The sequence below is a fragment of the Cohnella hashimotonis genome (genome assembly GCF_030014955.1).
GTDB lineage: Bacteria > Bacillota > Bacilli > Paenibacillales > Paenibacillaceae > Cohnella > Cohnella hashimotonis.
In genome coordinates, this window is sequence record NZ_JAGRPV010000001.1 from 7,607,047 (window position 1) to 7,664,717 (window position 57,671).

46 protein-coding genes and 2 tRNA genes (2 of these 48 only partly in view) are annotated in these 57,671 nt (G+C 60.2%); 19 read left to right on the forward strand and 29 right to left on the reverse strand.

The genetic code is table 11. From position 1 onward, the window contains the following. From KB449_RS30350 to KB449_RS30380, 7 genes are all read right to left on the reverse strand, one after another. A protein-coding gene (locus KB449_RS30350) for a golvesin C-terminal-like domain-containing protein (protein WP_282911932.1) crosses the window boundary here: on the reverse strand, positions 1-1,483 show its 5' portion. The gene continues 3,335 nt to the left of window position 1, outside the view; only the first 1,483 of its 4,818 coding nucleotides appear in the window; it begins with the start codon at positions 1,481-1,483; its stop codon lies off the left edge, out of view. A 333-nt stretch (positions 1,484-1,816) separates the two neighbouring features. Continuing rightward, the gene (locus KB449_RS30355) at positions 1,817-3,385 is read right to left on the reverse strand and encodes an extracellular solute-binding protein (RefSeq protein ID WP_282911933.1); all 1,569 of its coding nucleotides are present in this window, start codon (positions 3,383-3,385) and stop codon (positions 1,817-1,819) included. Positions 3,386-3,418: 33 nt separating this feature from the next. After that, entirely contained in the window at positions 3,419-4,291 is an 873-nt protein-coding gene (locus KB449_RS30360; protein WP_282911934.1) for a carbohydrate ABC transporter permease, read from the reverse strand. A 19-nt stretch (positions 4,292-4,310) separates the two neighbouring features. Then, positions 4,311-5,222, reverse strand: a complete 912-nt coding sequence (locus KB449_RS30365) for an ABC transporter permease (protein ID WP_282911935.1) — start codon at positions 5,220-5,222, stop codon at positions 4,311-4,313. 88 nt (positions 5,223-5,310) lie between these two features. Continuing rightward, positions 5,311-7,128: a cache domain-containing sensor histidine kinase gene (locus tag KB449_RS30370; RefSeq protein ID WP_282911936.1), complete on the reverse strand. Its 1,818-nt coding sequence runs from the start codon at positions 7,126-7,128 to the stop codon at positions 5,311-5,313. Positions 7,129-7,133: 5 nt separating this feature from the next. Then, positions 7,134-8,021: a response regulator transcription factor gene (locus KB449_RS30375; protein ID WP_282911937.1), complete on the reverse strand. Its 888-nt coding sequence runs from the start codon at positions 8,019-8,021 to the stop codon at positions 7,134-7,136. A 123-nt stretch (positions 8,022-8,144) separates the two neighbouring features. Continuing rightward, the gene (locus tag KB449_RS30380; protein WP_282911938.1) at positions 8,145-8,915 is read right to left on the reverse strand and encodes a phytanoyl-CoA dioxygenase family protein; all 771 of its coding nucleotides are present in this window, start codon (positions 8,913-8,915) and stop codon (positions 8,145-8,147) included. Positions 8,916-9,058: 143 nt separating this feature from the next. Between KB449_RS30380 and KB449_RS36650 the strand changes: the two genes are divergently transcribed. Beyond that, positions 9,059-10,021 carry a helix-turn-helix transcriptional regulator gene (locus tag KB449_RS36650; RefSeq protein ID WP_282911939.1) on the forward strand — a complete coding sequence of 321 codons (963 nt, stop codon included), beginning with the start codon at positions 9,059-9,061 and terminating at the stop codon, positions 10,019-10,021. A 294-nt stretch (positions 10,022-10,315) separates the two neighbouring features. Here KB449_RS36650 and KB449_RS30390 read toward each other — a convergent pair whose 3' ends face one another. Continuing rightward, the gene (locus KB449_RS30390) at positions 10,316-11,329 is read right to left on the reverse strand and encodes a LacI family DNA-binding transcriptional regulator (protein WP_282911940.1); all 1,014 of its coding nucleotides are present in this window, start codon (positions 11,327-11,329) and stop codon (positions 10,316-10,318) included. A 170-nt stretch (positions 11,330-11,499) separates the two neighbouring features. Between KB449_RS30390 and KB449_RS30395 the strand changes: the two genes are divergently transcribed. Continuing rightward, a tRNA-Arg gene (locus KB449_RS30395) sits at positions 11,500-11,575 on the forward strand. Between the two features lie 53 nt (positions 11,576-11,628). Here KB449_RS30395 and KB449_RS30400 read toward each other — a convergent pair. The 7 genes from KB449_RS30400 to KB449_RS30430 all read right to left on the reverse strand — a co-directional run bounded on the left by KB449_RS30400 (position 11,629) and on the right by KB449_RS30430 (position 19,851). Further along, the gene (locus tag KB449_RS30400) at positions 11,629-12,897 is read right to left on the reverse strand and encodes an efflux RND transporter periplasmic adaptor subunit (RefSeq protein WP_282911941.1); all 1,269 of its coding nucleotides are present in this window, start codon (positions 12,895-12,897) and stop codon (positions 11,629-11,631) included. A gap of 138 nt (positions 12,898-13,035) precedes the next feature. Further along, positions 13,036-13,899: a carbohydrate ABC transporter permease gene (locus tag KB449_RS30405; RefSeq protein WP_434082568.1), complete on the reverse strand. Its 864-nt coding sequence runs from the start codon at positions 13,897-13,899 to the stop codon at positions 13,036-13,038. 40 nt (positions 13,900-13,939) lie between these two features. Continuing rightward, positions 13,940-14,821, reverse strand: coding sequence for a carbohydrate ABC transporter permease (locus KB449_RS30410; protein ID WP_282911943.1), 882 nt, complete (start codon positions 14,819-14,821; stop codon positions 13,940-13,942). After that, a complete protein-coding gene (locus KB449_RS30415) occupies positions 14,814-16,301 on the reverse strand; it encodes an ABC transporter substrate-binding protein (protein ID WP_282911944.1) in 1,488 nt (495 codons plus the stop codon). The genes KB449_RS30410 and KB449_RS30415 overlap by 8 nt, the downstream gene beginning before the upstream one ends. Before the next feature lie 186 nt (positions 16,302-16,487). After that, entirely contained in the window at positions 16,488-17,684 is a 1,197-nt protein-coding gene (locus tag KB449_RS30420) for a WD40 repeat domain-containing protein (RefSeq protein WP_282911945.1), read from the reverse strand. Next, complete coding sequence (locus KB449_RS30425; RefSeq protein WP_282911946.1) at positions 17,681-19,150, reverse strand: sensor histidine kinase; 1,470 nt, start codon at positions 19,148-19,150, stop codon at positions 17,681-17,683. The genes KB449_RS30420 and KB449_RS30425 overlap by 4 nt, the downstream gene beginning before the upstream one ends. Before the next feature lie 2 nt (positions 19,151-19,152). Then, on the reverse strand, positions 19,153-19,851 hold the full coding sequence (locus tag KB449_RS30430; RefSeq protein ID WP_282911947.1) for a response regulator transcription factor: 699 nt from the start codon (positions 19,849-19,851) through the stop codon (positions 19,153-19,155). A 254-nt stretch (positions 19,852-20,105) separates the two neighbouring features. Here KB449_RS30430 and KB449_RS30435 point away from each other — a divergent pair, with 254 nt between their 5' ends. The 4 genes from KB449_RS30435 to KB449_RS30450 all read left to right on the forward strand — a co-directional run bounded on the left by KB449_RS30435 (position 20,106) and on the right by KB449_RS30450 (position 29,609). Next, positions 20,106-27,659, forward strand: a complete 7,554-nt coding sequence (locus KB449_RS30435) for an S-layer homology domain-containing protein (RefSeq protein ID WP_282911948.1) — start codon at positions 20,106-20,108, stop codon at positions 27,657-27,659. Between the two features lie 441 nt (positions 27,660-28,100). Then, the gene (locus KB449_RS30440) at positions 28,101-28,910 is read left to right on the forward strand and encodes a phosphotransferase family protein (RefSeq protein ID WP_282911949.1); all 810 of its coding nucleotides are present in this window, start codon (positions 28,101-28,103) and stop codon (positions 28,908-28,910) included. Continuing rightward, positions 28,907-29,140: a hypothetical protein gene (locus KB449_RS30445; RefSeq protein WP_282911950.1), complete on the forward strand. Its 234-nt coding sequence runs from the start codon at positions 28,907-28,909 to the stop codon at positions 29,138-29,140. Before KB449_RS30440 ends, KB449_RS30445 begins: the two co-directional genes overlap by 4 nt. A 46-nt stretch (positions 29,141-29,186) precedes the next feature. After that, positions 29,187-29,609, forward strand: a complete 423-nt coding sequence (locus tag KB449_RS30450) for a hypothetical protein (protein WP_282911951.1) — start codon at positions 29,187-29,189, stop codon at positions 29,607-29,609. Between the two features lie 4 nt (positions 29,610-29,613). On the opposite strand, the gene KB449_RS30455 is transcribed toward KB449_RS30450, so the two are convergent. Together KB449_RS30455 and KB449_RS30460 are read right to left on the reverse strand one after the other, a co-directional pair. Beyond that, positions 29,614-30,015: a hypothetical protein gene (locus KB449_RS30455; RefSeq protein ID WP_282911952.1), complete on the reverse strand. Its 402-nt coding sequence runs from the start codon at positions 30,013-30,015 to the stop codon at positions 29,614-29,616. Between the two features lie 18 nt (positions 30,016-30,033). Then, entirely contained in the window at positions 30,034-31,314 is a 1,281-nt protein-coding gene (locus tag KB449_RS30460; RefSeq protein WP_282911953.1) for an ArsB/NhaD family transporter, read from the reverse strand. Positions 31,315-31,391: 77 nt separating this feature from the next. Here KB449_RS30460 and KB449_RS30465 point away from each other — a divergent pair, with 77 nt between their 5' ends. Continuing rightward, positions 31,392-32,066 (forward strand): hypothetical protein, encoded by a 675-nt coding sequence (locus tag KB449_RS30465; RefSeq protein ID WP_282911954.1) that lies wholly within the window; start codon positions 31,392-31,394, stop codon positions 32,064-32,066. Here the strand turns inward: KB449_RS30465 and KB449_RS30470 are convergent. The 3 genes from KB449_RS30470 to KB449_RS30480 form a co-directional block, all read right to left on the reverse strand. Beyond that, entirely contained in the window at positions 32,063-32,347 is a 285-nt protein-coding gene (locus tag KB449_RS30470) for a hypothetical protein (protein WP_282911955.1), read from the reverse strand. The genes KB449_RS30465 and KB449_RS30470 overlap by 4 nt on opposite strands. An 18-nt stretch (positions 32,348-32,365) precedes the next feature. Next, a complete protein-coding gene (locus tag KB449_RS30475; RefSeq protein ID WP_282911956.1) occupies positions 32,366-33,646 on the reverse strand; it encodes an ArsB/NhaD family transporter in 1,281 nt (426 codons plus the stop codon). Between the two features lie 203 nt (positions 33,647-33,849). Then, positions 33,850-36,522 (reverse strand): NPCBM/NEW2 domain-containing protein, encoded by a 2,673-nt coding sequence (locus KB449_RS30480; protein WP_282911957.1) that lies wholly within the window; start codon positions 36,520-36,522, stop codon positions 33,850-33,852. A 263-nt stretch (positions 36,523-36,785) separates the two neighbouring features. Between KB449_RS30480 and KB449_RS30485 the strand changes: the two genes are divergently transcribed. Genes KB449_RS30485 through KB449_RS30495 form a run of 3 tightly spaced genes read left to right on the forward strand, consistent with a single transcriptional unit; the run spans position 36,786 to position 38,294 of the window. Next, a complete protein-coding gene (locus KB449_RS30485; RefSeq protein ID WP_282911958.1) occupies positions 36,786-37,469 on the forward strand; it encodes a hypothetical protein in 684 nt (227 codons plus the stop codon). 20 nt (positions 37,470-37,489) lie between these two features. After that, positions 37,490-37,951, forward strand: a complete 462-nt coding sequence (gene lepB, locus KB449_RS30490) for a signal peptidase I (protein WP_282911959.1) — start codon at positions 37,490-37,492, stop codon at positions 37,949-37,951. Positions 37,952-37,967: 16 nt separating this feature from the next. Beyond that, the gene (locus tag KB449_RS30495) at positions 37,968-38,294 is read left to right on the forward strand and encodes a low molecular weight protein tyrosine phosphatase family protein (protein ID WP_282911960.1); all 327 of its coding nucleotides are present in this window, start codon (positions 37,968-37,970) and stop codon (positions 38,292-38,294) included. A 15-nt stretch (positions 38,295-38,309) separates the two neighbouring features. On the opposite strand, the gene KB449_RS30500 is transcribed toward KB449_RS30495, so the two are convergent. After that, positions 38,310-38,792 carry a DinB family protein gene (locus KB449_RS30500; protein ID WP_282911961.1) on the reverse strand — a complete coding sequence of 161 codons (483 nt, stop codon included), beginning with the start codon at positions 38,790-38,792 and terminating at the stop codon, positions 38,310-38,312. Between the two features lie 82 nt (positions 38,793-38,874). On the opposite strand from KB449_RS30500, the gene KB449_RS30505 reads away from it, so the two are divergent. The 3 genes from KB449_RS30505 to KB449_RS30515 all read left to right on the forward strand — a co-directional run bounded on the left by KB449_RS30505 (position 38,875) and on the right by KB449_RS30515 (position 41,929). Continuing rightward, complete coding sequence (locus tag KB449_RS30505; RefSeq protein ID WP_282911962.1) at positions 38,875-39,708, forward strand: inositol monophosphatase family protein; 834 nt, start codon at positions 38,875-38,877, stop codon at positions 39,706-39,708. A gap of 128 nt (positions 39,709-39,836) precedes the next feature. Beyond that, positions 39,837-40,583, forward strand: a complete 747-nt coding sequence (locus tag KB449_RS30510) for a cupin domain-containing protein (RefSeq protein WP_282911963.1) — start codon at positions 39,837-39,839, stop codon at positions 40,581-40,583. Positions 40,584-41,197: 614 nt separating this feature from the next. Beyond that, positions 41,198-41,929 (forward strand): L,D-transpeptidase family protein, encoded by a 732-nt coding sequence (locus KB449_RS30515; RefSeq protein WP_282911964.1) that lies wholly within the window; start codon positions 41,198-41,200, stop codon positions 41,927-41,929. A 34-nt stretch (positions 41,930-41,963) separates the two neighbouring features. On the opposite strand, the gene KB449_RS30520 is transcribed toward KB449_RS30515, so the two are convergent. Beyond that, positions 41,964-43,070 (reverse strand): DUF1648 domain-containing protein, encoded by a 1,107-nt coding sequence (locus KB449_RS30520; protein WP_282911965.1) that lies wholly within the window; start codon positions 43,068-43,070, stop codon positions 41,964-41,966. Beyond that, positions 43,067-43,465, reverse strand: coding sequence for a GntR family transcriptional regulator (locus tag KB449_RS30525; protein ID WP_282911966.1), 399 nt, complete (start codon positions 43,463-43,465; stop codon positions 43,067-43,069). Before KB449_RS30525 ends, KB449_RS30520 begins: the two co-directional genes overlap by 4 nt. A 162-nt stretch (positions 43,466-43,627) precedes the next feature. Here KB449_RS30525 and KB449_RS30530 point away from each other — a divergent pair. From KB449_RS30530 to KB449_RS30555, 6 genes are all read left to right on the forward strand, one after another. After that, a tRNA-Pro gene (locus KB449_RS30530) sits at positions 43,628-43,704 on the forward strand. Between the two features lie 147 nt (positions 43,705-43,851). After that, complete coding sequence (locus KB449_RS30535; RefSeq protein ID WP_282911967.1) at positions 43,852-44,535, forward strand: response regulator transcription factor; 684 nt, start codon at positions 43,852-43,854, stop codon at positions 44,533-44,535. Continuing rightward, the gene (locus tag KB449_RS30540) at positions 44,528-45,892 is read left to right on the forward strand and encodes a sensor histidine kinase (RefSeq protein ID WP_282911968.1); all 1,365 of its coding nucleotides are present in this window, start codon (positions 44,528-44,530) and stop codon (positions 45,890-45,892) included. Before KB449_RS30535 ends, KB449_RS30540 begins: the two co-directional genes overlap by 8 nt. Before the next feature lie 70 nt (positions 45,893-45,962). Next, positions 45,963-49,070: an efflux RND transporter permease subunit gene (locus KB449_RS30545; RefSeq protein ID WP_282911969.1), complete on the forward strand. Its 3,108-nt coding sequence runs from the start codon at positions 45,963-45,965 to the stop codon at positions 49,068-49,070. A 200-nt stretch (positions 49,071-49,270) separates the two neighbouring features. Then, the gene (locus KB449_RS30550; RefSeq protein WP_282911970.1) at positions 49,271-51,055 is read left to right on the forward strand and encodes an HSP90 family protein; all 1,785 of its coding nucleotides are present in this window, start codon (positions 49,271-49,273) and stop codon (positions 51,053-51,055) included. Beyond that, entirely contained in the window at positions 51,052-52,110 is a 1,059-nt protein-coding gene (locus KB449_RS30555; protein ID WP_282911971.1) for a hypothetical protein, read from the forward strand. Before KB449_RS30550 ends, KB449_RS30555 begins: the two co-directional genes overlap by 4 nt. A 50-nt stretch (positions 52,111-52,160) precedes the next feature. Here the strand turns inward: KB449_RS30555 and KB449_RS30560 are convergent, their stop codons facing one another. The 6 genes from KB449_RS30560 to KB449_RS30585 all read right to left on the reverse strand — a co-directional run. Then, positions 52,161-52,979 (reverse strand): Rpn family recombination-promoting nuclease/putative transposase, encoded by an 819-nt coding sequence (locus KB449_RS30560; RefSeq protein ID WP_282912944.1) that lies wholly within the window; start codon positions 52,977-52,979, stop codon positions 52,161-52,163. A 605-nt stretch (positions 52,980-53,584) separates the two neighbouring features. Continuing rightward, on the reverse strand, positions 53,585-54,265 hold the full coding sequence (locus KB449_RS30565) for a GntR family transcriptional regulator (protein WP_282911972.1): 681 nt from the start codon (positions 54,263-54,265) through the stop codon (positions 53,585-53,587). 44 nt (positions 54,266-54,309) lie between these two features. Continuing rightward, positions 54,310-55,326 (reverse strand): sugar kinase, encoded by a 1,017-nt coding sequence (locus tag KB449_RS30570; RefSeq protein WP_282911973.1) that lies wholly within the window; start codon positions 55,324-55,326, stop codon positions 54,310-54,312. Then, the gene (gene dagF, locus KB449_RS30575) at positions 55,319-56,077 is read right to left on the reverse strand and encodes a 2-dehydro-3-deoxy-phosphogluconate aldolase (RefSeq protein ID WP_282911974.1); all 759 of its coding nucleotides are present in this window, start codon (positions 56,075-56,077) and stop codon (positions 55,319-55,321) included. The genes KB449_RS30570 and dagF overlap by 8 nt, the downstream gene beginning before the upstream one ends. Before the next feature lies 1 nt (position 56,078). After that, on the reverse strand, positions 56,079-57,182 hold the full coding sequence (locus tag KB449_RS30580; protein ID WP_282911975.1) for a DgaE family pyridoxal phosphate-dependent ammonia lyase: 1,104 nt from the start codon (positions 57,180-57,182) through the stop codon (positions 56,079-56,081). Further along, positions 57,148-57,671, reverse strand: the final stretch of a protein-coding gene (locus tag KB449_RS30585) for an amidohydrolase/deacetylase family metallohydrolase (RefSeq protein WP_282911976.1). 625 nt of this gene lie beyond the right edge of the window; 524 of the gene's 1,149 nt are visible here — the last part of the coding sequence; the start codon falls outside the window, past its right edge; the stop codon is at positions 57,148-57,150. Before KB449_RS30585 ends, KB449_RS30580 begins: the two co-directional genes overlap by 35 nt.

Here is a 57,671-nt window from a genome sequence, read left to right on the forward strand (position 1 = left end):
GAACGTCTTGGGAAACGTAGCGGTCGGCGATGTATTGGTAGTAGGACGGATATCCCGCTGCCGGAATCGCGCTGACCGGCGACCGCGTCGACGCCCAGTTCGGCGGATTGCCGAGCACGGCCAGCACGTCCATGCCCGCTTCGTTCGCGGCGTCCACGTACTGATCCGCGTGCTCCCAAGTGTACTGCCCTTGCGTAGGCTCGACCGCGTACCAGAGGAAGACGCGCGAGTCCTCCCAAGCCCTGGTCGCGTTCGTGTTGATCAGGGCCCAAGGCGACATGCTGTCCTTGTAGTCGGAATGCGTGCCGTAGTAGTCCGCATACACGCCGTCGGCAACCGAAGTCTCGTTGGCAGGCAGTTTGGATATTGCGCTTTTGTAGACGATAGCGTCGCCGGCACCCGAGCTGACGGTCGTCTCCAGGTTCCAGAATCCGACCTTGCCGGCCAGCTCGGGCAGCGGAAGCTCCTCGATTCTATACAGTCCGTCCGCCGGCACGGTCACGGATTGCGTATGGGTAAACGCCACGGCGCCTTCCGGATCGGTCGCCCGGACGGCGACATCGTACGTTCGGGCCGCGGTGCCGTAGTTGACCGTCATGACGGGATAGACCGCCTCTGCCTGTTTGGCGAACACTTGCTTGTCGTTGCGGAAGGCCGGCTTGGCGACGCTGTAACCCGACGAAGCCTGCCAAGGCGTCTCGAATTTCTCCGTCTGCGCGGGTTGGCCCAGCGTAATATCGCCAAGCAGAGACGTATCCGTGCCTTGGCTAAACGAGGCGGTGCCCGTCTCGAGCTCGCTGGCCGCGAGCGCCCGCGTCGAGACTTTCAGGTTGCTGACATTGTAGAGCGCGCCCCGCTCTACGGTGAATTCGTAGGGCATGAATTTCTCCTGCACCGGATCGATGTTGTACGATTGCTTGGCAAGCTGTTGGCCATCCTTATAGATCGCTGCGTAGCCGTTGGGCCCCAGCTTCCATACGAACGCGAGGTTAAAGGACTGGCCGACCGTATAGTTCAAGCTGGCAGGCTGCGCGTACGCGAACGCCCCCGTCGTGCCGGAACCGTTCTTGACGAAAAAAGTCAGCGGCTGTGCGTAGTTCGTACCCGTCGGCTTGCTGGTTGGCGGAGGAATGTGCGCGTTTATCAGCGTATTGCCGGGTCCGCCCTGCTCTGGAATGACGCGGAACAGGAAGTCGTACCAGTCGCCGAATTCCTCGTACGGCTTGTCGAGACGCACCGTCATCTCGATCGTGCCTTCATTGGGATTGAGGATGCCCGGCGCAAAGTCGCGGTACCAAGTCTCGTTGGGGATAAAGTAGTCGGCTTGGTTCGGGACGCTCGTCGCAAGCGTAGAAGCAGCTGCCGATGCCCCCTTCTGCACCGCCGTTGCCGGCGAGACAATCGTCAGCAGCAGGAGCAGACAAACTGCCAACCGTGCGATTTTCCCCTTGCCAGCCGCTGACCGTAAAGCTTTTTTCTCCATCTTCATTTTCCTCCGTTTCGGTCGGATGTGTGGCCCGCATGGAGGGTGAATGTAATCGCTTCCATTTGGACATTCCCACTATAAGCAACGGCGGAACCTGCGAAAACGGGATAAAGCTACGATTAGGTGGCGAAACTTATCGACCTTGCGCGGTTTTTCCGGCTAACTCGCCGCTCCAGGCCCCCTCCCCCAGCTATCCTTCCGCCCCAGTCGCTAGCTTGAAGCCGCAATAAAAAATCCCGGCCCCCTCGCTTGGAGGGCAACCGGGATCGCAGTCTTTACGTGGCAACCCTACTACGCAACCTTTACTACGCAGTCTTTACTACGCAGCCTTCACTTCACGTTGTTATAAGCGTCGTTCAAAGCCTTCTCGACGTCTTCCCCACCCGCTTGCTTCCACTTCTCGAGGAATTGGTCATAGGCGGTCAGCGGCAGCGCGCCGGTGATGATCTTCAAGAAGTATTGGTCGCGCAGGTCCTTCAGCTCCGTGCTCTTCTGATCGACCAGCGGGATCGGCGCGACGAGATCGACGACGTTCACGTACTTGGCCACTTTGGAGACAGGGGTGAAGTATGGGCTAAGGCCGGCGTTCTCCATCCGCTGCAAGCCCAGGTCGACGGTGTCGAACATGTTGTAATACACCTTGTAGGCGATGTTGCTCATCTCCGGGAGCGCTACGTTCTTTCCGTTTTCCTTTTTAAAGTGCTTGCCTTCGATCCCGAACGAGATAAAGTCGATGACGGCCGGATCCGAAGCCTTGTTCAGGAACTGAACGACTTCCTTCGCATGCTTGCTCGCCTTGGGAATGATGAAGTACTTGGAGATCGTGGACGAAGCGCCCATCCCGAACGAGCCGTTGCTGCCCGTCGGCGGATCGATGTACGCCAGATCGCTGTTCGCGTTCTTCTCCTTTGAAGCGGTGACGATCGCCGGACCCTCCCACCAACCGAGCGTGGCCAGCGCCGCCTTCCCGTTCGACAGCTTCTCCTTCACGTTATCCGTCTTGTTGACGACGGACTCCTTGTCGATCAGGCCTTCCGCAAACAGCTTGGAGGCAAAGGCCAGGAAGTCCTTCGCTTCCGGCTGCGCTGCCGTGTAGACGACTTTGCCGTCCTTCTGCACGTAGTCGACGGGCGGATAGAACATGCTCGCGATCGCCTCGAGTCCGGTCAGTCCTTCCGACAGGTTGGCCGTATAAGGCGCCATGTCGGGCTTCTTCTCTTTGATCGTCTTCAGCGCGTTGTAGAATTCATCCTGCGTCTTCGGCAAGCCAAGTCCCAGCTCCGCCAGGACGTCCTTGCGCGCCGTCAAGCCATAGGATGCATTGCTGTAGCTGAACGTGCGGATGGCGTAGATCTGGCCGTCCCACATGGCCGATTTCCACTGCTCCGGCGTGAGCAGCGACTTGATATTTGGACCGTCCTCGTCGAGCAGCGCGTCCAGCGGCGTTAGCAGCCCTTGCTGCGCGAAGTTGCCAAACTGCGCCTTCTCGGAGTTGCCCATGATGATCAGGTCCGGCGTATCGCCCGAGGCCATGAGCACGTTCAGCTTCTGGTGAAGCGCTTCCGCATCCTTCGGCATGAGTTCCCATTGCACGTCGAAGCCCGTTCTCTCGCGGATGCCGTCCGCGATCTCATTGTGGTTGACGTCCTTCCCGCTCGGGAACTCGGCGATATTGTTCGGCACCAGAATCTTGAGCGTGACCTTCTGCCCGCTTGCAGCCGGACTGCCGGAGGAAGCGGAGGACGCAGCGCCCGAGGAGGAAGCCGCCGAGGACGAGGCAGCCTCGCTGGCGGACGAATCCGAGTTGGCGTTGTTCCCTCCGCAGCCGGCAAGCGCCGAAGCCACCAACGGTATTGCCGCAAGCCCTACTGCCGAACGCATGACACGGTTGAATTTCATATCCCTGTCTCCCCTTTGCTTATAGTTGCTATATTAGCCTTTTACGGCGCCAAGCACGATCCCTTTGACAAAAAAGCGCTGGAGAAACGGATATACGAGCACGATCGGCAGCGTAGCGGCCACGACGACCGCGCCGCGGATCGATTCCTGCGCCACCTGCGTCTGGGCCATCATCTCGATGTTGTTGCTCGCATCCGACACGCTCATGATGACTTCGCGCAGGAACACTTGCAGCGGAAGCCGCTTCGCGTCGCTGATGTACATCAGCGCATCGAAGTAGCTGTTCCAATATTCGACCGCGCAGAAGAGCGCGGTGGTTGCAATGACAGGCGCTGCCATCGGCATCATGATGCTGAACAGAATCCGGATATTGCTCGCGCCGTCCATTTTTCCCGATTCCTCCAGACTGTCGGGGATATTATAGAAGTACAGACGCACGATGATCATATTGAACGGACTGACCAGCCCCGGCAGCATGAGCGACCAGAGCGAATTGATAAGCCCCAGATTCTTGATCACTAGATAAGTGGGCATGATGCCCGCCTGAAACAGCATCGTGAAGACGAACAGCATCATGATGAGCTTCTGCCCCGCCAATCGGCTGCGGGATAAGGCGTAGCCGGTGAAGACGGTCAGCGTGACGTTGATCAGCGTGCCGACGACCGTAATCAGGACCGAGTTGCGGAACGAGCTGAGGAACTTCGGGCTGCCCAGCACGATGTTGTACGCATCCGTCGTAAAATGGACCGGCCAGATGCCGACGTCGCCCGCCACGACGTAGCTCTCGCCGCTAAGCGACTTCGCCACGATATTGAGCACGGGAATGAGGCAGACGAGAATGCCCAAGACGAGACCGGCATAGACGCAAATTTCGTAGACGACTTCCCCTTTGGTTCTGAGCCTCATGCGGCCACTTCCTTTCTGCCTACCAGAGGCTTCGCTCCCCGTACTTTTTGCTGAAGTAGTTCGCCGTGAAAATCAGCCCCATGCCTACGACCGACTGGAAGAGCCCGATCGCCGTCGTGTAGCTGTACTGCAGGTTGCCCAGGCCCATGCGGTAGACGAACGTGCCGATAACCTCGCCGACGCCCGCGACGAGCGGATTGTAGAACATCAGCACCTGCTCGACGTCGTTGCCGAGCGCGCTGCCGACCCGCAGGATGACGACGAAGAAGATGACCGACCGGATGCCCGGCAGCGTGACGTGCCAGATCTGCCGGAAGCGGCCGGCGCCATCCATGCGGGCGGCTTCGTATTGCTGCGTGTCGATGGAGAGGATGGCGGACAGGTAGATGATCGAGGACCACCCCGTCTCCTTCCAGGCCGCCGACATGACGAGCACGCTGCGGAAGAAGCGTTCGTCGGCGATCATCATCGTGTCCTGCATCCCCAGCAGGTCGAAGAGATCCTTCAGAATGCCCGTCTGCGGGGATAAAAGGTTGATGAAGATGGTGCTGATGATGACCCAGGACAGGAAGTGCGGCAGGTAGGTAATCGTCTGCGCGGCCCGCTTGAACGCGACGTTGCGCACCTCGCTGATCATCAGCGCGAGAAGGATGGGCAGCGGGAACTGGAAGATGAGCTTGTACAGGTTGATCAGCACCGTATTGCGCAGCACCTGATAAAATTTGTCGTCGTGCAGCAGCGCCTCGAAGTTCTGCCAGCCGACCCACGGGCTGCCCCAGATCCCTTCTCCGAGCCGGTAATCCTTGAACGCGATGATCGCGCCGAACATCGGGACGTACTTGAAAATCAGCAAAGCCGCGAGACCGGGCAAGAGCAGCAAGTACAGGTCGTAATCCCGAAGCGCGGCGCGCAGTCGGCTTCGCTTGCTCATTTACACACATCCTTCTCCTTGATGGAATCGCTTTCAACCCTGTGGCTTCAGTATAAAAAAAGAGAGCCGCCCCTTAAACGGGACAGCTCTACGAATAGGTGGCGGATCTTACGCCGTTGCGCAGCGGGTCGACGGGGGCGGTCTTCAGCTTTAGGCGCACGACCGTGCCGGCCCCCGGTTTGCTGCGAATGGACACCCCGCACGCGGGGCCGTAATACAGCTGAAGCCGCCGGTGCACGTTGCTGAGGCCGTACCCGCCGACCGTGCCGTCCAGCACGCCAGCTGCCGTCTCCCGGTCCATGCCTGCCCCGTTGTCCGCGACCAAGAGGACGATCTCGTCGTCGACCAGCCGGCCGCGCAGCAGGATCAGGCCGTCCCGGCCGCCCGCTTTGTTGATGCCGTGGATGATCGCGTTCTCCACGACCGGCTGCAGGATCAGCTTAATAATCTCGATGTGCTGCAGCCGGGGATCGAATGAGAATTCCGTGCGCAGAGCGCCGCCGAACCGGACGTTCTGGATATCGACGTATGCCCGGACGTGCTCGATCTCCTTTTCAAAAGGGATTTTATCCTTACCCCGGTTGAGGCCGATGCGAAAAAACTTGGACAAATCCGTTACGACCCTGGCAATGTCCGGCGCGCTCGACTTGAGCGCCATCCACTTGACCGAGTCGAGCGTATTGTAGAGGAAGTGGGAGTTGATCCGTCCCTCCAGCACCTTCATCTCCTCCTGCTGCTTGTGCTGCGTGACGCGGTACACTTCGCCGATCAGATTCTCGATCTGGCCGGACATCTTGTTGAACCGCCGCTGCAGCAAGGAGATCTCGTCGCGCCCTTCGATTTTTACCGTTTCCCCGAAATGTCCGTGCTCGATGCCCTTCATCTTATCCGCCAGAACGGACAATCGCCGCGTGATTCGGCCCGACAGCAGAAAGGCGAGCGCCGTGGCCAGCGCGATCAAGCCGATCGACAGGAGCAGGATGTAAACGCCGAGCATGTCGCTCTGATCGGCGATGTTCACCGTCGGGATAAGCGCGACGATTTTCCAGTCGACGTTGTCCAGCTGCTGGACCAAGTACAAATACGTCTTGCCGTCGTATTGAATCGTCCTCGCTTCCCGGTCCGTTCCACCGCCGAGACGCAAAATGTCCGAGAGCGGCGCCTTGTCGATGCCCAGCCGCTCCGGCTCGTGGGCGTAGGAAGCGATGACGGATTGATCCTTGATCAGCATCGCCTTGTACGGCAGCGCGAGATTCATGTTTTGCAGCACATCGGTGAACGTTCGCTCCTCCACGTCGATCGCGATGACGCCGAGCGAGGTCGTGACGTTGTTGAAGTCCTTCATCAGCCGCTGCAGCGAAATAATGCTTTTCGTCCCGGCGTCCAGATACGAGGTCGGACCGAGATATTTCCAGGCCATCATGTTTTTTGCCTCGCCCAGCTCCCGGCGGTAGCCGTCGAATTCACTGTCGCTGAGTCCGAAAAGGCTGATGTTCTCGGTCGTGTACAGCGCCGTGCTGGGCACGAGCAGCCGGATGCGGAAGATGTTGCGGCTCGTCTCGAGGTTATGCAGGATTTCCTTGATGTCCTTGTAGTCGTCCATGACCTGCCCGGTCGTCAGCTCGGACGCGCGGGCGCGCCTCAGCATCTGCTGCAGCTTGTCATTGGTGTATACGATGTACGAGATGTTCTCCACCTCGGTCATCCGGTAGGACAAGTTGATCGACGTCTGCCGCAGCGCTTCGAGGTAGGCGCGGCTGGTCTGCTCCTGAATGATCGAGGACGATTTGCGGTAGGAAAAAAAGCCGATCGCGACCGTCGGCACGAGCACGAGCAGCGCGAACGCCACGAGCAGCTTGCTGCGGAGACTCGTGCGCGAGTCGAACCGGCCGATCCATCGCCACATCCGCTTCACGCCCGATCCCTGAACTCGCTTGGATTCATGCCGACTTCGCGCTTGAATAGCTTCGTGAAGTATTTGCCGTCCTTATACCCGATGCGCTCCGCCACGTGCTGCACGAGCAGGCCCGGCTCCTCTCTGAGGAGCCGCTTCGCCTCGGCCAGACGGATCTGCGTGATGTAATCGTTTACAGTACTGCCCGCATTTTTCTTAAAAAGGTTGGCTAGATAGTTGGGCGACAGATGAACCGCTTCGGCCACCTGCGCCAGCGTCAGTTCTTCCCGGAACGCGGATTGAATGTACGCCTTCACGGCCCGCACGGCTTTGCGTTGGTCTGAGCCGTTAAGGGAAGCGAGCTCGCCCCCAGCAAGCAGGTCGTCCAGCTCCGCATAGGCGTCCAGGCCCGTTGGCTTCGCCGGTCCCGCGCTCAAATTTTCCACCAGCCGATCCCGGACCCACGCCTGGGACAGCTCGTTCCTGCGCTCCAGACTGCGCAGACGCTCCTCCCGGCTCCGCTCTTCGTCCAGATCGCCTACGACCTTGCGGACGACCTCCGCGAACTCTTCCTCATGGAAGGGCTTGAGCAAGTAGTCCACCACCTGCAGCTTGAGCGCCGACCGGATATAATCGACGTTCTCGTGGCCGCTGATCATGATGACCTTGATCGCTTTGTCCTTGATGTCGGCCTGCATCCGGCGCGCCAGCTCGATGCCGTCCATCTCCTTCATGACGACGTCCGTGATCACGATGTCCGGCCGGATCCGGCCCGCCAGCTCCAGCGCTTCCTTGCCGTCCGAAGCCGCCGCCGCCAGGTTCAGCCGGTAGGACGCCCAGTCGATGCCGAACCTCATTCCCTCGCGGATGACCTCCTCGTCTTCGACGATCATGCAGGTGTACATGGCCGCTCCCCCTTCCCGCTGCTCTCCACATAATATAACGTCCGGCCGGTCTGCTTGTCATGCCGTTCCTTTAGCGCCCCAAACGGCGCAAAGACCTTCTCCGTCCGGAGAAGGCCGCCAGCCTTACAGCAGATAGTACTCGCCCGCGTCCTTGCCGATCAGCGAGTAGCGCTGGAAGTGCTGGTAGTGCGCCTTGTACAACTCGCCGTCCTTCGCGGGAGAGTAGGTCAGGAAGAGCTGCTTGCGGCTGTATTCCGACAGGTTCGGTCCGCTCTGATGCGGCGTGAACGAGTGGAAAATGATGACGTCGCCCGGGTTCGTCGCGACGATATGGCCGGTGGCGGGATCGATCTCGGCGATCTCCGCCGCGTTCATGTTGCGCAGCTCGCCCGCCGTCGAGCGCAGCCTGTCGTGGTAGCCGGAGAACAGCTCCAGTCCGCCGTTCTCCGCGGTGGCGCCGTCGATCGCGACCATGACGGAGATGAGTCCCCCGATCGGGAAGCCCTGCCACCAGGACGCGTCCTGGTGCATCGAGTACCCGTTCGCGCCCGGCAGCTTGAAGATCAGCTTATCCTTGAAGAGCTTCGGCTCGTCCAGGTAGATGTCCCGCAGCGGCGCCAGCAGCCGTTCGTCCTGCACGAGGTCGGCGAAGACCGGGGAAATGTCGTGAACCGGATCGAAGCGCTCGATCTTCGTCTCTCCGTTCGCATAGCTCTTGTACCCGGCGCGGATGTTTTTCGGATCGGTGTAATCGGAGAGGGTGAGCAGCTTGTCGCATTCGATCTGCATCACCTTGGCCTCTGCTTCGGAGAATACGTTGCGCAGGACCAGGTAACCTTGGCGATTATAGTCTTCCAGCTGCGTCTTGCTCAGAAAGTTAAGCTTCTGTCTCATTTTCGTCAGCCTCCATTTTTTTCTCTTGGTTATTTTCTGATCGCTTTCTACAATGTTATGATATGCCTTGGATTGACGTATCTCCATGCATTGGATTCACCAATTTCATATACTTTTTTTCTCTTGCGGGAAGGGGCAAGCCGGTGGAGGTCAAAACCTATTATTATAGTGCGGGCGGCATGACGCAGTTCCGTTATCCGGAAGCTGCGTACGAGGGATGGGTCGTTCTGGCGCCGCAGTCCGGCCGGTTTTCGTTCGCCATTTACGGCGGTGACCAGGCTGAAGAGCATGCGGCGGCTGGCGGCAGTGCTGGTACTGGCGGGACTGGCGGGTCCGCGGCGGAAGGGGTTGGGTTCGGGCGGGCTGGCGCTAGCGGGGCTGGGGCGAGAGCAGACCGGTCGGATGCTGAACGGACTGGCGCTAGCGGGGCGAGCGCTGACAAGGCATCGGCCGTTGAGACGACGGCTGCGGCTTGCAGCGGCGAGGCGGCGTTCGGCGAGCTCGTGATTTGCCCGCCCGGCTTCGTGCTGAAGCGGTCCATGCTGGAGCCGACCGCCTTCCACTTTGTCGAGCTGTCGGGGTTGGGCGGACTGGAGCTGCCCCCGGGCAAGGTGCGCATCCGTGACGTGCAGCGGCTCGGTTCGACCTTCGCGTACCTGGCCCGGCTGCGCGCAGAGCAGTCCTACGACGACATGACGGAATTCGACCATTTGATTCGCGACCTGCTGTTTCTCGTGCGGCGGGCGCAGGCTTCCGCCGCCGCCTCGCGGCGCGAGACGACCGAGCCGCTCATGCATCAAGCCGCCGCGCTAATGGAGCGCGGCGCCTGCGAGCCCGACTTTTCCCTGCAGGACATCGCCGGGCAATGCGGATTGCGCGCCTCGCAGCTCAGTACGCGATTCCAGGCGGCCTACGGCATGTCTCCGATCCGGTTCGCTACCTCCGTCCGTTTGGCAAAGGCCGCCAAGCTGCTCGTCGAGACGGACCTGACGCTGGACGACATCGCCGAGCGCTGCGGCTACCAGAACGCGTTTTACTTCAGCCGCGTCTTCTCCAAGCAAATGAAAATAAGCCCTTCCTTATTCAGGAGGGCCAACCAGGTGTGAGCTTGGGCGGGTTTTTGGGGCTCGGCAACGAATAGCTGTCAAAAGGCAGCTGTTTCGGCGATTTTTCGCGACAAACAACAAATAGCTGTTAAAAGGCAGTTAATCGGCTTCATTTCTCGCCATTCCGGCCGAGAACCTCCAGATAGATGCCTTTTAACACTTATTCCAAGAGCTCGTTCACGTCTCGGGGAAAATAGTTGCCTTTCAGCCTTTCAGCGGCTATTTCGCGCATGGGATGAGAGGAGCAAGCGCACTTGACGAGCCAGCCAGTCGGACGGAGAATCCGCGGCGGCACTAATGCTCTCGCGGCGCCGGGCCCGTCGTCTCGCGCACGATGAGCTGCGTCGGCAGAATGACCGCGGGCGGCGGCGCCTCGGGCTCGACGATCAGCCGATCCAGCAGCTCGATCGCTCGGCGGCCGAGCGCCGGCATGTCCTGCCGCACCGTCGTCAGCGACGGATGCACGACCCGCGCCTCGTCGATGTCGTCGAACCCGACGATCGACAGCTCGTCCGGCACCGCCACGCCCGCCTCGCGGGCCGCCTGCAGGGCGCCGATCGCGCTCTTGTCCGAGCCGCAGACGACGGCGGTCGGCCGCTGCGGCAGCGCCAGCAGCTGCCGCATTCCGCGGTAGCCCGTCTCCTGCGTGAAGTCGCCGACAACGATATTTTCCGGATGCACCGTCAAGCCCGCCGCGTCCATCGCCTCATGGAAGCCCGCAAGCCGCCGCTCGCCGACATACGAGCCCGGCAAGCCTGCAATGTTGGCGATCCGGCGATGCCCGAGCCCGTGCAGGTAACGCACGGTGCCTTCCACCGCCTCCTTGTTGTCCGAGGAAATATAGCCGGCCCGCTTGCCCGTCAGATTCAGGTCGATGAACAAGGTCGGGATGCCGGACGCCACCAGCTTGTCCGCGTCCAGCTCGCCGAGCTGAAAGCCGAAGGCGAGCACGCCCTCGACGTTGCGGCTGCGGCAGTGCTGCACGAAGTTATACTCGGGATGCGCGGACAGCTGCGCCAGATAGATCAGATCGTAGCCCCGCTCCTTGAGCGCCTCGTCGATGCCGCCGAGCAGATGCACGAAAAAGGGATTGGAGAGGCCCGACGTGAGCAGGATCCCGATCGTCATCGACCGCCTGCCGACGAGCGAGCGGGCCGCCTCGTTCGGACGGAACTGCATCTCTGCGACCAGCGCCAGCACCTTCTCCCGCGTCGCCCGGCTGACCGTCGAGTAGTCGTTGAGCACCTTGGATACGGTCGCGACCGACACGCCGGCCGCCTTTGCGATATCGCGTATTGTAGCTGTCATGCCGCAGCCAGCCTCCGCCCTGCCCCGCCCGGCGTCCGGGCGATGATTTCCTCCTACCATATCGCGAAGCGGCTTTTTTGGCAATCCGAATCCCGTTTGATCTCATACGGTCCCAGGTAGAATTTCGTTTTGGCTCTCCGGAGGGATTATGCTATAATGAATTTTACTGTGGCCCCGTAGCTCAGCGGATAGAGCACACGTTTCCTAAACGTGGTGTCGGATGTTCGATTCATCTCGGGGCCGCCAGTTTAATCTCGCACAAATGCCCGCAGGCTGCCGGATCGTTCCGGCAGCCTGTTTTATATTCGCACCCGCTCGCCCTCGCTCAACGGCTCCTCGCTCTCGACAATCATCCGATCGCCTTCGAACAAGCTGCCGGAGACGGCGGACATACCGTCGCCCGTCTCTTTGACGGAGACCGATCTGCGCGAGGCGTAATAGGCGTTGCCCAGCGGTCCCTGGCGCTCCTCGATCACGAAGACGTAGGTACCGTCTCCGTCCCGGTGGACCGCCGCGCTCGGCACGAGCATCGTATCCGTCTCCGAGGCTTCCTTCTCGAGATGGACCTTGACCGTCTCGCCGCCGCGAATCGAGGCGTCCGTCAGCTTGACGACGATCCGGTAGCCGGGCACAGAAGAAGCGGCCCCGTCTTCCTCTTCTCCTGCTCCGCTCCCGTCCAAGCCGGGCAGATCCTGCAGAATCTCCGTCACGACGCCTGCTACCGTTTGATTGTCGCCGCCTTGCATATCGCCTTTCATCTGGCCTTGTTCCTCGCGTTGCGCCTTACCTTGCACTTCGCTTTGCATATCGCCTTGCTTCTCTCCTTGCAACTTACCTTGCTTCTCGCCTTGCGCCTGCACCTGCACCTCCAGCTTGTCGCCCACCGCCAGCGTCTCTGCGAGCGAAGCCGGCGGACGCAGCTCGAACCGGTACCCGTGACCGCTGCTCGCCAGCAGCACGTCCGGTCCCGCCGACACGCCGGCCGTTCCTGCGAGCGCATGCACCTCCTTCACAATCCCGTCCACGGGCGCGACGAGTTTGCCCTTCTCCGCCATGTCCGCCTGCAGGCCGGCGATCAGCTGCTGCTGCGCGACGATGTCGATATCCGCGCTCTCCAAGGCGGACTTCGCGCCGGCTACGTCCGCCGCGTCTCCATCCTTCGCCGCCTGTATATACTGCTGCTGCAACAGCGCGATCTGCAGTTGCAGCTTCTTCAGCGAAGCCTGCTGTGCCTCGATCTGCTCCCGGGCATCGCGATCGTCGTAGGTAACGAGCGCCTGCCCCTGGTGAACCCGGTCGCCCTCCTTCGCAAGCACCTGCTTGACCTTCCATCCGGCGGGATTCGGCAGACTGAGCGTCTCGACCGGTTGGACGACCGCCGTGCCGTCGTATTGGGCCTTCACCCGGCCGCTCTGAACCGGCTGGACGGCGACCTTTGGCAGCGTCAGCGCCAGCAGCGTATTGCCTAGCAGCGTCAGCACGACGAGCAGCCCGGCGAATACGCCAGCAGCCATACGGATGCGACGCTGGCGCAGCTTCTGCCCCGCACCCGTCGCTTCGGTGTCCATCGTATCCCTCCCTTCGCATAACGCATTTGCAAAGCGCGCACAGCACCATATCCCGGCTTTTCCACGAACAACTTCGGCACCTCGCGCAGCTCCCGCGCAAGGCGGGGCGGCATGTGCCGGCTGTCAATTTCCCGTCCGCTACCCTTTGATCCCCGACAATTGAATCCCTTGGACAAAGTAGGACTCCGCATATAGATAAAGCAGGATCATCGGCGTCATATACAGCACCGATGCGGCGAAGCCGATGCCGCGCGCTGTCCGGTTGATATGCGCCAGATAGAGCGACAGCGGCTGCTTGAACGTATCCTGCAAAAAGATGAGCGGCTGCTCCACCATATTCCAGTAATCGACGAACAGCAGCACCGTCAGCGACGCGACACCCGGCATCACGAGCGGCAGGACGACCCGGGCGAAAATCGTCCCATGACCCGCCCCGTCGATTTTCGCCGCCTCGGTGTAGGTGCCTGGAATATGGAGCATGAACTGGCGCAGCATGAATACGCCAAAAGCGCCGAAGATGCCCGGCAATATGATGGAAGCCTCCTTGTTCAGCAGCCCGAGCTTGTCGATCATGATATAGTTGGGCACCAGCGTCACCTGGAACGGCATCAGCATCGTCATGAGGTAGACGAGGAACAGCTTGTCCCGCCCGCGGAAGCGCAGCCTGGCGAACGCATAGGCGGACAGCGAAGCTACGGCCGTCTGACCCGCGACGATGGGCAGCACCATGCCGGCCGAATTCCAGAACATGCGCAGGAACGCCGGGTTAAAAATCAGCACCTGCCCGTATTGCGACAACGTCAGCCAGTCGGGCAGCAGCTTCAGATTAATGAACAGGTCTCGCCCGCCTGCCGCGACATCGGTCATCTCGCCGAGCAAGCCGTAGTTGGCGCCGATCTCGCGCTCGGTCATCAGCGAATTGGTGAAAGTCAGCGCGATCGGCACCAGCGCGACCGCGGCGATGACGACGAGAAGCGCGCTCAGGCCCAGCCTGGCGATCAACTTTCTTTTCTCCAACTGCAGCGGCCCTCCTCTCCTCCGATCATTCCATCCACGATCGGAACCGCTTCTCCGTCGCCAGCAGCGAGCCGGCGAGGATGACGATGCATCCGACCATCAGCGCCGCCGCGGAGGTCAGCTTCTGAATGTCGAGCGAGAAAAACATGTTGTTCATATAATGCTGCAGCATGTAGATGCGATCGTAGGGGTAGTCGCCTGTGAGCAAATACGTCTCGCGGAACACCTTGAACGAGTTGATGATGGAAATGAGAATGACAAACACCGTCGTCGGCGTCAGATAAACGAGCGTAATATGCGTCAGTTGCCGCAGGCGGCCCGCGCCCTCGATCCGCGCCGTCTCGTAATACGACTGCGGGATCGACAGCAGACCCGCGAGAAAAAGAATCATGTCGTAGCCGACGTTTTTCCATACGTACATCGCCACGAGCGTCGGCATCGCCCAATCGGATTGGAGCCAGTCGATGCGCCCGTAGCCCAAGCCGTGCAGCCAGGCGTTGAGACTGCCGTTCCAGTCGAGGAAGATCTGCCAGATGGCGACGACGGAGGCGACCGGCACGACGAGCGGCAGCACGAAGGCGGTCTGCAGCCATCTGCGCAAAAACAGCGGCCGGCTGAGCAGAAGCGCAAGCCCGAGCGACAACGATATCAGGATCGGCACGCTGACGCCCGTGAACAGCAGCGTGTTGGCCGCCGCCTTGCGGAACGAGCCGCTCGCGAGCAGCGCCTCGTAATTGGCCAGTCCGACGAAGCGGCCGCCGATCGTCCTGTCTGTCAGCGAGTACCACAGTCCCATCGCGAACGGGAACAGATAGAACAGCGCGAAGCCCGCCGCGCCTGGCGCCAGGAACAGCAGTGCCGCCGCCCCGTCGCCGCCGCGCCATAGGCCCCGCAGCCGCCTACTCATTAAGATAAGTCGTCACTTTGTTCTGAATCAGCTTCGCGACGGCTTCTGCGGACTTCTGTCCGGTAAAAAAAGCTTTGCTCTCTTCGCTGATGATATCGCCGATCTTGGTCGACTGGCCGACCGGATGCACCGCCGCCGTCACGATACCGTCGAGCAGATCCAGATGCGCTTCATTCACCTTGAAGGGATCGGATTCCGCAGGGCCGTTCTTGTAGCCGGGCACCTCCCCTTCGTCGCGCAGCTTCTCGATCTCCTTGTCGTAGGCGATTCTGCTGATCGGGAATCCCGTATGCCCCAGCGAGATATCGGGATCGGCCGCGCCCTGCTCGGAGAGCAGGAACTTGACGAAATCCCACGCCTGCTCCTTGACGGGCGAGGCGGCGTTGATACCCATCGTCTGATTGGCCGCGAAGTAACCGCCCGGTCCCATCTCCTTCGCATGCGGCTTCGTGTAGACACGGGCATTGCCGTCATATTGATCCATCAGCATTAAAAACTCCATGGGCGAGGGGATTTGCGTGCTTTGGAAATAGGTATTGATCTTGGGGTTGTCCGCGAGCGATTCGCTCCGGAAATTCGCCTTCATTAAATCGATCACCACGCCGTCGTCGAACAACTGCTTGACCTGCGTCATTAGCTCCGCGAATCCCGGCGAATCAAAGCTTGCCCGGCGGCCCGCTTCGTCTACGAATTGCGCGTACCGCTCGTCGACGAGCTCCGACAGCATATAGTCCGGCGTGTTGGCCAACGCATGCGGATGGGTGCCCTTCTGGATGAGACGCTGGGCCGACTCGGCGAATTCGTCCCAGGTCCAGTCGCCATCCTTCACGCCGCCGTCCTTGTCGATCGCGGCTTTGTCGCCAATGAGGGTGACCGGATAGAAGGACAGCGGCATCGCGTAGAGCCCGCCCGCGATCTGCATATTGTCCAGCACATTGGCGAAGTAATCTGCCTTGTTAAAGGCCGCATCCCGATCCATCCAGTCGCCGAGATTGGCCAGCAGTCCCCGGCCCACCAATTTTTCTTTGGGCAGCAGGTCCAGCTCCATGACGTCCGGGCCTTTGCCGGACAGCAGCGCCGTATTCGTCTTCGCGACATACTTCTCGATATTCGCGATCTGCGAATCGAGATCCTTGAATTCCGTCTGGGCGGCCTGCAGCTCGACCGTCACGTTCGTATGCGCCTGCTCGTACTTCTTGACCGCCTGCTTCAACTGCTCGCTCGGCTCGAACGAGGCCACGACGAGCTTGACCGGTCCGGTCGGCAGCTTGATCTCTTCCCGCGCGACCGCCGGCGCATCCGTCCCGGCGCCCGCGCCCTTGCCGTCCGTCGACGCTCCCGTCTGCTGCGCGCCGGCGGAAGGTTCGCCCTGTCCGTTCGCGGCGCTTGGCGAACTGCCGACATTACCGCCGTTTCCGCTGCACGCGGAGACACTAAGAAGCAGCACGCTGAGTGCCGTCATCAACCCGATTCTTTTCATCGCCATCCACCTTCCGATATTCAGCCTGCGGCCGAATCGAGCTTTATTTCCGGCCGCCCGTTCAATGTAATACACGGATGTGGACATCTCTTCACCGACTTGTGAACAAATTGTCTCCAAACGAAAAAATCCGTGAACGGCGCCGGATCAGGCAGCCGCTTCACGGATGGGGAGACAGGAGAAAAGCTAGCGGAATTGCAGCACGAACGAGGCATAACGGCCATCGGTATCTTCCGCCGGCGCCGGAACCGCACGCTCCTGCGCATAAGGCGGCTTCGTCCCTTCGAGGAGCAGCCTGTCGCCGTCCGGACTCCAGGCCAGCAGCATGGGGACGATCCCTTGATAGACGACGGCTTCGTTCAGCACGTTGTTGCCCTGCAGTCTGCCGGCCACGACCGTATCGTCGCCGCGCGAGAAGGCGATCGTCTGCTTGTCCGCCGACAGACTGAACAGGCCCGTCCCTTCCGCGAGCACGGTCAGCGCGCCATTGCGCGCGTCGTAGCCGAACAACGTATCGTCGGCGCCCGCGAAGACGATCTGGCTGTCGTTGACCCAATCGGCCGAGCCCGCGCCGGAGAGCGGATGCGAATAACGGCTCTCGAAGGCGCCGCCGGCTCTCTCCGCGAGCATCACGTAACTTCGGCCCTCGCGCAGCTGTCCGTCCTGGCTCTTCTCGTCGTCCTTGTAGACGATCAGCGCTTTCGCGCTGTCGTTCGACAGCTTGACCGATACGATCGCAGCCGATGAAGACGTGTCGGCAGTCCATTCGTAGCTTGCCGTGCCGCCGGTCTTCGCGTCGTAAACCTCGATGCGGTCGGCGCTCGCTTCGGGCTCCCGAACGCTGTACGCCAAGTATCGGCTATTGTCCGACCAGGTGAACGGATACTTGCGCCACTTGAGCGCCGCGTACGGGATCGCCGCTACGTCGCGGCCGTCGTCGGCCGCGAGCAGCTTCAACTTATAAGCGCTCCCTTTAGCGTCTGCGTCTTTGGCGAGGCCGAGCAGCAGAAGCCCGTCCGGCGAGACGCCCAGCGGGATGATGTAGGGGTCGCTCAGCACGGCCGGATCGCGATAGGGGGTCGCAAGGGATACGAAGCCGCGCTCGGTATCGTTGGCATACCCGATCAGCCGGCCGCCGGCCGCCCAGCCGAGCGGATAGCCGAGGGTCCGCTCGCCGAACGAGACCTTGAAAATCGACCGCACCTCGAACGTCGTATCGATGCCGTCCGTCGACGCAGCCGACGCCGCGTCGGGGATGACGACCGTCTCCGAGCGGAGGCGGCTCGCGCAGCCTGCCAGCAGGGCGAACGCCGCCGCCAGCGCGAGCGCGAGCATCCCGCCGCGCAGCGCTTTTCCCGTCTTGCGCCATGTCACAGACCTCATCGCCCGAACACCCCCCTCTCCGCGGCGTATGGCAGCGCGACCCGCACCGAAGTCCGCCTGTCTTCGCTGTCGATTCGAATCGTGCCGCCGTGCCGCCCGACGATCGCATGGCTGATGCTGAGGCCCAGCCCGACGCTGCCGGTCTCCCCCGAGCCGGCTTCGCCCCTGTAGAACGGCTCGAAAATCCGCGCCAGTTGCGCGTCCCCGATCGGCTCGCCGATGCTGTCGATCCGGCAGCGAACCGTCGCCGCCTCCCGCTCCGCCCGGACGTCGATCTCCGTTCCCGCGTCGCCGTACTTAATCGCATTGTCGACCAGATTGATGAACAGCTGTCTGAGCTGATCCGCATCGCCTTCGACGAACAGGTCTTCGTCGGCCGCGCACGCGATCGTCTTCCCGTACCGCTCCGCCTTGAAGGCCATCGACTCGCACACGTCCCGCAGCAGCCGGGCCGCGTCGAGCCGTTCAAGCTCGTCCGCCCGCAGCTCGGGCCGGGGATTGGACTGCTCCAGCAGATGCACGACCAGTTCGTGCAGGCGGCGGCCCTCTTGAACGATATGGTCCATGCCCTTGGCGAAGAAGGCCGGATCGTCCGCCCCGTTCGACCGGATCATCTCGGCATAGCCGATGATCGACGTCAGCGGCGTCTTCAGCTCGTGCGTGACATTGTCGAAAAACTGCTTGCGCTGCGCATTAAGCGCCTTCAGCCGGTCGCGGTCCGACTCGATCGTCGCGATCTGTCCCCGGATTTTTCCGATCATCGTGTTGAAGTTGTCGGCCAGCCTGCCGACTTCATCCCGCCGCCGGATCGTGAGATTGACGTCCAGGACGCCGTCCGTCACCTGAGACGAAGCCTTCGTCAGCTTGACGATCGGCACGGTGACGTGGCGCGACAGCAGGTAGGCGAACAGGAAGGCAGCGGCAAAGACGGCCAGCGCGATGTAATAGAGGGAATCGAGAATGCGGCGGCTCTGCTCGTAAAGTGGTGAGTAGTCCTTGGCGAAACGCAAGATGCCGACCTTCTTGCCGTCCACGACGACCGGATAAGCGTACAGCACCGAGGCCGTGCCGTGTTCGTAGGATACCGAGTACGCCGTCTCGCCGCTGACGGCATGACGCAGATCGTCGGCCGTCCCGCCGGAGAACGCCGCCTTGTCGGATGCGTACAGCAGCTCGCCTGCCGGCGAATACGCGCCGACATCGTCCGAGGTGGCATGACGCAGATCGCCGACCATCTCCTCGGCCATCTGCGCGAAGTAGATCTCGTCGCTTGCGTAATGATTGATGAGAAACGCCTGCCGGACGTAAACGCCGCTGTTGTTTTTGAGGCCGATCAGATCGTCCGTTATAATCTTTCGGTTGCCCGACGCGATGATGCCCGCGATGATCTGGTTCAGCAGCAGGAACGATACGCAGAAAATAACGAAGAAACCGACGGCGAACTTGGTGCGGATCGTCCGGAACATGGCTAGTCCCCCCGCTTCTCGAACTTGTAGCCGATGCCGAACACGGTCGTGATCCAGTCGCCGGCGTCCAGCTTCTTGCGGAGCCGAAGCACATGCGTGTCGACCGTCCGCGTATCGCCCGCAAAATCATAGCCCCACACCAGATCCAGCAGCTCCACGCGCGTGAAAATTTTGCCGCGGCGGCCGTGCAGCGTCATCAGCAGATCGAACTCCTTGGGCGTCAGCTCGACCGTCTCCCCGCCTTTGCGCACAAGCCGCTCGCCGACGGCGATCTCCACGTCGCCGAAGCGGACGGGCGCAGCCGCCTCGGGCTCCTCGGCCGCGCGGTTCGACTGCGCCACCCGGCGCAGAATCGTCCGGATGCGGGCCACGACCTCCCGCATGTCGAACGGCTTCGTCATATAATCGTCCGCCCCGAACTCGAGACCCAGCACCTTGTCCGTAATATCCGACCTTGCCGTCAGCATCAGGATCGGAATATTGCGCGCCGCCGTCACGTGCCGGCAGAGATCGAGCCCACTCATGTCGGGCAGCATCCAGTCGAGCAGCAGCAAGTCCGGTTCGAACCGCGCCGCCTCTCGCAGCGCCTCCGCGCCGGTGCCGGCCGTCTGCGTGCGGAAGCCCTCCCTTGCCAGTCCGTATGCCAGCAGATCGGCGATCGCCGCTTCGTCTTCGACAATCAAAATTTTAGTCCCGTTCATGCTCGCACCCTCGCCGTCCGTTTTTACTTATTTTAACCGATCGCGGTCCGGCTTGCCCGCAGGGCGATTCGATGAAGCCGTTTCCTGACGCCGGCCCGCCCCCAACGCGCCGTGCCTATGACTTTTATGACAACAGGTCATGACCGCGTCATGCCAAGTTTGGGTACGTCGATCCTGACGTACGCCGAGCCGTCCATGAGATGATGGCAGGAATACTGCGATACGTGTCGGTATCCTAGGAGGAGGAAGATGCAATGGGACGGGCATGGAGGAAGATGCGGACCCTTACGGTTGTTATCTTTGCACTATCGCTTCTGCTCAACGGAAACTTGAATCCATTGTCGGCCGCGCCGGAGGCGCTGGAGGCGGACAGTTCGGCGCTGAATCGGTCGGGGCTGTCGCGAACGGCTGGCCTGGCTGAACAATCAATTAATCATACGGTGAAGGTCGCCGAGATGGTTGCGCCGCCAAGCGGCGACGGTCTTCCGCATGAAGAGACGGGCCCGGCGCTCGGCGTCTCCGCCGCGAGGGACTGGAGCCAGGGCGAAGTCCATTTCCGATGGGAGTTGGCGGCCTCCGATGAAATCGAGATTCGTTGGGACGCGTTGACGATTCCCGATCCCAATGATCCGAATCAGCGGATTCCGGCGGAGGGGGTCGACCACTATGCGCTAAAATGGAAGGTTGGGGGCGCGTGGGTGACCCTCAAGGAAACGAAGGACGATTTCTATTTCCTGCATGCGGGCTTACCTGAGGCGAGCTTTGCGGACTACAGACTCGATGTCTACGACGAGACGGGCGAAAGCGAGTATTTCTTGTTCACGGCAGCGACCGATCATAAGAACGAACGGCCGATCCTCTCCGGCCTCGAGCTCGGCCTGTACGAGGAGACGATCAGCGCGGACGGCTCCGCGGTCGTCTTCATGGCGAGCGGCCAGGACCCGCAGCTTCCCGGCTCCGCGGACGGCAAGACCGGCTTGTATCTGTATCGCCAGGCGGGGAACGGGAGCATCGTGCGCCTGGACGACGCCGCCTCCGATATGGGCGGAGCGGGCCCGGCGCTCGCGATCAGCGGCGACGGCAGATATATCGCTTACCCGAAGGGAAGCTACGATAAGGGGTACGGACTGTATCGCTTCGACACGGTTGCGGGCACCAGTCAATTGGTCGCTCTGCCGGGCCCGACCGGCTTCGAAACCGTCGGTATAAGCGGAGACGGGGGCAAGCTGGTGTTCGACTCCTCCTCGACCGACCTTGTTCAGGGAGATACGAACGAAGTGAAGGACGTTTTCCTGTACGACTTCGCGCTGCCCGAAGCCGAGCGGCTCCGCCGGATCAGCCTGACCACCGACGGCGGGCAGGCGCAGGATGACAGCCTTCAGCCCGCGATCAGCGCGGACGGGCGCTATGTCGCGTTCGTATCAGAGGCGTGGGAATACGTGCCGGACAAGGACGACAGCGGCGCAGACCGCAGCCGGCTTTACCTATATGACATGCACGCCGTGACGCACCTCGAGATCGTGGACGAAGAGACCGACTCCGGCACCTTTACCTGGCCTTCTTTGTCCGCGGACGGCAGTAAAATCAGCTATCTGAACGAATACAACCGACGCAAGGTCCGCATCGGCGTGTACGACCGCAGCCAGTCCGCGGAGATCTGGCATCTGGGCACCATCAACAACATTTCAATGGATGGCCCGAAGCTGACGGGCGACGGGAATTTTGTCTATGTCAAGCTGCACAACGCAGACATTTATTCCCCGGCGGAGCCTTATCGATCGCGCGCTTACGTACGGTACGATATTCGCGAGGAGAATACGTACCGTTATGTCGGCAGGCCTCTGGCCGACAGCTCGCTCAGTCTGAGCGAGGACGGAACGAGAGGCGTTTTTGCATATGAACGTTATCCGAATCCGGATAACGAAGAGGTTTCGAGCGAACCGCAGGGCATTCACCTTCGCTACGTATGCCTGGCCTCCTGCTCGGACACGCCGCCGCCCGGGGATGCGGTGACAAAAGCGAGCATCGAGCTGCCGCAGCAGGTGAACGGCGCCGTTCCGATGAACGGCCCGGTGATCATTCGCGCCCTGGCGCAGCCGAATCTGCAGCTGCAAGCGAACATTGCCTACAAGTTAGCGGGGCAGGACGACAGCCTTACCGCCACTGTGCCGCTTGTCGCCGCCGCCGATGAGCCGCGCGCGTACCGGGCGGACTGGACGGTGCCGGCCGGCGCGCGCGAGATCGTGTCCGTGCGCGTGCAACCGAAGGACAAACCCGAGAATGGGAAGACAGCCGACGGCGTACCGGTGGAAGTCGCGGGCGCGCTGAAGGTGAAGCTGACCACGGCGGACGCCGCCCAGCTGAAGGGCGCTCGCGTGAGTTTGTGGAGCCCGACTGCCAAGCTTGGCGGGTCGACTGCATTTTCGGATAAGCTGGATGCCGTAATCGCGGCGAGAGCGGCGTCCGACTATACGCTGCGCGTGGTCGACGCCGATGGACGGCTGCTCAAGGAGATGACCGGCATCGCAGTGAGGGCGGGGGAACAAAGCGAGCTGTCCGTCGCTGTCGTCGCTGCCGCGCAGCTTGTCGTCGCAGCGATTGACGAAAGAAGCAATCCGGTTGCGAATGTGCAGGTGGAAGTCCGCGGCGCTGACGGCGGCGAATTGCTTTACGGCGGCAAAACGGCCGGAGACGGACGGCTCGCGATTGCGGGCAGCTACTTCTCCGGACAGGAGGTCCAGATCAAGCTGACCGCTCCCGCTCCCTATCAATCGCCTGCTCCGCAAAAGGTTACGCTGAAGGCGGGTGGTCAGGAACACGAGATCAAGCTGGTCAATCTCGACTTCGGGACGCTGGAAGGAACGGCGCTCGTTGGCGGCAAGCCGGTTGCCGGCGTGACCGTCAAGCTGCTGGCGAATTATGGCGGCATCCTCGGCAAGACCGTAACGGACGCGCAAGGCCACTATGAGCTGCGGGCGCCGGCTGGCGAGTACGCGGCGGTGGGCGAACGAACGGAAGCGCCGCTGTATCTAAGCCAGCAGCATCCGGTGACGCTGCGGGAAGGACGAACGGACACGCTGAATATTCCGCTCAGCGATCAAGGCTTCGGCCGGATCAAGCTGGACGTTAAGGTAAGGCATATCGACGGGAGCGTGGAGCCGGTCGCCATCACGGACTGGCGGGCGGCCGTCCACTACAGCCTGCAAGTCAAGGCGCTTAACGCCGCGCAAGGCTACCGCCTGAATGCCGTCGACGAACGCGGCATACCTGTGTATGGCACGCCGGGCGATACGCTCGAAGTATGCGCCTCCGGGCAGGAGGCGGGACTAAGCGGCGCTTGCGCGCAAGTGACGTTGAACGACGCCAGGGAAGCCGTGGCGACGCTTGTGCTGAAGGAAGCGGCGAGGCTGTCGGGCAAAGTCGTCAATTACACGGCCACGACCTACGGCTTCTTCCAATGGCGCGAAAACGAAAGCGAATATTGGCGCTCCGGGAAAAGCCTGATCTTCAACGACAAGGGCGAATATCTTCTTACGATGCCTTATGCGGGTCAGTATCGTCTGAACATTAAAGACAATGGCGGGCTTGCCTATCAATTGGATGGCGCAGCCGCGCAAGATCAGTGGGTGCGCCTTCCCCCCGTTACGCTCACTGCCGACACCTTGCGGTTCGCGGAAAAGCCCGGCAACGGATACGCGCAGGACGATCTCCGCGCGGCGCCGAGCGGCACGGCGTCCTTGCAGGCCGCCTATCGGCTTGACGGAACCGTGGCGGTCGACAATGCCGCATTGATCGTCTCCGTTCCGGCCGGAACTTCTCTGCTGGCGGGCAGCGTGATGCTGAACCGGACGCAGGTCGCCGCGACCGATGAAGGCGGCGGGACATACGCGATCGCGCTGGGCCGTCTGGAGCCGGGCGCGCAAGGGACGTTGTCCTATCGGATCTCTCTCGACGAAGCGGTCCCGGATGAGACGCTGCACCAGGTTTTCATCCGCTACGGCAAGCCGTCGGGGGTCGGCACGAACCAAGAGACGATCGGTTCGGCCTACGTCCGCACCGCCGATATTACGCTGGAGGCGCCGGAGACGGCGAGCCAGCGGTCGTTCACGGTCAGCGGACGGGCCCCCGCCGGCAAGCGGGTGCTTGTCTATGCCGACCGGGCGCTTGTCGGCAGTGCGCAGGCGACTGCAGGAGGCCTGTGGTTTGCCAAGATTGAACTGCCGGACAGGGCGTCCGATCTCGTCTGGCGGCAGCAAGGCGCCTACCGTCTGACCGCCGGCGTCGAAGAGGAGACCGGCTATGCGGAATCGCGCCCGGCGCTTGTGGAATTCGATCCCGATGCGCCGGCCGTCGTCGAGATGTCGATGCGCCAGGATGGCGGACGCGCAGCCACATTCAGCCCTGCAGACGGTATAGCCCGCTTTCCGTTCGTTATCGTACCCGGCCAGTCGATCTTCATCGATATGCGCATTTCGCATGCGGAACGGATCAGCAATCCGACGGTCAAGATCGGCAACCTGACGGCTGAATTGACGGAGAGCGAACCCGGGCAATTCCAGGCGGTCATCGTTCCCCAGTATAATCTGGGAACAGGCGTGTTCGTGAGCTACGACACGGCGCCCGCGGCTATCCAGGCAAGAACGGAGGAACCGACCGCGGAACAATGGGAGGCTCAGCAAGCCGCCTTGGCCGCCGACGGGGGACCCGTACAGGGCGACGTCTTGAATCCAAGTACGGACGGGCCGGATCCCGAAGCGGCGTATACGCCGACGTACAAGGTCGTGTTTCCGGACAAAGACCATACCGAAGCGCATGTCCGAATGAGCCTTAAGGCAGAGCGGCTCGGGGGCGATCCCGTTCCGTACCGCGGCTTCGAGCCGACCCTGGACTCGACGGGCGTACTGACCGTGAAGGGCAGCATTTCCCGCGCCGCCTTGACGAATGATCAACTGCGCGAGCTGGCCGCTTTTTCGCCCAAGCTGCAGTCGCTCGCAGACCCGGGAGACCCGCTGTCGACCGACTACCTCGGCATCACGCTCGCCGTCGCCTTCCCGAAGGCGGAGAAGTTCAATACGGCGTTAGGCATTCTAGGCGGTCTGAAAAGCTATGTCAGCGACACGATGGATTTTATGGACTATTCCGACCAGCTGCTGCAGTTCCAGGACTATGTCGTTCAGAACGAATGTCATGCGCCGAGTGTCAAGTATTTCGTCGACCAGACCGAATTGCTGTTCGATATGGCCAGCTCCGGCCTCGTCGTCAAAAACGCCATCACCGGCATCGGGCTCGTGGCGGGAGTTGCCTTGTCCAAGCTGCCTGCATGGGTGACGGGCTCCGCCGGTTTGTATATGACCGCGATCAACGACGCCGTCATGAGCAATTGGAACAAGCGTCTGGACGACTTGAAAAAAGAATTCGAGGACAACAAGAAATGGCGCGACAAGATGGCTGAAGCCGGCGCGATCGATCGCTGTAAAAAGAAGGAAGAGAAAGAGGAAGAGCCGCAGAAAAAGGTGGCCGATCCGGTATGGATCTGGGACCCGAGCGGTTATGTCTATGAAGCCGTATCCGGCAACCGGATCGAAGGCGTGACGGCTACGCTGCTTCAGGAAGATCTGTCGCATGCGGGCGATTGGAAGGAATGGGATGCCGACTGGTACGGCCAGACCAACCCGCTCGTCACCGACGCGCAGGGCAAGTACGGTTGGGACGTGCCGGAGGGCAAGTGGCGAGTCCTATTCTCCAAGGACGGTTACCTGCCTGCGCAAAGCGAGGATCTGACCGTTCTGCCGCCTCACTTTGACGTCAACGTCGCCATGGTGTCGCTGGATGCCCCGGTTCCGGCTGCAGGTCAAGCTGTGGTCGGCAAGCCGATCGGCCTTGCGTTCAGCAAATACATGGTCGCGGATACGGTCATATCCGGCGGCATTATCATGGAAAATGCCGCAGGGGATCAGGTGAACGGCCGTATCGAAGCCGTCGATCCGCAGACGGACGAGGCCGGTCAGACGCTTGCCCGCAGCTTCCGTTTCGTGCTTGACGAACCGGCGGCTGCGGGGGAAACCTACCGAATGCGCGTACTGGCGCACGTTCAAACCTACGCGCATGTAGGGATGGATATGGAACGGGCATTTGATCTGACCGTACTGCCCGCCGATACCCCCGTACAGGAAGCGGCAAGCGGTTTGAAGGCGATCGCCGGTCAGCGCGAGCTGCTGGCGGAATGGAACAGGCAAGGCAGCGCCGATGCCAAGCTGTATCGGCTGACCGCCACGCCGCAAGGCCGTTCTGGCTGCGAGCCGATTGCCGCGGAGATCGGCGCGGACCGCAGCAGCGCGTCGTTCACCGGGCTTTGCCCGGGAACGGATTACGCGCTGCGATTGACCACGTTGGACTTTAACGGCGCGGAATCGGCCGGCATTGCCGCGACCGTGCGGACGAAGGACGCGGCTGCACTGCAAGTGGATACGACGCCTCCGGGCGAGCCCGCGAACGTTTCGGCCCAATGGGCGAACGACCAGTTGAGCGTTGCCTGGACAGACCCCGCCGATGCGGACCTCCGCCACGTGGAGGTATCCTACAGAGTCAAAGGGGAATCGGAGTTCGGCCATGCGTCGTATGCGGCCAAAGGCGAGCAGCGGATCCGCTTGACGGGGCTTGATGCCAGCAAATCCTATGAGATCATGCTGCGTTCGTTCGACCAGCGGCTGAACGGCTCGGCCGGCGTCATCGCGAGCGGCACTTCGGAGCCGGGCGGGAATCCCGGGGGGAATCCGGGAGGCCATGGCGGAGACGGCGATCCGGCGGATCCCATGCTGACCGAGATCGACCTGGACGCTTCGAAGGGCGAGCATTCGCTGTTCGAGGGCACGCTGCGGCTCACCTACCCGGCCGGCGTCTACAAGGAGCCGCGCAAGCTGAAAATCAAGCATCTGCCGATCGGCTCGTACCCGCACGCATCGGGCTTGATCCCGCTCAGTCCCGCGTTCTCGCTGACCTTGGATCAATCCGCTGCTGCGCCTGCGAAGCCGACAGTACTGCAGATCAAGTACGATCCCGCACTTCTGAAAGGCCAAGATGCGCGCAAATTGGGCGTGTATCGGCAGGACCCGGCTAATCCCGCGAACTGGGTCTATGTCGGCGGCGTCGTGGACGTCGGCGCCTCGACGGTTCGGGCGGAGGTATCCGAGTGGGGCGCGTACGCCGTCTTCCTGCGCGACATCTCGTTCGCGGATGCGCAAGGTCATTGGAGCCGTCCGGAGGTGGAGGTGCTGGCGAGCCGCGGCTTGCTGTCGGGCGTTGCCCCGGGTCGGTTCGAGCCGAACCGGCAGTTGACGCGCGCGGAGGCGGTGAAGCTGCTGCTCTCGCTGCTGCGAGCTTCCGGCAAGCTTGAGGAACCGCAAGCAGGCGCCGATGGCATCGAATTCGCGGATGTGCGGAACGATTCGTGGTATGCGGCCGACGTCAAGCTGGCCAGCCGCCTCGGCCTCGTTCAAGGAGCGGGGAGCCGATTCCGGCCGAACGATCCGATGACCCGCGAGGAGCTTGCCACCATTGTCTACCGAGCCTCGATCCGGCCCTCCGAGGAAGAAGGCGCTAACGGCGACGACTGGATGTCCGGATACAAGGACGCCGCTTCCATAGCAGCGTGGGCGATTCCAGGTATGCGGGCGGCGGTCACGGATGGCTGGCTGAAGGGGCGCACCGCGTCCACGCTCGTGCCAAAGGCAAATATCACGCGAGGCGAAGCCGCCGTCATCCTGTATCGCCTTTTGGATGGGGCAGGTTTGATCGAGGATCAAAATTAAGCTTCCCGAACGCCTGAACGCACGACAATCGGCGCCAACTTCTCCGGGGCGGCTCGGCTGCGAGGTGCGATGCGGCGACGCCATCCCTGTGCGCGCTCCCCTTGCGCATCGCCCGACGATGCGCGAGGGGACAGATATGCGAGATATAAGCCGTGAACAACGCCAGGCCCGCGGGCTTGGCGTTGTTGCGCTCTCCGCAGCCGATCAGCACGCCGATTAACTGCTGTCCAACAGTTATCGCTTTGCCGGCATCTCGAGAAACATCGCAGGCTGCAAGTCCTCGGCATGATCCGGCTCGTTCGTGAGTCCCGCAGGCTGCGAGCGCGGGCCGCATGCAGGTCGCAGCCGCCAGCTTGCAACTTAAGAAGCGTCCGCTACGGTATTGACGAACCTCCTTATTAAAAATATGATCCGTATAGATAAACATAGAGGAGACTTGGCATGTACGGTACGCGCATCGGCGCCGGAAGAACGGCCGAGATTTACGAGTATGGCGAGCAGCGCGTTCTCAAGCTGTACCTGCCGGGCATGCCCGAGCCGCAGGTGGAGGCAGAATACCGGATCAGCCAGGCAGCCTGCCGCGCAGGCATCCGGACGCCAATGGCGCTGGCCCGCGTACGGCATGACGACAGGCACGGAATCGTATTCGAGAAGATCGACGGCGGCACGATGCTCGCAGCGCTCGCGCGCCGCGACGATAGCGTAGAGCGGGAGTCCGCGCGAATGGCGCAGCTTCACAGTCAGATTCACCGCATAGCGGTACCGGGATTGCCCGACCAGAAAAGCAGTCTCCAGGATCGGATTGCGCGCGCGCCCCTGTTGAGCGACGAGGTAAAGAAGCGCTTGGCGCGGATGCTGCGAGATCTGCCCGATGACGACCGCCTTTGCCATGGCGATTTTCATCCCGACAATATTATGTGGGGCAATCAGGAATGGATCATCGACTGGATGACGGGGATGAGCGGACATCCGGCGGGCGATGCGGCCCGAACCGCGCTGCTGCTCCGATACGGGAGCTTGCCGGACGACGCGCCGGCCGGAGTCGCCGAATGGCTGGCCGACATGCGTGCCGAGCTGCTCGACGGGTACCTGCTCTCATATGCGAATCAGACCGGCACGACGCGCGAGCAGATCGAACGCTGGATGCCGCCCGTCGCCGCAGCCCGCCTGTGCGAGGGGATTCCCGAAGCGGAAAAAGAAGCGCTGGCGACATTTGTTCTGCAATCTCTGGAAGGGTGTGAACCTGGATGACCGCGCGTGCGTGGCTGTTTGGCGCGGGAATCGCGGTCGCGTTCCCGGCGCTGGTTCATCTGCTGCTCGCTGCCGCATCGCGAATTTTAAGCACGAACGATACTGGCGACTTTGCTTATCACGATACGACGTTCGTCGTTTACCATATTGGATGGGCAGGAAACATCGCCTTAGGGCTTGTTGCGTTTATCCTATACATGCTGATGTTTGTGCTCTTACGGCCCAAGTAATAACGACACCACACTTATTCGTTCGATACGGAGGGAAGCACGCTCTATGCCGAAGCATATGAAGCTCGTGACGGCGCTGTCGCTCATGCTCATAATGCTCGCTCAACCCATTTATGCCGCGGAAAAGTCGGTCAAGATCAAGGTAACGGTCGTGTCGGTCAAGCTGGTCGAAAACAATCACGTGGGAAATGAGTGGCTGACCGCCGCTAAGATAAACGGGAAGGAAGTATCGGCAGGTTCCTCCCTTACCTTGACGCTCAAAGCCTCCGAAACGATCCATTTGAACGCTTATGCGGAGGAGCAAGACAAGATCCCCGAAGACGGCGAGGCCACGGCTTCCGTCAAAGCTTCATCGATCGCGAAGACGACAAACAAGGCGTTAAGCGTGGTCGTGACGGAAAACCGAGGCCGCTATTCTGGCGAGACTGCGACATGGAAGTTTACTTTTAAGCTGCAAAAGCTATCCTAGCGGCTCAGCCGACTTGCGACGTGCGCTTCACGATCCTGCGGAGGTAGAGTCGCTCTCCCGTTTCAAACAGCAGACGTCCAACCGATATGGAAAAGCCGAGAACCATGCCTCGCTGCGCCATCGCTCCCCCTTCCAGCACGCCTAGCAGCAGCCCTAAGACGACGGGAATCAGAATCAGCTCCCAGATGAAGCTTCTATGCCACATTCGTCCGGCGTTTTTATGCAACGCGTAGTCTTCTCGCCTGATATCCTGCCGATACCGGAATCCGATGCTCGTCAAGATCACGATCAAGGACACGTACAGATGATGATCCACCCCGTCCGCCGCGTAAAAAGTCGCGACCATCGGGACGCTAAACAGAACGAGATAGAGCAAATAGAGGACGTATTTGTCGGTACGCTTCACAGGGCAGCCTCCCCGATGCTAGATCAAATATCGTAAATACACATACACGCTCGCGATCACCACGGACAGCAGCATCAGCGGGAGGCCGACCTTCAGGTATTGCACGAACCGAATCGGATGTCCTTCCTTACCTGCCATGCCGGCCACGATCAGGTTGGCGCTCGCGCCGATGAGCGTGCCGTTGCCGCCGAGACAAGCGCCCAGCGCCAGACTCCACCAGAGCGGCTCGAGGTTGCTCACGCCCATCGTGCCCATCTCCTGAATCATCGGGATCATCGTCGCCACGAACGGAATATTGTCGATAAAAGCGGAGGCGATCGCGCTCAGCCACAGGATGAGCATCGAAGTCGCGACCAGGTCGCCACCGGTAAGATCGACCGCCCGCTTTGCCAGCTCGGCGATGACTCCCGTCTCGACGAGCCCGGATACGAGCACGAACAGGCCGACGAAGAAGAAGATGGTCATCCATTCGACTTTGGTCAGCGCCTGCTCCAGCTTATGCTCGCCCGTGAGCAGCAGCAGGAGAAAAGCGCCGGCAAGGGCGACGGTCGCGGACTCGAGATGGAGCATCTGGTGGGTGAAAAAGCCCAGCAGCGTCAGCCCGAGTACGGCGAGACATTTGCGCAGCAGCTTCGGATCGGTGAGGAGCTCCTTCTCGCTCATCTCCATGATGCCGCGCTTCAGCTCGTCGGTCGTCCGGATTTTTTTGCGGAACATCCAGATGAAGAGCGGCACGTAAGCGGCCATGACCAAGATGGCGACAGGCGCCAAATTCTCGATAAAGGCCATAAACGTAAGCTCCGGGACGGCGCTGCCGATCATAATATTGGGCGGGTCGCCGATGAGGGTTGCAGTCCCGCCGACGTTGGATGCGATAATCTGCGTGAGCAGGAAAGGCGCCGGATTGACGCGCAGCTGCCGCGTGATGCTGAAGGTCACGGGCACGATGAGCAGCACCGTCGTCACGTTGTCCAAAAACGCGGAGCATGCCGCCGTTATTAACGACAGCAGGACGAGAATGCGGATCGGCTCGCCCTTCGCCTTTTTGGCAGCCAAAACAGCGATGTACTTGAACATGCCCGTGTCGGCCGTCGTGCTCACGATGATCATCATACCGATAAGCAAGCCTAGCGTGTTGAAGTCGATATGATGGATCGCCGTCTCCTGATCGACGATGCCGAGGACGACCATGAGCAGACCGCCGATCATGGCGACGATCGTCCGGTGTATCTTCTCCGAGATAATAAGCGCATAGATCACTAGAAAAATGCCGATTGCCCAAACCGCTTGCTGTTCCATTCAAGTCCTCCCGTGAATTTGAATACCTTCATCCATTTTGACCGACAATGGGAATAAATATGGATGGGAGGATCAACATGTATCGAATCCTCGCGGCGTTGGCCGCCTGTGTGTTGTTTGGATATTTCCCTGCCCCGATCGCCGTCGCGGACGCGGATCCTTATGCCGCGCTCAAGCGTTTGTCCGCCGGCGGCGGGACGCCACTGGAGATCCGAATGGACGACCGCACGCATACGCCAGCCCTGCTCACCGGCGCATTGTCCAAGCCCTCCAAGCATACGCCGGCGTGGATTGCGCTTGAATTCGCGAACAAGGCCAAGCGAATATACGGCATTCAAAGTCCCCATTCCACGATACTGGTGGCGGAGATCGGCGAACCGTCGGCGTCGATTGTCCGTGTGCGGCTGGTCCATCTGCTTTACAAGACGCCCGTATGGGGAGACGAGCTGCGAATCGATATCGATAAAGCAGGAATCATTCGGCGCGTAGAAGGACGAATACACCCGAATCTGGCGAAAGCGACCCTCAACAGGCCGCGTCATGCCGCCGTCAGCCAAGTGGAAGCCTTGCGCATCGCAGCGGCCGGGGCCGGCATCGGACGCGCAGATGCCGGCCGTGCCGAGGTTCGTCCTTATTACCTCCCCGACCGCGCCGGCATCCCGCTCGTATACGCCGTAACTTTTCAACGATCCGGCCAGTCGCCGCTGAACCTCACGATCCATGCCTTGACCGGCCGCGTCATTCCGCTTTAGTCGGCCCACTCCACGCTTCGCAGCACGCGCTGCTTCATCAGCTCAAGCACGAAGTCCACGTAATAGTCTTTGCGAACGATTACTTTATATTCGTGATTCGGATAATGGTAGAACAACACGTCCGTATACACGCGATTCTCGTCGAATTCCTGCCGCACCCGCTTGAGTCCTTCGAGCATCGGAGAATGGTCCGACACGATCGCGATACGGAACTCTACGTCGTTCTCATTGGCGGATTCTTCGATGCGCAGCGCGGTTTCGTCAAAACGATATTTTAACATATCGGATGCCCCCTGAACCTAGATTAAATAGCGAAGATAGACGTACGCGCTTGCGATGACGATGGACAGCAGCATCAGCGGGAATCCGATCTTCAGAAACTGAACGAACCGGATCGGATAGCCTTCTTTCCCCGCCATGCCTGCGACGATCAGGTTGGCGCTCGCGCCAATGAGCGATCCGTTGCCGCCCAGGCACGCGCCCAGCGCCAGGCTCCACCAGAGCGGCTCGAGGTTGCTGACGCCCATGTTGCCCATCTCCTGGATCATCGGGATCATCGTAGCGACGAACGGAATATTATCCAGGAACGCGGAAGCGATCGCGCTCAGCCACAGGATAAGCAAAGACGTCGCGACCAGGTCGCCTCCAGTCAGATCAATCGCCCGCTTCGCGAGCTCGGCGATGACGCCCGTCTCGATCAGGCCGGATACGAGCGCGAACAAGCCGACGAAGAAGAAGATCGTCATCCACTCGACCTTCGTGAACGCCTGCTCCATCATATGCTCGCCAGTAAGCAGCAGCAGCAGGAAGGCGCCCGCCAAGGCGACGGTGGCGGACTCGAGATGGAACAGCTGGTGGGTGAAAAAGCCGACCAGCGTCAGTCCCAGCACGATCAGACACTTGCGCAGCAGCTTCGGATCGGAGATCAACTCCTTTTCGTCCATCTCCATGACGCTGCGCTTCAGTTCGTCGGTCGTTTGGATCTTTTTGCGAAACATCCATACGAAGAGCGGGATATAGACGGCCATGACGACAACGGCGACAGGCGCTAGATTGTTAATGAACGCCATGAACGTCAATTCCTTAACGGCGCTGCCGATCATGATGTTCGGCGGGTCGCCGATCAGGGTCGCCGTGCCGCCGACGTTGGATGCGATAATCTGCGTCACCAGGAACGGCACCGGGTTGACGCGCAGCTGCCGCGTGATGCTAAACGTCACGGGCACCATGAGCAGCACCGTCGTCACGTTGTCCAGGAAGGCTGATCCGACCGCTGTAATGAGCGACAGCAGGATCAGGATACGGACCGGCTCTCCTTTCGCCTTCTTGGCCGCCAGCACCGCGATATACTTGAATACCCCCGTCTCGGCCGTCGTGCTCACGATGATCATCATGCCGATTAACAGCCCAAGCGTGTTGAAGTCAATATGATGGATCGCCGTCTCCTGATCGACGATGCCGAGGACGACCATGAGCAGTCCCCCGATCATGGCCACGATCGTCCGATGGATCTTCTCCGAGATAATAAGCGCATAGATGACTAGAAAGATGCCGATTGCCCAAAATGCTTGTTGCTCCATAAGGCCCTCCCTCATACATTTGATGGAAATAGGATGTCCGCAACCGCCCGGCGTATGCCCTTCATTCCCATTTGGAGAGGCCGAAAAAAGCAAAGAGAAGCCCACCAAATGGCAGGCTCCTCCGGTAAATCCCGATATGCAGTTACTATCTATCATAAACGACGAAGCGACGGTTGTAAACCCGAACGGCCTATTCCGCCGGTCTAAGCCTCCGGATAAACGATCCGCGCGTCACCCCAATCCGCGTGATCCCAGTCGCCGCCGGCGACGCCGTTCGTGACGACGAGCTTCAGCTCGTTTGCGCCGCCGATGTCGAGGTCGATCAGCTGCGTCTCGGAGGTCGCCGTCATGACGCCGCTGTCGAACGCCTTCACGCCGTCCAGCCATACCTCGAAGCTGACGTCGCCGTTGCCGTAGGTCTCGTCGTCGACGCCGACCGCCGCCTGGAACCGTGCGTAGGCACCGCCTAGCGTATAGACGATCTCGGAGGCGGCGTGCGTGCCTAGTCCCTTGGCGTAGACGACTTCGTTCAGCGTGATCGGCTTGCCGTCGGAAGACTTGTCGCGCTGGATGTTGCCCCAGCCGGCCGTGCCGGAATCCCAGGCGTAGTCGCTGAGATACACGGTCGAAGACGCAGGCGGCGCCAGCGCGGCGACGGCCGGGTCGCTGGCGGCCGAGCGGTTGCCAGCGGCATCCCTCGCCTTGACGGTGAACGTCTGCGACGTGCCCGGGAGAAGGCCTTCCGCGGTGTACGAGGTGGCTGCCGCGCCCGTCGTCGTGCCGACCAACGCGCTGCCGCGGTAGATTTCGTAGCCCGTGACCGCCTTGTTATCCGTGGAGACCGTCCAGGAAAGGCTCGCGCTCGTGCCGGTGACTGCGGTCACCGCGAGACCCGTCGGCGCCGTCGGCGCTTCGGCGTCCGGCAGTTCCGTCGTCACGGCGAGCGGCGCGCTTGCGTCGGAGACGTTGCCCGCGGCATCGCGCGCGCGGACCGTGAAGCTGTACGCCGTGGCAGGCGAGAGTCCTCTCGCGGTGAAGGCGATCTCGCCGGGCGCCGTAGAGCCGGCCAGTGTGCCGTCGCGATAGACGTCGTAGGCGACGACGCCGACATTGTCGGAGGCCGCGCTCCAGGTCAGACGGACGGCTTCATCGGTCTTGGACGCGACGGCCAGGTTGGTCGGCGCGTTCGGCTTCTTGGTGTCCGGCGCGCCGGGCCGGACGAGGATGACCTTCTCCTTCAGGCTCGCGCGCCCCTCGTTGTCCCAGACGACAAGCGTCACCCGGTACGCGCCGGGCAGATCGTAGACGAAGGTCGGACGGATAGCGGCGCTCGGCAGTCCCGTGCCGAAATCCCACAGGTATGTCGCGATCGACCCGTTGTCCGTCGACTTGCTGACGAACGTCGCCGGCTCGCCTACGCGCACCAACAGCGGGCTGTCGAAGTCGGCGGTCGGCTTGGCGTCGGCAAACCCGCGCGAAGCCGGCTGCGCGTTGCTCTTGTTGCCGTACACAACGTTGTTCGCCCACTCCAGGTGCTGCGCCGCAGCCGGATACGGGTCGATGGCCACATCCTTGTTGCCGTAGATGATATTTTTCGTAAAGCTGAGCCGGTCGACGCCAGGCGCGTCCGTGATCTCGATCCCCTTGCGGCCGTTGCTTGCGATCAGATTGCTGTCGAACGTCAGATTTTGCGCATTGCCGTGGATGCGGACGCCGTTGCCCTCGTAGCCGGGGTAAGCGGCCTTCGGATTGCCGAGCTGCGTGTCGATGAAGCTGTTGCGGTAAAAGTATTGATACTGCTCGGTCTCGCCAGACCCCGCGCCCTGCAGCTGCATGCCCCACATGACCATGTTTTTGACGACGTTGTAGCCCCACAGCTGATGCCCTGTTCCCGGCGACTGCTGGATGCCGACCTGCTGACCCCCGTCCACCACGTTGTCCGTCGTGACCGCGTTGTCCGCCATGATCTCGAGGCCGATCGAACCGACGCGGCCGTCGGTCGGGTGCACGACGTTGCGCCGAACGGCGATTGTCTTGGAGCGGACGGCGCTGATCCAGAAGTCGACCTGATTATCCTCAATGATCGAATTGTCCACGCTCGTGTGCAGCTCGATGGACAGGCCGTGCTCCTTGAGCCCCGATCCCGTGATCTTGTTGCCGCGGACGACCGCGCCCGGGCTGCCGTCGTTCACGAAGATGCCGCCGCGTCCGGTATTGGAGATGACATTGCGCTCGATCAGGGCGTCCGACGAGCCCCAGCCTGCGCGGACGCCGGCGCCCCAGATGGAGCCGATGCCGATGTTCGCTATCTTGTTGTCCGCGATGCGGACCTTCGGCGAGCCCACCGCATACAGCGCATGCGGCCCGAAGCCGTCGGTCGCCGCGAAGTCTTTGACGACCAGACCGCTCAGCTCGTTGCCGCTGCCCCCCTCGGACACCGCCGCCGACATCGCGACCGTGCTGTTATTGCCGTCGAGCGTCATATTTTTCACGGAAGCGCCCGTCACGTTGTTCAGATAAAACATATAAGTATCCGCGCTGTCCACGTACTTCACGACCGTCCCGCCCTGGGACTGGCCGCGAATCGTCACGCCGGACTTGCCCCTCACCGTGCCGCCGAGATAATAAGTCCCGTTCGGGATCAGCACCGTATCCCCGGCCGAAGCCGCGTCGACCGCCGCCTGAATGCCCGCACGGTCGTCGAGCGTGTCAGAGCCGCTGGCCCCGTAGTCCGCAACCGATAGCGTAGCCGGACCTGCCGCGCCGGCGGACAGCGGGACCGCCGTCCATGCCAGTACCAACGACAAGCCGAGTCCGATGGCCGTTCTTGTGGATGCCTTTCTTGAGGCATTTTTGGTGGAAGGATGAAGCTTCATTGCTTAATTCCTCTCCTTCGCGCGATATGTACGGACTCCCGGGAGCCGTCGTCTCTATCATGCGGGAAGAATGTCCGCGCCGTTACTGCACAATGTTCGAAACGCTTGCCCGGGCGACTGTTCCTTTTGGGAATTGTTGTGATTTAATTGAATCCGGCCCGTTCCCGCGCGCAAGGATATGCGTTATGCTAGTTTTACATTTGTATAAAACAGGTAAATTTGTGCTGAAATACTCAAACGATACCGAGAGAGGAAGCGAGACCATGAAGAAAAAAATCATCGTTCCGATCGTCGCAGCTGTCTTTCTGCTGGGCAATGCAGCCGGCATCTTGGCCGCTTCGCAGTACCAGACCGTTAAGGCCTACCTTTTCCCCGCGTTAAAGGTGGAATTGAACGGTCAGACGGCAGAGCCGGTCAAGGCGCTAAATTACGACGGCACCCTGTACTTGCCCGCCAAGTCGCTATTGTCTTACTTCGGACTGAACGAAGCCTTCGAGTACGACAAGAGCAACAACACGCTGAAGATGGGCGGCCCCCGCTATCTGAACCTCCACCAGCGTTATGCGCCTCATATGTATCAAATAGTTATCAACGGAAACTGGCATCCGTCCGTCGTCACGGAAACGCGGCAGATGTACAGCAATTCCTACATGGGGATCGACTTCTCGCTTGAGACATCGAAGGATACCACGCTGGAGGCGTATGCCAAGGAGGCGCTGAAGGATCAGTTCAACTATCTGAAGACGGACAATGCGCGCGCCATTCAGCTCGACGGAGCCGATGCGCTGCTCTACGACTATACCATGAGCGATTCCGTCGGCCGGCTGGTCATCGTTCGGAACGGCGACGAATTCGTCACCCTGGCGTTTTTCGTGGATAAGACGAGATACACCGCGGCAGATATGAAGGAGTTTGATAAGATCCTGGACACCTTTAATATTCAGTAGGCTGCTGAGGGGGCTTGGAAATGAAAAAGTGGCTGTATCTCCTGATACTGGTGCTCGCGGTGGCTGTTGGCGGGTGTACCTCGCCCCTTTCCCTGAAGTCCTACGTGGCGGACGGCAACTCCATGTCCCCCACCCTGAACGATGGGGACAAGATGCTCGTCAGCACGGACTTATCCGAGGAAATCAAGGTCAACGATCTGCTGATTATCAAGGTCAACGGAAAGGAGTATTGCAAGCGCGTAATCGGCGTGGCGGGCGACAGGATCGAAGCCAAAGAAGCGGGCGTATACGTCAACGATCGGTTGCTGTACAAAACCGATTTTATGCCTGACAGTGTCGTCAAGCCGGAGATCACGCTCGGCGAGAACGAATTGTACATGCTAGGCGATAATATCGACAACAGCCTGGATAGTCGAATGTATGGACCGATCCGAAGAGATCAGGTCATCGGGCGCGTAACGAAGGTCGTGCCGAAGAAATGAGGGTTGGTCGCAAGTTATGAAACTACTGTTCGTGTGCAGCCGCAACAAGTGGAGAAGCCTTACGGCCGAGCATATTCTCAATGCGCTCGAGGGTTATCAGGTTCGATCCGCAGGGACGGAGGATGCCGCGCGGATAAAAGTGGACGAGGGCCATATCGGTTGGGCGGACCTGATCTTCGCGATGGAAAAGAAGCATGTGCGGCGGCTGCAAGAAAAGTTTCCGCACATGCTGCAGGGGAAGCGGATCGTCTGCCTCGGTATTCCCGACGAATACGGATATATGGACGAGGAATTGATCGAGACGCTTCGGTCGGGTGTATCGGAATATATCGAGATGCCGTGAAAAGGGCAGATTCGTTTAGACCGACGGCTTGATCAATCCCTTGCGGATCAGATTGGCCGATACCGGTGCGCGTCCGATCTCCCTGGCCCATACGGACAACTGCCCGATATGGTGAATCTCGTGCGCGATGACGTGGCGCATCACTTCGCCCCAAGCATGGACCTCCGAGGTGCCGTCCGGACGCACGTCGTACAGCGGCCGCGTCTCCATTGACGAATCCCATGCCGTTACGAACGCCTCGACGTCGTGCCGCAGCCTGCGGTCCAGCGTCCGGACTTGATCGAGCGAGCCGTACATTTCGAACGAATCCTGGAAATCCGGCCCGCCCAGCATGAATTGAATCCAGCTGTACTCCACGTCCGCGATGTGGAACAGGGTCTTCAGTATGCTGCCGACGCCGCCCGTACGTGCCTTCAACAGCTCCTCGCTGGGCACGCCTTCGCACCATTGGTACCATTGCTCGCGTACGATCCAGTTGTATCGGAAAAAGGTTTGCATCGTTGACCTCCTGCAGGATTGATTGGTCTCGGTCATTTAGCTAAATTTAATTCTACTATATCCATTCTAACCGGGGTGTCTTATGGATCCAAGCGTCATTAATCAAGCAAAAACACTGGCAGAGCAACTCATCCGGCAGGCGGGAGCCATAGCGCTGGAGCGATTCGACGATATCGCGGAACTGACGGACAAGGACGAACACGGGGACGTCGTCACAGAAGTCGATCATATGGCGGAAGCAGTCATCCTTGCGGGGATTCAAGCGGTATTCCCGGACCATGCCATCCATAGCGAGGAAGCGGGGAGTCTCGGCGGAGAGAGCGATTGGCTGTGGCTCGTCGACCCGCTGGACGGCACGAACAACTTCGCGATCGGCCTGCCCGTCTTCACGACGTCGATCACGCTCATGTACAAGCGCGAGCCCGTACTGGGCGTCATCTACGAGCCGATCACCGACAGGCTGTTCGTCTCGGCCGCCGGCGAAGGCGCCTTCGTCAACGAGAAGCCGATGCACCTCAAGCCGGCCGCGCGTCTCGCCAAAGCCAACATCGGATGGATACAGGGCCACGCCGTTCGCAACGACCCGCGCGCGGTCCGGCTGCGCCATCTTCTAGACGTCAGTTTCAAGCGAATGATGCGGCTGTGGGCGCCGACGCTGCAGTGGTGCATGCTCGCCAAAGGCGACATCGACGGCATCGTGCTTTACAACTCCGAAGGCGACGATCTGTATTCGGGCATATTGATGGTAAAAGAGGCCGGAGGCGTCGTCGTAGACTTCGAGGGAAGGCCGATTACGGGCATGCAAAAGGAACCGTACCTAATTGCCTGCCATCCAGACAATCAGGAAGAACTGCTGCGGACGGTTCGGGCGGGATTGACCAGCGAGGACGGAATCGCGCAACGCACGGACGACTGAACTGGACAAGCTCGAATTTTATCGATCGCTGGACGAGTTTTTCGGAATAAAATGTCGGACTGCCGTGTTCGTCTGCCTCATATACTTCTGCGATGCGATTTGAATCGCCTATGCAGGAGGTATGATAGATGTCTTACGCCGAATCGACAGTGCTCCAGACGTCGGCGCCTCAGACGGCCGTGCTTCAATCGCCGTCCCTGAACCTGTCTGCCGACTCGACCCAGAAGGTCAATTACGCCAAGAACGATCAAAACGTCATCACGCAGCTGTTCGCCGATCAACTGCCTGCCGTCAGAACCGGATTTTTCAATATTTATATGAGCCAGGGCGTCGTGGTCTCGCCGCACTGGCACACCAACGCCACTGAACTCGTCTTCCTGATCAGCGGCGAGATCCAGACCTCCGTCTTTAATCCGTTCACCCAGCAGCTCATGACTTATCGGCTCAAGCCCGGCCAAGTCTCGCAGTTCCCGCTCGGCTGGTTCCACTGGCTGGTGGCGTTGACCGACCATACGCACCTGCTGACGATTTTCGACGTCCCGACGCCTGATATCGTGTACGCGGGAGATTTCTTGCGGACGCTGCCGCCGGAAGTCGCGGCCCGCGCATACTGCGTAAATCCCACAGCCTATGCGCAAGCGGTAGCCCCGATCCAGAAGCCGGTCATCCTTGGCCCGCCACCCGGCTGCTCCCCCGCAACCGGCGCAGTGCAGGGCGCGTCCGCGCAGGCCGGCTATCCGCATGCGGCGGTGCAAGGCGCGGCCTCGCCAGGCCCGATGTATCCGGGCACGATGCCGGGCGTCATGCCCCAGAGCGTCATGCCGCAGCAGGGAGCTGCGGCGGTTCCCTATCCCCCCGGGTCAGGCTGGAGGTAGGCGCTAGGCGAATATTAGTAAAACAGGACAACAGAACGAGGCCTGCGGCGGTTGCCGCAGGCTTTTTTAATCTATAGTGTGAACCGCCGGTACGGATTTTGGAAGCGGGCGAGGTAAAACACCGGGTCGAAGGTGATGGAGGCCGAGAAAGTACTGTCGCAGGAAAGTACATGCGCGAGACTGCACGCGGAACCGGGAAAGTACTGTCGTTGGAAAGCACATGCACGAGACCGCACGCGGAACCGGGAAAGTACTGTCGTTGGAAAGCACATGCACGAGACCGCACGCGGAAACGCGAAAGTACTGTCATTGGAAAGCACATGCACGAGACCGCACGCGGAAACGCGAAAGTACTGTCATTGGAAAGCACATGCACGAGACCGCACGTGAAACCGCTAAAGTACTGTCGCGGGAAAGCACATGCGCGAGATCACCCGGGGGAACCACAAAAGTACTGTCGCAGAGAAGCACATCGACGAGATCTCTCGTGGGAGCCGCGCATATGCCGGTACGCTCATGTCTTGTTAACATCCCTCCAGCGGCATACTACCAAGACGCCTCGCGATTCGCTAACCGCGTCCCGAGGTACGCTTATAGAAAAGGGGGAATGCTTCATGAATAGGCGTAGCCCGCACAGCCGACATACATACCCGCATATCTACGCTATGATCGCCGCATCGTTCATTCTTGCGCTGATACCGGCGCTGTCCCTGGTTCCCGCCCATGCTGCCGCCGCCAGTTTTATGGCCTCCTGGCCCTACAAGGCCGGCGTGCTCGGCGCAGAGCAGGTCGTCGTCGTCGAAGCCAAGTCCCTTCGGGCGCACACCGGCGTTCTCTCGCTGCGCGAGAAGCGGCCGGACGGCGGATGGACCGTCGTCCTGTCGGGCATTCCCGTCGCGCTCGGCAAAAACGGCATCGCGAAGACGAAGGAAGGCGACGGCCGCACGCCCTCCGGCGTATATCCGCTGGGCGAAGCGTTCGGCACGGCGAGCAAGCCGAAGGGGCTCAAGCTCGCTTACAAGCAGACGACCAAGCAGGACTACTGGGTCGACGACCCGACGTCGGCCGACTACAACCGATGGGTCGCCTATGGCGGCAATCCAGACCGCAAGTGGCACTCCTACGAGCGTCTCTATCAGCCGCTCTACAAATATGCAGTCGTCGTACGCTACAACGACGAGCCGATCGTGCCCGGCCGCGGCAGCGCCATCTTCCTTCATCTGTGGCGAGGAGCGGACAAGCCGACTGCCGGCTGCATCGCCATGTCCGAGCCGAATCTGCTGAAGCTGATGGGCGCCCTCGATCCCGCAAAATCGCCGGCCATCGCCATCGGCCTTGCCGGCTAGCTGGAGCCGGGCTTTCGTCCGGTGAAGCTCGTCGTCAGGCGAAGATCGCCGCCAGCACGACGATCGCGATCGGCACAAGCAGCATCCCCGCAAAAATAAGGATGCCGAGCGGGTGGGCGAAGTTGATCGTCCAGCCGACGCCGTATCTTTTTTCCACCATAAGGGCCGGGTCCGCCTTGTTGTAATAGAAAACTCCGCCGCGCCACGCTTCGTCCTCCTGAACGTGCGGGTCACCCGTCGACTCGTCGAGGCCGTGTCTCGTCACGTACCAGACGAAGCCGAAGACCGCCAGGATGAGCAGCGCGGGCAGTCCCAGCATCGCCGGGCTCAGGCGGTTGGCCGGCCAGCCGTATAGCGTCACGGATTGGCCCAGGCCGAGCATCACGATAACGAACAGCGAGAGCGCGTAAATGAACACCGAGTTCGCCTTTCTGAATTTCAATTGTTTCTCTCTCGACGCTTCCGGGCGCGCGGGATCAAGCTGCTGCCGCGCTTGGCGAATGGTCATATTGACCAACACGAATACGCCGATCAAGCCGAGCTGGACGATATTCAGCATAAACACGGCGCCAAAGCCCTTGGGAGAATACTCGTCTGCCTCTCCGGTAATTCCGAAGTGCGTCGGCACCGGGTCCGGGATGACATCCCAATGCAGAATGGCCGAAACGACGCATGCGACGACGATCGCCAGCTGGACCAGAAACCAGCCGTTGCCCACAAGCCGTTGACGCTGGCGGAACAGCAGGTCGATGACGATCTTGGACGGCTTTTCCGCGCTCCAGTTCCGGGCTTGCTTCAAACGCAGCGCTTGCCGGCGTCCCGAGCGCCAGACCGGGATCAGCCCGCCGATTTGGATGATCAGCGCCGTCCCGATCGCTGTCTCGGGGCTCCCGCCCGTTCCGCCGCCGCTCCAAAGACCGGCGACGGCGCCAACGACAGTACCGAGCACCCAAACTGCGATCATCGCTCCATAGTGCCGGCCGCGGATGCGCCCGACCTCCGCGCTGCCGCGATCCGCCTCGGGTACGTACAGGCCGAACAGCAAATGCTTCGGCGACAGAAACACAGCCCCGATCATCGTCAACGAGATCAAGACGTCTAGGACGCCCATAACCAGCCATTCCGTTTGCGTCGCGTTCACTTCGCATCCTCTCCCTTCGTCGTCAACTGCCTGTAGACGGCAGCGCTCTGCTCGGCGAACTCCGTCTCCGACATCCCGCGTACCGCCGCTTCCGCGGCGAGCGACCGAATGCCTCTCGCCAGCTTGGCGCGGAATGCCGCATCCGTACCCGGCATCCCGCCAGGCTGTACGACGACCCCCTGCTTGCGGTGCACCTGGAGAAATCCGTCCTGCTTAAGGACCTGATAAGCCTTGTTCACGGTGTGCAAATTAATGCCCAAGTCTGCCGCCAGGCTTCGTACGGACGGCAGCGGATCCCCTGGCTTCAACTGCTCCGAGGCGATGCCTTCGATCAGTTGATCGACGAGCTGCGTGTAAATGGGTACTTCCGATTGCAGATCGATCTCCATCCACATGCCGCATCCTCCTCCGCTTATCTGTTATATTCATTATATAACAGATAATTAAACAATAACAGATTATATGCCATACTTAAACCTAAAATAAGCCTAAAACTGTTCTTTGCTTTTGAGCCGGGCTGTGCTATACTTTTTCTTGCCGCTAATTTTCGGCATCTTCGAGACGTGGCTCAGCTTGGTAGAGCGCTTGCTTCGGGAGCAAGAGGTCGCAGGTTCAAATCCTGTCGTCTCGACCATCCAATACAACGACAGAAGCCCTGGATTCCAGGGCTTTTTTTTATTTTCAGTCCAACTTGTAATCCCCCGTACATATACGGTACAAATGGAAACGATACGATAAAAAGAACGAACGCGGTCAGCCGCAGACGGAAAGGAGCGCCCTTATGACAACCGTGATGGTCGTGGACGACGAAGCGCATATCCGGGAGCTGGTCCGGCTGTACCTAGAGGACGAGGGCATGGAGGTCGTGGAGCAATCGAACGGCGCGGCGGCTTGGGCATACATGCTGAAGCAATCGGTCGACCTCGTCGTGCTCGATGTCATGATGCCGCAGATGGACGGCTGGGAGCTGTGCCGGTTGATCAGAGAGAATGGCGATACGCCGATCCTGATGGTGACGGCCAAAGGCGAGCCTGCCGAGCGGATCAAGGGCTTTCGATTAGGAACCGACGATTATCTGGTCAAGCCCTTCGATCCCATGGAGATGGTGATGCGGGTAAAAGCCTTGCTCAAGCGCTATCGAATATCGACTTCGCAAACCATTCGCCTTGGAAGCGTCCTGCTCGATAAAAAAAGTTATCTGGTAGCTTTCGAAAATGTCGGACAGACCGCGACGCTGCCCATGAAGGAGTTCGAGCTCCTGTATATGCTGGCCAGCTACCCGGGACAGCTATTCACCCGGGATATGCTGATTCAAAAAATATGGGGGATGGATTACGACGGGGACGAACGGACGGTGGACACGCATATCAAGCGGCTGCGGGAACGATTCGCCGACTACGCCGCCGACTTCAAGATCGTGACGCTGCGCGGACTCGGTTACCGGCTCGAGGCTTATCATGATTAAGTCGCTATACGTCCGCATCGTACTTACCTTTCTGGCCGCGGTGGTCGTGAGCCTTTTCCTCTCGCTGTTGTTAATCGTGCGTCTATTTGAGACGCGGATCATCGGCTATGTCCAAAACGAGATGATCGCAAACGGCAAGGACATCATTCAGTCCTACATCGGATCCTATCCTGAGCATTCCGAGCTGCTTGCGAAGGGAATCGCCGTGACCGCCACTGTCAATTTTTACGGATCGAACGGTCAAATGCTGCACAAGGACGTAATGCCGGCGGACAAGCGAATCGCGGTCGACACGGAGAAAATCGACTTCGTGCTGAACGGGGGCGTGTATCGCGGCAAGGCGCCCGACGATGCCTTTGTCGTAGGGCTTCCGTTTCAGATCGGCGGCGAACGGTTTGCCTTATTTACTGAACCGGAAATCGGTCCGTTCATGCGCTTGATCGGCAACTTCTTCCGAATCGAATTGCTGTTCGTCCTGATCATCGGCAGCGTCTTCATCCTCATCGCGGCGGTATTTATCGTCAGACCACTCAAGCGATTGACCGATGCGACCCGGCGGATGAGCAAAGGCGACTTTGGCATCGTCATCCGTTCGAAGCGCAAGGACGAGATCGGACAATTGACGCGCAGCTTCAATCTGATGGCCCAAGAGCTTGGCGCGCTGGAGAAAACCCGACAGCAATTCGTGTCCAACGTTTCGCACGAGATTCAATCCCCCCTCACTTCGATCAAAGGGTTCACGAAGGCGCTCAAGCACAAGAAGATGGACGAGGAAAAACGGCTGCAGCTGCTGTCCATCATCGAAGAGGAGACCGAGCGCCTCTCTCGTCTTGGCGAGGATCTGCTCCAGCTCTCTTCCCTGGAATACGAGCATCTGGAGCTCAACCTCCGCGCTTACCGGCTGGACGAGCAATTGCGAAAGGCCGTCATCGCCCTGGAGCCCCAATGGACGCAGAAAAGCCTTCGAATCGAGCTGGAGCTGGCCTCGCTGGACATCGTAGCCGACGAAGATCGCATTTATCAGCTTTGGATCAACCTGCTCGGCAATGCGATCAAATTCACGGACGCGTGCGGGGAGATTCGTCTGGTCGCGGGACAGCAAGGCGAGACGGCGGTCGTATCGGTTCAGGACACCGGCGCCGGCATCCCCGAGGGTCAGCTGGACGCGATCTTTCAGCCGTTCTACAAGGTGGATCTGTCGCGCACGAGCGCGGTCCCGGGCAACGGCATCGGTCTGTCGATCGTTAAGCGAATCGTCGGCCTGCATCAGGGGGACATCCAAGTGACGAGCGCGCCGGGAGAAGGAACGACGTTCCGAATTACGCTCCCGCTGGCTCCGCCTTCCGGCAAAATGTAACCGATGCTTCACATAGGCGACAAATTCAGCCGGTATACTCCTCTCAGATAAGGAGAGGAGAGAAATAGAGATGAATTTTCTGAGCCGAATAAGTCTTAAAAACGGGGCTGCCGTCATCATTCTGTGCATACTCGTGCTGGGATACGGCTTCTATTCCACGACACAAATCAAGCAGCAGACGTTCCCGGACCTCGAGCTGCCCGCCGTTTCCATCCAGGCGATCAATCCCGGCGCTTCGTCCGAAGAGATCGAGTCGGAGATCACCAAGCCGATCGAGGATACGTTAAAAGGCTTTAAGGGTTACGATTCCCTCACGAGCTCCACGGGAGAGAACGCGGCAAGTCTCTTCATCCAATTCCCGTTCGGAACGGATATGGAAAAGATGGCCGCAGACGTCGAGACGGCGCTGGCCAAGCTGTCGCTGCCGAGCAGCGCCAATGTCACGGTCCAGCGGCTGTCCGCCGGCGCCGTACCGGTCTATCAGGCTGCCGTCTTCTCCGACGGAGAAGGCGCGGAGTCCGACGCGCTGGCGGCCAAGCTGGCGACCGAAGTCGTGCCGAAGCTCCAGAAGCTGGACGGCGTCAGCTCGGTCACCCTGACCGGGACCAAGACGGAGAAGCTCAATATCGTCGTCGACAAAGACAAGGCGGGCCAACACGGCATTACGCTCGGCGCCATACAGAGCGCGCTTCAGTCGCTCCAGTACGCGCTGCCGCTCGGCAACGTGAGCGAAGACGAGCAGACGATCCCGGTCCGGCTCGTGGGCGGCGTCGATTCGCTCGCGCAGATCCGCGCGCTGGAGCTTGGCGGCGGCGCGGCTGGACAAGCAGCGGCAGGACAAGCGGCGCCAGGCGGCGCCGGTGCTGGTGCTAGTCCATCCGGCAAGGTCAAGCTGGCGGACATCGCGACGATCTCTACGGTCGCTTCCCAGGATTCGATCACCAGGTACAACGGCAAACCGAGCTTCGTGATCGGCGTCGTGAAGAGCCAGGACGCCAACACGGCAGATGTCGCGAACGAAGTTAAAGACGTTTTGAAGACCTATCAAGACAAAGGCGAACTGGACATTCACGTGATCGAGGACCAGGGCCAGGCGATCGAGGAGTCGGTATCGTCGCTCGTTCGCGAAGGCGCGTTCGGCGCGTTGTTCTGCGTCATCATCATCTTCCTGTTCCTGCGCAACATCCGTGCGACGCTGATCTCCATCGTTTCCCTCCCGATATCGATTTTCGCCACGATCACGATTCTGAACCAGATGGATTATACCCTCAACATCATGACGCTGGGAGGCATCGCGGTCTCCATCGGACGCATCGTGGACGACAGCATCGTCGTGATCGAGAATATATTCAGATGGCGGCAGGAAAAAGGCAGCGCGCTGAAAGGAAAGGAGCTTGCCTACAAAGCGACCAAGGAAGTGATCGGCGCGGTCGGATCCTCGACCATCGCGACCGTCGTCGTCTTCGCGCCGCTGGCGTTCGTGAGCGGGATCATCGGCGAGTTCTTCCGGCCGTTCTCCATCGCGGTCGTCGTCTCGATCCTGTCTTCCTTGCTCGTGGCCGTCATGTTGATTCCCGTGCTCGGCGCCAAGTTTTTCAAGAACGTCAAGCCGCACAAGGAAGACAAAGGCGCGCTGGCACGTTGGTACGAAAAGCTGATTCAAGGCGCGCTGAAGCGTAAAGCGCTCGTCTTGACCGCGTCCGTGCTGCTGCTCGCCGCATCGCTCGGCACGATCCCGGTCCTCGGCGTCGCCTTCCTGCCCGCCGATTCGCTGCCTACGGCATCGATCGAAGTGTCGCTGCCGGCGAAGAGCCAGCTGGAGCAGACCAACAAAGCGGCGGAGAAGGTCGAATCTTACGTTCAAGGCCTGAAGGATGTAGAGAACTACCAGGTCAGCATCGGCGGCGCCTCCGGCAATCCGTTCGGCGGCGGCCTCTCGCAAAACAATAAAGCGACGGTAACCGTTCAATTTGCGAAAAAAGCAAACGTAGAAAAGATTGTGGAGCAAGCGAATGCCGAGCTGCCTGCATTGGTGGCAGCAGAGGTTGAAGGCGCGGCAACCAAGATTCAGGAAGGCCAACAGCAAGGCTTGCCCGACGGCAGCGGCATCGATGTCACGCTTTACTCCGACAATGTCGACCATCTGTCGCGAGCGGCCAAGCAAGTGGAGCAGTTGATGCTCGCGAACGCCGACTTGAAGGATACCGGCAACAATATGAACGACGTCTCGCCAAAGTGGGTGCTGACGTTAAACCAAAAAGGCCTCGATGCAGGCGTCAGCGCAATGGCCGTGATGCAGGCCGTGAACGAGCAGTTGAAGCCGATTGACGCCGGCACTTATCAGCTCGACGGTCAGAGCCGGGACGTTGTCCTCTCGTACGACCGGCAGATCGGCTCCCGCGAGCAGCTCGAACAAATCGCGGTTCCGACTATGTCGGGCGCGATGAAGCTCCAGGATGTTGCCAATGTCGACGTGCAAAATGCGCTGGCGACGATCAATCACGACGACGGCAAGACGTACGCGACGATCAGCGCGAGCATCAAGGACGGCGGCGACCCCGCATCCATCACCAAAAAAGTGGAGGATGACGTCCGCAGCCTGGCCCTGCCTTCCGATGTAGAGCTCAGCTTCGGCGGCGGGCTCGCCATGATCAGCGAAGGCTTCACCAGCATCGGCATTGCCATGATCGCGGCGGTAGGGCTCGTCTTCCTCGTCATGAGCATGACGTTCGGCGGCATTGTCACGCCCCTGATCATCCTGTCGTCGCTGATCTTCATTCCGGTCGGCTCGCTCGGCGCCTTGCTGGTGACCGGCCAGGCCCTGTCCATGAGCGCGATGATCGGGATGCTCATGCTCGTCGGCATCGTCGTGACAAACGCCGTCGTGCTCCTCGACCGCGTCGAGAAAAACCGCAAGTCGGGCATGGCCGTCACCGAGTCGATCGTCGAAGCGTGCAAGACCCGCCTCAGACCGATTCTGATGACTGCGTTCGCGACGATGCTGGCGCTCTTGCCCCTCGCCTTGTCCGGCTCCTCGACCAGTCTCATATCCGGCGGCCTGGCCGTGACCGTCATCGGCGGATTGTTCACGTCCACCCTGCTCACGCTCATCGTCGTTCCGGTCATTTACGAGCTGGCTTGGAAGAAACGGAAGGTTCGCGAGGTAGAAAATTTCTGAAATAACGGCTGGCATAAAGCCTGCAATAACGATGCGTAAAGCCCGGACTGTCGAGAAATCTCATCTCGGCAGTCTTTCTTTATGCCGATATACTTGTTAAAGCACTCCCCTTTCTCGTTGCCATACATCCGCCCTTTTCACGCAACCCGTTTTCTGGGAAAATCGGTAATAGCTTATTTACGATTATAGCGAGGTATACGATGAAAAATATGAACTTCCAAGTCAATCTTCAAGGCGTCATCGATCTGCTGTCCAACCACCTGTACTCGGATCCCGGCGTATTCGTACGCGAGCTGCTCCAGAACGGCGTGGACGCGGTCACGGCGCGCAAGCGCCTGGGACATGTTTTCGAGGAATCCGTGAAAGTCGAGCTGTTCCCGGCTTCGTCCACGCTGTCCTTCTCCGACAACGGCTGCGGCCTTACGGAAGCGGAGATCGAGCAATTCCTGGCGCGCATCGGCAGCTCGACCAAGCGGGAGGATCCGGATGCCGCGGACGACTTCATCGGCCAATTCGGCGTCGGCTTGCTAGCCTGCTTCGTCGTGAGCGCGGAGATCGTGCTCATCACGCGGTCCGCGCTTGATGGGGATCCGCTGGAGTGGCGGGGCAAGCCGGACGGCACCTACACGATCAAGAAACTGAAGCGGCAGGTACCCGTGGGAACCACGGTGTATCTCCAGGCGAAACCGGATTACGAGGAGTTTTTCGAGTACTACCGGGTAAGCGAGCTGCTGGAGAAGTACGGCGCGTATCTGCCGACGCCGGTCCTGCTGCGGGAAGACAAGTACGAACGCAGGATCAACGACGCGGTTCAGCCCTGGAAGCTGAGCAAGCCGGAAGCGATCGAATATATCGAACAGTCGACCTTTACCAAGCCCCTGGATATCATCCCGCTGCATTCGGCCATCGGCGGCGTCACCGGCATCGCGCATGTGCTTCCTTATGCGGTCAGCCTGCAGGACGAGAAGAAGCATCGGGTTTATTTAAAAAACATGCTGCTGTCGGACAAAATGAGCAATATCCTGCCGGCATGGGCGTTTTTCGTGAACGGCATCATCAACACGGAGAATCTGCGCCCCACGGCTTCCCGCGAAGCTTTTCAGGAGAACGACCTGTTCTTCGCCGTCCGGGACGAGCTTGGCGCGTGCATCAAGCAATACCTGATCGAGCTGAGCGAGCGCGATCCCGAGCTGTTCCAACGCATCGTCCTCATTCACCGCGCTTCGATCAAGACGATGGCCGTCGAGGACGAGGAGCTGTACGCGCTTTTTATCCGGCACCTGACCTTCGAGACCTCTTACGGCGACATGAAGATGGCGCAAATTCTGGAGGAGCGGACGACCCTCGCAGTCACCGCCTCTGTGGACGAGTTCCGCCAAGTGTCCCGCGTAGCCAAAGCGCAGGAGCTGATGGTCGTAAACGGCGGTTACGTGCACGACATGGATCTGATCAGGCGACTGCCGGCGGTGGCGGAAGACGCCACCGTCAGCATCCTCGACAGTCTCACCTTCGCCGAACGGTTCGAGCAGTTGGATGCGGAGGACAAACGCGCCGCGCAGCCTATGCTGGAGCATAGCGACCGACTCCTCGAACGCTTCAACTGCCGTTCTCTCGTCCGATGGTTCGAGCCTGCCGACATCCCTGTGCTCTACAATACGAACCAGGAGGCCAACTTCTTCAGGCTTGTCGAAGAGAGCGAGAAGGAAGCGAATCCGCTCTTCGGCGAAGTCGTGCGGGTGGTCAAGAATGACATGTACGAACAGCCTTATGCCAGGCTCTGCTTCAACTACAACAATCCGATGGTTCGCAAAGCGGCACAGACGCGCGATCCGGCGCTCCGGAAGGCGAGCATCGAGCTTTTCTACACGCAGGCCCTGCTGCTGGGCAACCATCCGATGAGTGCGGACGAGCTGAGGATGATGAACGATTCCCTGCTGCAATTCATGAACAAGGGCCTCGACGGGGAGACGGAGGCGAGCCGATGAAACACCGATACGACGAGCTGAGGCGGGCGACCTGGAGTCTGCCGGACGGCAAGCAGAAGCTCGCGGTCATGGAAGAAATGATCCTCATCGCGGACCGGTACATGACCGAAGAAGATGCGTACGACATCCGGATGGACTACCTGTCCGCGGCGATCGAGGCCGGCTGTCCGGAGAAGATGCTCGTCGTCTTTTCCTGGTGCGTCTCCAAGTTCGAGAAAAATCCCGGCGTCTACGGCCATCATATGCTGATCTGGTGTTACAAATGGGTGCTGAACGAGCTCTGGCAGATGCCCGAGTTCAGTCTGGCGCAGATCGAGCGGATCTATGCGGACTTCAAGGAGAAGTGCCTGCAATTCGGTTTCAGCCTGCGTCCCTATTACCAGCAAAAGATCAACCTACTGCTGTCGCAAGGCCTTCAGGCGGAAGCCGCGGCTTATTATAAGAAATGGCGCGCCGCGCCGCGGGATTCGCTGGCGGACTGCAAGGCTTGCGAGCAGAACCTGTTCGGCAAGTATCACTTCCAGGTCGGCTACCCTAAAAAAGGGCTGCAGGCGCTGAAACCGATTCTCGACGGCCGGATGCGGTGCAGGTCCATTCCGCAAAATACGTACGCGCAGATCATTCTGCCGCTCCTGAAGGTCAAAGAATACGAGCAGGCGATTGCTGCCGCAAAGAAGTCCATTCACCTGTTGGACGGGCCGATGTATCTCGAGGAGTTCGGCTTGTTCCTGGCCTTCTACACGGTGACGGACCTGACCAAGGCGGAGAAGCTGTACAATCGTACGGTTCATTTCGCTCTCGAGAGCAAGAACGGCTGGATTCGGCTTCACTATTGGATGGCGGTTCGGCAGTTTCTGCGCGAGTGGCATCGGAAACGGCGCAGAAAAAAGCTGGCCGCGGCCGACGTCGTGACGCTCGATTGGCTGGACGGCGAGATCGCCTCGCTAACCGCAGCCTTTAATCGCAGAAACGGCAACGATTATGTGGGCCATATCGTCGCGGAGAACGACAAGATGGCGGGTAAGCTGCTTCGCGAATATGCGGCGGCGCAATAAAGATGGTACAGGAAAAGCGGCCTTCGCGGGCCGCTTTTTTGTGAGCCAGGTCATTGGTTTCTCTGTAACGCAAGAATCTCTTGCTCCGACAACCCGGTTGCTTGGACAATGAGCGAGATATCTACATTTAACCGCAGCATGTTCTTAGCGACTTCCTTGATGCCCGCCTGCTTCGCTCCTTCAAGCATCGACGCTTCATCATGCAGATACTTCTGGCGAGCTTCGTACAGACGGCGGGCCTCCGAGTCTTGACTCAAGTATTGCAGCGTGTCCATCGCTTTTTCCAAGCCTGGTTCATTCATCTTCAGCACCTCCCAGTAGGTCGTATCCACGCCTTTCAGAAAAAGCAGCCAGTTTTCCAAGCCGCCTTGCGTAGGGATCACGTCTTCCAGCTTCGTCAATTCGAGAAAATGCACTTCGATGTCGTCGCTTAGCGTGATCAATGTCCGGTCTTCGCGAAGATGGAACACATTATGATACTCGCCGTTCGGCAAAAAGGCATAGTTCAAAATATTGATGGTGACGCACTTCTTCAGCGCTTGATATCTCTCGCCTTCCTGAAGCTGGCCGGCATAACGCTTGCTCCAATAGAACAACGTCCGCTTTTCAATATCGTATTTGTTAAAGAGCTGCATTTCAATGTCAATCAGCTTGCCCTCCGCCGTCTTGGCGTAAACGTCGAAGATGGATTGCTTGTCGAGCGGGTCGTCCTTGTCGGTGTATGGATTCATCAGGATAATCTCGGTCAATGGCGGCTCCCCGGCCTTGTTGAATATCTGGTTGAGAAACGCCAACAGCACATCCTTGTTATTCTCGCTGCCGAAAATACGCTTGAATACAAAATCCACCCTTGGATCAAGCAATTCCATCCCGACCACTCCAACTCGGTTTGATAGTCCCATTATAGCAAAATTTCGGCTTATTCTTCGCTGAAAGGGGAGGATATCCGAAAGTTGAGTGGTGCGAAACGCCTGCCGATGCTCATTCTCCAGCCGTGCCGACAGGTTGGCTAGCGTAGTACGAGTATCGCTATGCGTGGTTTTTTCGTCATAATGCCTGCGGATATGCATCTATTTCCGCCAGTGTCGGCCCTATTAAACAGGATTGATGCAAAAATGCATTTATTTTCCTCCGACTACTCCGATTCCGACTCGTGCTTTGGATTTACATGCATATTTGCAGGCATTTTATTAAGTGTCGTTCGTCGATAGAAAATTCATGTACGGATGCAGGTATTTTTGAACGGCAAAGCGTCCGACAAGCTCCGCATGCCGAAAGCGCACTTACCTGTCATGAAACGCCGTCAAATTTAGACTGCTTGCTATAGCAAGAAACCGTCAGGCAAGCCTGCCTTGACGGTCCTTTCGTGTCGCGTACAGCGTACTTCTGCTGCCCTGCAACCTTCGCCTGCAGCGGCAGCTTTCTCCTGCTTTCTCCTGTTACCGTGCTTCAAGCCAACGTCCAACCGCCCGGCTCACACGTCGTAATTCACCACATAATGCTGCAGCGCCGTATTATAGTACCCCTCGCTGTACTCGACCACGCCGCCAGCCTCGTCGTAGGCGTAGCGCAGGCGCTTCAGCAGCGGCGTGCCCTCCGCCAAGTTCAACTGCTCGGCGACGCCGGCAGGCGCAGCCGATACCGCGAACGCATCCCGGAACCGCGCCAGCACGATGCCGTTCTCCTCCAGAAATCCGTACAACGACTGCTCCGCCAGCCCCGACAGGTCTGCCTTTTCCAACCTTGCCGGCAGATGGTGCGCATAGTGGATATACGGCGCCCCGTCCAACAAATAAAGCCGTTCGACCCGAAGACTCTCGCCTCCGAACAAACGCAGCTGCTCGGAGCCCGGCTCGTGCCGGACAGTCGCTGCGCCCAGCAGCCGTTTCTGCATCGCATGGCCTTCCTCGACGAGCAGCTCGGTGAAGCTCTTCCACGTCGAGCGCTTGGCCGCCTTTGTGTTGCGGATCACCCGCGTCCCCCGGCCGCTGCTCGGCTCCAGATAACCCTCCTGCACGAGCTCCTTGATGGCGCCCCGAATCGTGATCTTGCTCACGCCGAACTCCTCCTCGAGCCGCGGCTCGGGAGGAATGTTGGTGTCGAGCGGATACTGCCCGTGCAGAATCCGGTCCTTCAGTATGTTTTTGATCTGCATGTACAACGGCCGCTTGTTGCGGGACAGATTCACGGTCTCGATCTCTACCTTTCTATGTCGCCTGCCGCCTCCGTCATGGCGCGGAAGATTTCCGCCTCCGTCGACATCGGCGTGTCGCCCTGCACCGTATGGGCCAGCATCGCTGCGGCAGCCGCGAATTCGACGGTCCGCCCGGACGGCATTCCCGTCAGCGCGCCGTGCAGGATGCCGCTGGCGTACGCGTCTCCTGCTCCAATTCTATCATAGACCGCGAACGTAAGCGTTTTGGAAAAAGCGAATTGCCGGTTTTCATACAAAAAACCTTGCAATGCGTGGGTCCCGTCTCCGATGATGGCACGATGGGTGCCGGCGATTGCGGCGATGCCATAAGTATCGGCAACGGCCGGGATGAGATCCGTGAGCTGATCCCTGCGGACCGTCCGGCTCGTCTCCATGCCGAGAATGTGAATCGCGTCCTTCTCGTTCATGAACACGAGGTCCGCAAGGCTCAGCATCTCGATATAATGCGGCTTCGCCTTGGCGTAGCCGTCCTCACCCCAGAGCGTCGGGCGATAGTTGCAGTCGAAAACGACGAGGCCGCCCTTGCGCTTGACCGCGCGCGCGAGCTCCGCCATATGGCCGCGCACCGTATCGTTCATAGCGAGCGTGATGCCGCAGAAGTGAACGGCGTCCAGCCCTTCCGCGAGCGCCTCCCAATCGTAAGCGCCGGCAGGCGCCGTGTTGAAGCTGCTCTCCAGCCGGTTCGTGTACGTGACGCGGCTCGGTCTGGCGCCGAAGCCGTTCTCGAGGAAGTAGAGACCGACGTACTTCCCGTCCCGCCGAATGAAGTCCTGGGCCACGCCCAGCTTGCGCAAATACGCGACCGCGGCGTCGCCCAGCGGATTCGCGGGCAGCGTCGTGACCAGATAGCCAGCATGCCCGAACCGCGCGAGCGCCGAGACGATATTGACCCCGGTGCCGGAGAACGAGTACTTCAGCGTATCCGCCTGGGTGAGCAGTTCGTAGCCCGGCACCTGCAGGCGCATCATCACTTCGCCGAAGGCGGCGACTTTTTTAGGCATACCGGTCGACCAGCTCTTTCATCGTCGCCAGCAGGCGGCGCACATCGTCGGTCTTCGTTTTGCCTGTGGCCTTGTCGACGATTGAGGAGTAGACATGCGGAATCACCTGCGGCACGCCCGCTTCGAGTGCCATGCGGACGATCGGTTCGAAGTTGTCCAGGTCGATGCCGCCCGTCGGCTCGAGCGCGAAACCTTCCGCGGCGCAAGCTTCTACGACCGCCTTGTACTCGTCTTCGCGGCTCAGCCCGTTCATCGGAAAATACTTGAGCGCGTTGCCGCCCATGTCGCGCACAAGCGCAATCGCCGCACGGACGGGCAGGATCGCCTGCTCGGCCGCAGCCGCGCTAATCGGTCCCGTCGACACTTTAACATAGCCGACCCGGCCCGTCGGAGAGACGAGGCTGTTGATCCAGCTTTCCCTGCCGCCGAGGTTTGCACGTGTCGCGCCGACCGCGGGGAACACCTGATTGACATGGCTGCCGGGATAGTGCTTGACGATCTCCGCCACGACGGCTGCCTGCCGATTGTCGCCGGCGCCGAGACCGATCGATACGGCGTCGTCGATCGCCCGGCCGTATTCCTCCATCGCTTGCACTGCCGCCGCCACGGTCGGATAGTCCTTGGACAGCACGCCGACCAGCACATGCCCTTCGGCCGCATCGAACACTTCCTTGGCGTTTTCCACGCTGTTCGCCAAGACGTTCAGCGCCGCCCGCTCTCTGTACAGTCTTTTCGTCAAACCGCTCGTCATCTTATTGTCCTCCTGCCAGCTCGCGAATGCGCGACGCGATAATATGAATGTCGTCGCCCTGAAGCGGGCGCGGATCGATATCGAAGTAGCCTTGGCGGACGCCGTAATCGCGGGTATAGATGGCGATGTCGCCCTCCTGCAGCGCCTTCGCCAGGCGCACGGCGGTCGTTCCCGTGAGCGCGGGATCGATCCGGACCCGCCCGCGGTAGATCGCGCGGCCCGCTTCGTCCTGCACGATCGACACCTGCACGCCTGCCAGATCGTTCAGGGGCGCCAGCGCCTGCAGCGATTCCTTTTCCCGCTCGCTCGTATCTTCCTTGACCATATACTCGTCCAGCGCCTGAAGCAAGCCGAACGTCGTCTCCTTGCCGACCTTCATGCTGCGCCCGATGCCGTGAAGCTGCACCTTCAGCCATTCGACATACTTGCGCTTGCCGCCGACGATGCCCGAGGTGGGGCCTTCGATCGCTTTGGAGCCGCTGTAGATTGCCAGATCCGCGCACTTCACGTACTTGCGGACATCCTCCTCCGCCGCGGCGTCCACGATGAGCGGCACCCCGCGCCGCTGCGCAATTTCCCACACTTCCTCGACGGAGATCATGTTCTTTTGAACCGCATGATGCGACTTCACGTATAAAATGGCTGCCGTCCGCTCGCCGATCGCGTCCTCGATATGCTCGGCTTTGCCTTCGTTGGCGTAGCCTGCCTCAACGACCTTGCCGCCCCCCAGGTATACCATGGTCTCCACAGGCGCGCCGTACTGTACATTGTGCCCCTTCAGCATGACGATCTCGTTTCGCGCGATCGGCTCCTGATGCAGACGCTCGCTGAGACGTCGGTTGCCCTGCGTGACGATCGCCGCCACCGACAGCGCGATGCCGCTCGACGCGGAATTGACGACGACCGCCGCCTCCGAGCCCAGAATGCCCGCGATCCGGTCGCCCGCCTTGTCGACGAGATCCGCGATCTCCACATACTGCTGCCCGCCCTGCTTCATCGCTTCCATGACGGTGTCCGTCGGCGCGGACACGCCGAGGATGCTCATCCTCCCGCTTGCGTTGATGACGCGCTTAAGTCCATACTTCGCATGCCATGAATTCGCCATTCGTCACGACTCCTCTCGGTACGATCCGTTGATTGGCCTTGCGTTCGATGCCTTCTGAATCCAAGAGCGACACCGGCTCCTCCCGGACGTCAAATACCGTCAGATGCGCGGGATCCCCCGCCTGTATCCGTCCGAGCTCGGGTCGCCCGAGCCACTGCGCCGCGCTGGACGTGACGGCCGCGACGACTTCCTGCAAGGAATAGCCTAGATAAAGGAACTTGCTCATCACGTTCGCCAGACTGAACACCGGACCGTTCAGGCGATTGCCCCGGTAAATATCGGAGCTGATCGTATGCAGCCCGATGCCGTTCCGCTTCGCCGCCTCGGCGACGCGGAACGAGAAGCTCGCCGTGCCATGCCCGACATCCAGCCGTACGCCGCGCTCCAGTGCGTCCAGCAGCGCCGGAATCGGCCGGCCCTCGGCGTCAAAGAGATTGTTGGGCTTCCCGTTGAGGTAGTGCGTGACGATATCCCCTTCCCTCAGGTAGG

Coding starts and splice junctions, on each gene's coding strand:
- KB449_RS30480 (WP_282911957.1), bottom strand. CDS start 36,522: ATGAAGCTTCATCCTTCCACCAAAAATGCCTCAAGAAAGGCATCCACA.
- KB449_RS30410 (WP_282911943.1), bottom strand. CDS start 14,821: ATGAGTAGGCGGCTGCGGGGCCTATGGCGCGGCGGCGACGGGGCGGCG.
- KB449_RS30360 (WP_282911934.1), bottom strand. CDS start 4,291: ATGAGGCTCAGAACCAAAGGGGAAGTCGTCTACGAAATTTGCGTCTAT.
- KB449_RS30470 (WP_282911955.1), bottom strand. CDS start 32,347: ATGTTAAAATATCGTTTTGACGAAACCGCGCTGCGCATCGAAGAATCC.
- KB449_RS30515 (WP_282911964.1), top strand. CDS start 41,198: ATGAATAGGCGTAGCCCGCACAGCCGACATACATACCCGCATATCTAC.
- KB449_RS30560 (WP_282912944.1), bottom strand. CDS start 52,979: ATGGAATTGCTTGATCCAAGGGTGGATTTTGTATTCAAGCGTATTTTC.
- KB449_RS30430 (WP_282911947.1), bottom strand. CDS start 19,851: ATGAACGGGACTAAAATTTTGATTGTCGAAGACGAAGCGGCGATCGCC.
- KB449_RS30390 (WP_282911940.1), bottom strand. CDS start 11,329: ATGACAGCTACAATACGCGATATCGCAAAGGCGGCCGGCGTGTCGGTC.
- KB449_RS30540 (WP_282911968.1), top strand. CDS start 44,528: ATGATTAAGTCGCTATACGTCCGCATCGTACTTACCTTTCTGGCCGCG.
- KB449_RS30445 (WP_282911950.1), top strand. CDS start 28,907: ATGACCGCGCGTGCGTGGCTGTTTGGCGCGGGAATCGCGGTCGCGTTC.
- KB449_RS30555 (WP_282911971.1), top strand. CDS start 51,052: ATGAAACACCGATACGACGAGCTGAGGCGGGCGACCTGGAGTCTGCCG.
- KB449_RS30435 (WP_282911948.1), top strand. CDS start 20,106: ATGGGACGGGCATGGAGGAAGATGCGGACCCTTACGGTTGTTATCTTT.
- KB449_RS30495 (WP_282911960.1), top strand. CDS start 37,968: ATGAAACTACTGTTCGTGTGCAGCCGCAACAAGTGGAGAAGCCTTACG.
- KB449_RS30550 (WP_282911970.1), top strand. CDS start 49,271: ATGAAAAATATGAACTTCCAAGTCAATCTTCAAGGCGTCATCGATCTG.
- KB449_RS30380 (WP_282911938.1), bottom strand. CDS start 8,915: ATGAGACAGAAGCTTAACTTTCTGAGCAAGACGCAGCTGGAAGACTAT.
- KB449_RS30500 (WP_282911961.1), bottom strand. CDS start 38,792: ATGCAAACCTTTTTCCGATACAACTGGATCGTACGCGAGCAATGGTAC.
- KB449_RS30485 (WP_282911958.1), top strand. CDS start 36,786: ATGAAGAAAAAAATCATCGTTCCGATCGTCGCAGCTGTCTTTCTGCTG.
- KB449_RS30415 (WP_282911944.1), bottom strand. CDS start 16,301: ATGAAAAGAATCGGGTTGATGACGGCACTCAGCGTGCTGCTTCTTAGT.
- KB449_RS30465 (WP_282911954.1), top strand. CDS start 31,392: ATGTATCGAATCCTCGCGGCGTTGGCCGCCTGTGTGTTGTTTGGATAT.
- KB449_RS30400 (WP_282911941.1), bottom strand. CDS start 12,897: ATGGACACCGAAGCGACGGGTGCGGGGCAGAAGCTGCGCCAGCGTCGC.
- KB449_RS30460 (WP_282911953.1), bottom strand. CDS start 31,314: ATGGAACAGCAAGCGGTTTGGGCAATCGGCATTTTTCTAGTGATCTAT.
- KB449_RS30565 (WP_282911972.1), bottom strand. CDS start 54,265: ATGCAGATCAAAAACATACTGAAGGACCGGATTCTGCACGGGCAGTAT.
- KB449_RS30545 (WP_282911969.1), top strand. CDS start 45,963: ATGAATTTTCTGAGCCGAATAAGTCTTAAAAACGGGGCTGCCGTCATC.
- KB449_RS30535 (WP_282911967.1), top strand. CDS start 43,852: ATGACAACCGTGATGGTCGTGGACGACGAAGCGCATATCCGGGAGCTG.
- KB449_RS30510 (WP_282911963.1), top strand. CDS start 39,837: ATGTCTTACGCCGAATCGACAGTGCTCCAGACGTCGGCGCCTCAGACG.
- lepB (WP_282911959.1), top strand. CDS start 37,490: ATGAAAAAGTGGCTGTATCTCCTGATACTGGTGCTCGCGGTGGCTGTT.
- KB449_RS30525 (WP_282911966.1), bottom strand. CDS start 43,465: ATGTGGATGGAGATCGATCTGCAATCGGAAGTACCCATTTACACGCAG.
- KB449_RS30475 (WP_282911956.1), bottom strand. CDS start 33,646: ATGGAGCAACAAGCATTTTGGGCAATCGGCATCTTTCTAGTCATCTAT.
- KB449_RS30440 (WP_282911949.1), top strand. CDS start 28,101: ATGTACGGTACGCGCATCGGCGCCGGAAGAACGGCCGAGATTTACGAG.
- KB449_RS30425 (WP_282911946.1), bottom strand. CDS start 19,150: ATGTTCCGGACGATCCGCACCAAGTTCGCCGTCGGTTTCTTCGTTATT.
- KB449_RS30505 (WP_282911962.1), top strand. CDS start 38,875: ATGGATCCAAGCGTCATTAATCAAGCAAAAACACTGGCAGAGCAACTC.
- dagF (WP_282911974.1), bottom strand. CDS start 56,077: ATGACGAGCGGTTTGACGAAAAGACTGTACAGAGAGCGGGCGGCGCTG.
- KB449_RS30420 (WP_282911945.1), bottom strand. CDS start 17,684: ATGAGGTCTGTGACATGGCGCAAGACGGGAAAAGCGCTGCGCGGCGGG.
- KB449_RS30450 (WP_282911951.1), top strand. CDS start 29,187: ATGCCGAAGCATATGAAGCTCGTGACGGCGCTGTCGCTCATGCTCATA.
- KB449_RS30355 (WP_282911933.1), bottom strand. CDS start 3,385: ATGAAATTCAACCGTGTCATGCGTTCGGCAGTAGGGCTTGCGGCAATA.
- KB449_RS30580 (WP_282911975.1), bottom strand. CDS start 57,182: ATGGCGAATTCATGGCATGCGAAGTATGGACTTAAGCGCGTCATCAAC.
- KB449_RS30375 (WP_282911937.1), bottom strand. CDS start 8,021: ATGTACACCTGCATGATCGTCGAAGACGAGGAGGTCATCCGCGAGGGA.
- KB449_RS30570 (WP_282911973.1), bottom strand. CDS start 55,326: ATGCCTAAAAAAGTCGCCGCCTTCGGCGAAGTGATGATGCGCCTGCAG.
- KB449_RS30370 (WP_282911936.1), bottom strand. CDS start 7,128: ATGTGGCGATGGATCGGCCGGTTCGACTCGCGCACGAGTCTCCGCAGC.
- KB449_RS30365 (WP_282911935.1), bottom strand. CDS start 5,222: ATGAGCAAGCGAAGCCGACTGCGCGCCGCGCTTCGGGATTACGACCTG.